The sequence below is a fragment of the Alkalimonas mucilaginosa genome, assembly GCF_036327005.1.
GTDB classification, from domain to species: Bacteria; Pseudomonadota; Gammaproteobacteria; order Enterobacterales; family Alteromonadaceae; genus Alkalimonas; species Alkalimonas mucilaginosa.
The window spans coordinates 1-57,671 of record NZ_JAUGZK010000013.1; the positions used below are offsets into that span (position 1 = coordinate 1).

A 57,671-nucleotide genomic window follows, 5' to 3' on the forward strand; every position below is an offset into this window, starting at 1 on the left:
GTCGAGTGGGCTTTTTGCGTTACGGGTTTCTGTTCAGATTACCATGCCTATCAAAGCTCCAGTGCTCAGCACCAAGTAACTCCAGATAGGATCTGGCTTTGGTAAGAGGGACGGCGCTGATAAAGTGTTGTTGATGGTCGAGGAAGATGAGCCATTGCTGGCTATCGTCGGCCAGCTCTGCTGCAGATAAGTAACGGTGCATCCCCAGAAAGAGTGGCGGATAGTGTTTCCAGCCTTTTTGGCTGCGAAAGATATAATCGCTTTGGTAATCCAGGTGCAGGTAATTGGCTTGTTCAATGGCGGAAAGCTCACTCTTATGCACAATGTTCGCAATAGTTATGCTGTTGCTGCTAGCAATCAATTGTTGATAACGCTGTTGTTGCAGAACCTGGTTTTGTTGTCTGAGTACCAGAGTATCTGCAAAGCTTTGATCCAGTGGTGGGCTGAGCTCTAAAGCAAAATACGCCTCGCGGTACTCTCTGAATAGTTGCTCCCTGCCATCCTCATCATCACAGGCTAACTCCCGGTTTTGCCAAAGGCGGACATTTCGGGAGGGTAGCAGCGCTAGAGTCTGGACAAAGTCCCGGTACGACTCCACAGGCAGTTCCAGTGTTTGTTCGATCACATTGAGAGCAGGCAAGCTTTCAAGCTCTTGGGTCAAGGCGTTCCATTGAATCGCTGACTCACCATGCTGACAGTTGCTATAAGCTTTTGTCAGCTGTTGACTAAGCGTTTCGGTATCGAGCGCAACCTGAAGCAACCGTACTTGTTGTGGTGTAAAGTCGTCAGCGGTAAGGCTTGCGAAGAGTGTAAAGGCAGCAATCGAGAGCATAGTAGGGTCATCAACTAAAACGTCAGATTAACATTAGTTTGGCTGATAGGCTACTCTGAGCCGGGCGTTGACAGTGCCGCTGGCACCATACGCCGTAATCGGTCGATGATCTGCTTTTTACCAGTCAAACCGTAGGTTTTGGCTACATCGTCAAAGCTTTTCTTTTGCCACAACAGCGCTATGCAGAGCTCGGCATCTGCGGCTGCAAGTTCCTGCAGATGCTGATTAAACCAATACAACAATTGGCTATACACCAGCTCGAAAGGGCGCTGCTGATCGGCAAACAGGATCAGTGCCTGGTAATCCAATTGACTGAGTGCTTGCTGTGGTGGTGTGACTAATTGTCGAAGTAGTTCAGGGCAAAGCTGCGGGTATAGGGCCGGGACCTGATCATAGAGCTGGCGGCGAAAACAGCTTTCAAGTTGCCTGATGGTACTTTGGTGCTTAGTGCTTTGCTGCAGCATCAGCAGTGAATGTTCACCGCTGGCCTGATCGGCTTTAACACCAAGCCGCACCGGCACAAAGTCAGCTTTTGACCAGAAGCTCAGCACTTGTGTTGATAAAGCGAAACTGGTACCGAGCAAATGTTGGGTGGGTTGATAGTGCGTACTGATACGTCTTAGCAGCTCAGTACCAAGGCCTTGCCCCTGCAACTTGGGGTGCACTACGATGCGCTGGATACGGGCCATTTGCTGTTGGGTTAGTTCGGGTTGTTGCAGGTGAAACGCCAGACTTTGGGCCAGCAGGTGCCCCTGTACCCGCCGCTTACCAAGCAAAATTTCTTTGCTGAGTAACTCCGGCAACTCGCCTTCCAGACTAACCAGAGCGCAGGCTAGCAGGCTATCATCATGCAGCAGGGCAAAAACTTCCAGTTGAGGGTTGTCCAGTAGTGCAGCCAGATCATCGACTCTGGTTTGGTAATGCGCCAAAGACAACAAATGAAACAAAGATTGCAGCAGCTCAGGCTGCTTAAGCAGCTGGCCGGAGTTGAGTTGTTGTAGCTGCAATGCCTCGATAGCGCCGTCCCATTCCGGATCCTGTTCCGATAGATTCAACAGCAGGCTGTGAAACAACAACTGCTCGAGTGGATCACGATCCGCATAGCGAATGGGCTCTTTCAGCTGCAGCTGTCTGAAACCGGCAAAATGCCGTTGCAAATAGGCCTGAAAGCGCAACTGAAAACCGCGGCCAGTACCTTCATAGCCATGCTCAGTGGTGGCAAAAGCAACACGGGGATAGGCCTGCACCAGCTGCTGCAACAAAGGGGTAGGGATGGCGGCTGCTTCATCCACCAGCACCAAGTCGGCGTGCGGCTGCTGTTTTAGCAGTACATCAATTGGCATGTAACGCAGCTGCGATTGCTGCTCTGTGCTGACATGAGCACGAAAGTGCTGCTGACAGATAGCGGCAGCTGACTCATTGGGCGCAGTCAGCAGGATTTGTTTATCGTGTTGCGCTAATTCAGCGCCGGCCAGGCCCAGTGCCGCTGATTTACCCCGTCCACGATGGGCTGTCAGCACCAAGGGCCGTTTGCGATGGCCCTGCGCCACTTTATGAATGGCGGCAACCGCAGCTTGCTGCTCGAGGCTGGCATAAGGTACCGGGGCTGGCCCAGGGGTGGTAATTTTCGGAAAGATGGGGGCTTGCAGCACTTCATCGGGTGTCAGCCAGGCCAGTTCGCATTGCTGCAGGCGTTGACAGAAAAACCGCAGAAAATCACCCTGATGTTTGCTTGCATCCAGTGGATAGGGCAGCAGATGGCGATGGTCAGGGTTCGGTTGTTGCATCCACTGCTCAGGCTCTGGTGTCAGCAGCAACCAAAGACCGCCCGCTTTCAGGCTGCCGCTGACGGCAGCAACCAAATCGGCTGGGAAGCCTTGCTCTGCATTAATGATCAGCCAGTCGCACTCGGTGCCCAACAGCTTGTGTTGCCGGCTTGGTACCAGCGCACCAGCCGGTGCATCCGGGCCAATCCAGCATAGTTTGTCCGGTTGGTAGTGTTGCAGCAGCTGTTGTACTTGGGGCAATAAGCGGCTGTTGCTGCCACTGAATACCACCGGCAGCCGGCAATGCGCCGCGCTGGCGGCTCTGAGCCAGTCAGGCAGCTGCTGCGCCAACATCAGGCGATGGCCTCCAGCCGGGCATAGGCCGTGACCAGCCACTTGCTGCCGACTTCATCAAAGTTGATTTGAATACGCGACTGAGGGCCACTGCCTTCGTAATTGAGCACAGTACCTTCGCCAAACTTACTGTGCAGCACCCGCTGGCCCAGTTTGTAGCCGGTGTTCTCAAAGGCAACATGGCTGGCTTGCTGACTAAAGCGACCGCTACTTACCGGCTGCACCACCCGGGTCGTCAGACGGATAGGCTCCAGGTATTGTTCGGGGATTTCGCGTAAAAAACGCGAAGGCAATTGATGATGTTCCTGGCCATAAACCCGCCGGCTTTCGGCATGGCAAAGGTACAGCTTTTGCATCGCCCGGGTCATGCCGACGTAACACAGCCTGCGCTCTTCTTCCAACCGGCCGGGCTCATCGGCGCTTTGCTGGCTGGGGAACATGCCCTCTTCCAGGCCGTTGATAAACACCAGTGGAAACTCCAATCCCTTGGCGCTGTGCAGCGTCATCAGCTGCACCGCATCGGCATGCTTGTCGGCCTGATAATCACCGGCATCCAGCGCAGCTTGGGCCAGAAAGGACTCCAGTGGGGTCATATGCTCGTCGGCTTGGTAGGGCGCAGTCTGACAAGCGGTGATCAGCTCGTTTAAGTTTTCCAGCCGGGTCTGGGCTTTTTCACCTTTTTCTGCCTGATACATGGCATAGAGGCCAGAGCGCTTGATGGCATGCTCAGCTTGTTCGTGCAGCGGCAGGTCGTCGCAGGCTTGGCTAAGCTGCTCAATTAATTCGATAAACTGGCCAATGGCATTGGCTGCCCGGCCAGAGAGCTGTTTGGTGGCCAGCAGCTGTTGCAGTGTTTGCCAGAGCGTCAGTTGCTGCTCACGAGCCTCGGCCCGGACCTTGGCCAGCGTAGTTTCGCCAATACCGCGGGCCGGGGTGTTGATCACCCGCTCAATAGCGGCATCGTCGTTGCGGTTGGCAATCAGTCGCAGATACGCCAAGGCATCTTTTATCTCCTGCCGCTCATAAAAGCGCAGCCCGCCGTAGATGCGGTAATTTAAACCCGCCTGGATCAGCGCTTCTTCCAGAATACGGGACTGGGCATTGTTGCGGTACAAAATCGCTGTATCCGTCAGGGTATTGCCCTGCTGCTGCCAGTCTTTGATACGGCCAACGATAAAGCGGGCTTCATCCAGTTCATTGAAAGCGGTATAGACGGAAATCGGTTCGCCTTCACGGCCATCGGTCCATAAGTCTTTGCCCAGCCGATCGCTGTTGTTGGCAATCACGGCATTGGCCGCTTTTAAGATGGTGGCGGTAGAGCGGTAGTTTTGCTCCAGCCGGATGGTGACAGGCTCATTGAAATCACGCAGAAAGCTCTGAATGTTCTCGACCCTGGCACCGCGCCAGCCATAAATCGACTGATCGTCATCGCCGACAATCATCACCTTGCTATCCGGTCCTGCCAGCAGTTTTAGCCAGCGATACTGAATGGCGTTGGTATCCTGAAACTCATCCACCAGCACATGCCGAAAGCGCTGCTGATAGTGTGCCCGTACTTCAGGGTGTTGCTGCAATAACTCGACCGATCGCAGCAAGATCTCGGCAAAATCGACCAGACCGGCCCGATCGCAGACATCCTGATAGGCGGTATAAATCTTCACCATGGTTTGCAGACTGAAATCACCACCGGCTTCAATCTGGCCGGGCCGCTCGCCTTCGTCTTTGCGGGCATTGATAAACCATTGGATTTGTTTGGCCGGCCAGTGTTTTTCATCCAGGTTCAGGCTTTTCAGGACCCGCCGGATCAGCCGGTACTGATCGTCAGAGTCTAGAATTTGAAAGCCCTGCGGCAAGCCCACTTGTTGATAGTGGGTGCGCAATAGCCGGTGCGACAACCCATGAAAGGTGCCCATCCAGAGGTTGTGCAAGCTGACGCCCACGGTGTGCTCAATACGGCCACGCATTTCCTGCGCTGCTTTGTTGGTAAAAGTCACCGCCAGCAAGCTGTATGGTGCCACCCGCTCGACCTGCATCAACCAGGCCAAGCGATGGATCAATACCCGGGTCTTGCCACTGCCAGCCCCTGCCAGCACCAGCATATGCTGTGGCGGCGCTGCCACAGCTTCGCGTTGGGGGTCGTTCAGATCATCCAGCAGGCTTGATACATCCATCGGGGCACTCATTGATTGCAGAAAAAGCCATTATAACAGGCCTAAGCAGCAGGCCAAGACTTGGGTGGATGAATATCCAGTGTTTAGCCCAGCAGTTTGGTTAATTGCGACAGCTCGGTGAGCCGGATATGCGGCAATACAGGGACTGAGCTTTGCTGGTGATCCAGCCAGGCGGCCTGGCAACCGGCGTTTAATGCGCCCATCACATCGGCGCGGTGGCTGTCGCCGATATGCAGGATCTGTTGTGGTGGAAGCTGCAGCTTTTTGGCGGCGGCCAGAAATAGATCCGGAAAGGGTTTCATCCGGCCATCCGGACCAGCCTGCAGACTAAACTGAAAGAGATCATCAAGCCCCATGCGCTGAATGCAGGCATTGCCATTGGTGATGGCGATCAGTTGATAGCGGCTGGCTAATTGCACCAGCAACTGGCGCACCTCTGGTGCTATGGTGATCTTGGTGCGGGCCTGCCAAAAGGCCTGATAAGCAGTTTCGGCTACCTCGCCGGCTTCGCACGCTGCCAGCCCAAGCTGAATTAACCCTGCTTCCAGTCCCAGCAAGCGCCAACGGCCAATATCGTGCCGAATGTCCGGTGTTTGCTGGCCCAGATGCCAGCGCTGCTGACTCCAGTAATCCAGCGGTTTGTGCAGCTCAGGCGCCAGTTGTTGCTGTAAGCTGTGCAGCATCGCTTGTTCGGCCGCCAGCAAGACCGGCCGGTTGTCGTACAGGGTATCGTCCAAATCGAATGATAAGATCTTAATCGTGTAAAGTTTTTTAAAGATATGCATGTCTTTTTGTACTCTGTGAGCTTCAATGCTTGGACTGAACCAGTGGTTAGTATTACGTGTATGGCATGGAAAAACACGTCAAATTATCCGTCTGAATGCTTTTTGTTTGCGCGATTGATGTAAACTAAGTGCTGTATTTCTTGTGTTTTTTTTGTTTTGCTCGATAGTATGCAACCTGTTTTTTTCTTGGAGTGCAATGAGTGATTGTACGAATTTTTTTCTTGAGCTTTGGTTTATTGCTGCTTTCTTTCAGGGGCGGGGCAACGGAGTGGCATCAGGTGATTGCTTGTGACAATTGCAGTGAGTCGGCTGCCCGGGCTTTAGTCAATCGCAAAGCAACATTATCCATTTCATGCGAGGCCCTGCCTGGCCATCACTTAGAGCGGGGCAGTCGAGCTTGCTATAGCCAGCCCGGGGAGCTGTATGTGCTGAACCTGCACTCAGGCCAAAGTTATGCCTTTTATCATTACCACAGTGGTCAGGGTGGGGAGGCTGGTGACTTGCAACTGCATATTCAGGCACGGCCGGTTGCGGCTGGTTTACGACAGTTACTTAAGGACTTTAGCGACAGCGTTGGCCGATACACCCTATTACTGCGTGAAATCAGCCATGAAGCACGACTGGATACTTTGCAAAGCTCACCCTTGCATCAGGTGACGACTGCTAGCGCAGGAGGATGCCCTGCTGGTAATCCAACCGAAAGAGCCATAGAGGCAGCACTATCTCACAGAGTTCGGGCTCAATTGCAGTACGGTGTTCAACAGCGTTTTAATCAGGCTTTGGCTTCAGGCCGCTATCGCAGTGTACAGGGTGCATTTGAGCGGTTAAGTATCACCAGTGTTGGTGCCCAGGCCAGCAAAGGTGGCCTAGGCTTGAGTGTAACCTGGGAAAGAAGGGTGCAGGGGGCGACACAACGCTATGTGTTTGAGCATGAGCATGTGGTACCACCTAGTAGCGATGGCCCTTGGAATGAAGTGGCTTTCTTTGTGAATCCTGATGAAAATGGCAATATAGTGGTAAACTTAGCTGCAGAGCAAACCTATATAGAAGGGTTCTTGTTTCAGGATATTATGGCTGGAGGAGGGCAGTTTTCTGGTGATGCGTCCGCTCTGTTGAGTGACTGTGCGAAAATGGCTTTTATTAATGCCTTGGCTAAAACGACAGGCAGTTTCAGTCAACGGCCGACCCGCGGTGGGAATCTTGTTCCCACTTCGCCAGATAGAATTGGCGTGGGACCTAACCTAGACAGCTGCACTGTTTATTTTTATGATTCAAGAGGCGAGTTACTTTACGTGTTTCCGAACATGAAGTGCAATTAACTTTTCTTCCTTGCTCTGGGGTGCGCGCCATCGTACACCTTGGCTAGATGCTGGAAATCCAGGTGGGTATAGACTTGGGTGGTGCTTAAGTTGGCGTGGCCAAGCAACTCTTGCACGGCGCGCAAGTCGCCACTGGATTCCAGCAAGTGGCTGGCAAAGGAATGGCGCAGCATATGCGGGTGCAGCGATTGTGGCAGCCCCTGCAGTTTGGCCCAGCGCTCGACCCGCTGCCGTACCTGGCGGGTGGAAATGCGCTGCTGTTGCAGGCTTAAAAACAGCGCCTGGCTGTCCTCTGCTGGAAGCTTAGGCCCTGCCAGTTCAGGTCGGTGCTGCAACCAGGCTTGTAAGGCTCTGATGGCGTAGCGGCCAATCGGCACCATACGTTCTTTGCTGCCCTTGCCGCGCACCCGTAACTGCTGCTCCGTCCAACTGATATCCGGCAGATTGATATTGACCAGCTCTTCTAAGCGTAAGCCAGACGAGTAAAACAGTTCCAGCATGGCGCGATCGCGATACCCCAAAGTATCATCCGGCTCTACATCCAGCAGGTGACGCATTTGATCAACATCAAGCTGTTTCGGCAGGGTTTTCGTGGCGTTGGGCACTTTCAGATGTTGTGCCGGGTTGATGGCCTGTGGATTTTCTGCCTGTAAAAACCGAAACAGGCTGCGCAGGCTGGCGGCGCGCAGTGCCAGTGAACGGGGCGCCAGACCTTGCTGAAAATCCTGCATCAGCAGGTGTTGCAGCATGGTTTGGGTGACGTCCTGCCAGCTGTGGACCGGCAACTTCAATGCTATGGTTTCCAGCTGTTGGCGGTAGCTGCTTAGCGTGGCCCGGCTGTAATTGCGCTCGTTGCGCAAGTTCGCCAGGAATTTTTCCAGCGGCTCTGCCAGGCTGGCTGGCAAAGCGGTTTGTCCGGTTTTAGGCGGCATGATGGGCCGGAGAGAGCACCCGCACTACCAGCTCAGCCAGATGGGCGAGGAATAAATTGTCCATGTCCGGTTGGAAATGGTCGTCCTGCTCACTGCCAAAAGCCAGCAAAGCCAGTGGCTTGTCTTGCACCTGAATCAATTGCAGTGCTACCGAATGAATACTGGCCGGGAAAATATGCTGCTGCTCTTCATGATTGAGCCGGCCCAAATAGAGCTTACGGCCATTGAGCCGGCGATTTAGCAGCAGTTCAAACTGGTTAAAATCGGGCTGGTTACTGCTATCGACAAAGGAAAACAGTTTGCAGGCGTGCACGCCGGGCATGGCGGCAGTAAAGCTCTGTAGATGTTGTTGCAGCTCTTCGGCATGTTGGCACTGCATCAAATCGACATGCAGCTGGTTCAGCGCTTTGAAAATCAGCTCATTGTGACGGGCAATGCTCATTAAGCGGGTAATTTCTTCTTCCAGCGCGTTAATTTTTTCGCGCTGCAACTCCAGCTTGCGCTCGACCAGCGAGATGCTGCCTTTTTGCTGGTGCGGCAGGCGCAGCTCTGTTAGCAGCCCCGGGTGCTGCAAAAAGAAGTCCGGATGCTGCTGCAGATGATCAATCACCAGGGCTGCCTGCATCAGTTGCTCATCGGCCTGCAGCTCGGCTGCGGTCAGGGGTTTGTTGTCCTTGCTCTTGCTCATAATACAATTTGTCCATCGTACACATGGGTGGCCGGGCCGGTCATCCGTACTGGTTGTCCCGGACCTTGCCAGCGAATGGTCAGGCTGCCACCGGGTAAATCCACCCGCACCTGTTGTTGAAGTTTCTTTTGCATCGCACCTATCACCACAGCCGCGCAGGCACCGGTGCCACAAGCCAGGGTTTCGCCAACGCCGCGCTCCCAGACTCGCAGTTTAATATGTTGTGGATTAAGAATTTGCATAAAGCCAATATTGGCCCGCTCAGGAAAGCGCTCGTGCAGTTCAAATAACGGCCCGAGAATATCGACCGGGGCTGCTTCCAGTTGCTCGACAATGGTGACAGCATGAGGGTTGCCCATTGAAACTACACCGGCCAACAGCGTTTGATCATCGGCCCGCAGAATATAGGTGGTTTCCTGCTTCTGGGCTTTAAAGGGAATGCGATCCGGCTCCAGTTGTGGCACCCCCATATTGACGGTGACCTGACCATCCTGCTCCACCAGCAGCTGAATGGTGCCCGACTTGGTGCTAACACCAATTTTGTGCTTGTTGGTCAGACCGCGGGCGCGGACAAAACGGGCAAAGCAGCGGGCGCCATTGCCGCATTGCTCGACTTCGGAGCCATCGGCATTAAAAATGCGGTAATGAAAGTCCAGATCCGGATCATAGGGTGGCTCTACCATCAGCAGTTGATCAAAGCCGATGCCAAAATTGCGATCGGCCAGCCGGCGGATTTGTTCCGGTGTGATGTACACATTGTTGCTGACATTGTCCACCACCATAAAGTCGTTGCCAAGGCCGTGCATTTTGGAAAACTGCAACAAGGTACCACGCTTATCGGGTCGCTGTGCATTCATGGGAGAGTGTGTTCGCCGCGCCATAGATCCTGCCATAATTCACGCTGCCGGATCAGGTGGCTCTGACTGCCATCCACCAGCACTTCGGCCGCTCTAGGCCGGCTATTGTAATTGGAGCTCATGGTAAAACCATAGGCGCCTGCGGAGCGCACTGCCAGTAAATCACCTTCAGCAATGGCTAAAAGCCGATCTTTACCAAGGAAATCACCGGTTTCGCAAACCGGGCCCACTACATCGTACAGCTGCGCTTTGTCATTATCTTGTTGCTGCACCGGTACGATGGCCTGCCAGGCACTGTAAAGCGCCGGCCGGATTAGATCGTTCATGGCGGCATCGACAATGGCGAAGTTTTTCTCCTGGCCAGGTTTTAAGTACTCCACTCTGGTCAGCAGCACACCGGCATTGGCCATAATGGCGCGGCCTGGCTCGAAAATCAGCGTCAGTTCCGGGTAAGGCTTTAACCGCTCTACCACAGCGGCCGCATACTCACTGGGGTGCGGCGGGGTTTCATCCTGATAACGCACCCCGAGGCCACCGCCGACATCGATGTGTTGCAACTGAATGCCGTGGCTTTTTAGCCGATCGATTAAGGCCAGCAACTTATCCAATGCATCCAAGAAAGGTTGGGTTTCGGTCAGTTGCGAGCCGATATGGCAATCGACACCGACCACCTGCACATGCGAGGCGGCCGCTGCTTGCTGATAAATGCGTTCTGCGTCGTTGATATCTATGCCGAATTTATTGGCTTTTAAGCCGGTAGAAATATAGGGATGAGTTTTGGCGTCTATGTCCGGATTGACCCGGATGGAGACAGGGGCAGATAGATCCAGCTCTTGAGCAACCTGCTGCAGCCGGTTTAATTCGGCTTCAGACTCGACATTAAAGCACTTAATGCCAAGTTGCAGCGCATAGCGCATTTCATCGGCGGTTTTGGCCACACCGGAAAAAACCACTTTTTTAGGGTCACCACCGGCGGCTATCACCCGGCGTAGTTCACCTTCGGAGACGATATCAAAGCCAGAACCAAGCCGGGCCAGCAGGTCCAGTACGGCAATATTGCTGTTGGCTTTCACCGCATAGCAAATCAGGTGCGGATGATGTTGGGCGGCGTCGGCAAAGGCATGGTAATGCCGCTCTATGGTGGCGCGGGAATAGACATAGCAAGGTGTGCCATAATGAGCAGCAATGTCACTAAGTGACACTTCTTCGGCAAAAAGTTGCTGCTCGCGGTAATTAAAATGGTCCATGTGGTTTACTCTGTGGTACGACGAGTTGGTATAACGATAGCGGGATTTTCTGGCCCGGTAACCGGCTCTTCTGCGACAGCTTCCGGCGGTTGTGGTAAGGTAAGGGGGCCTTTCTGACCACAGGCTGACAGGGCCAGCAGGGTAACTGACACAAGCAGGATGCGAGTACGCAACGAACAAAAGCGATAGCTTGGATGCATGGTGATGTATTTCATAAATTGCCAGAGGCTCTATAATCGCATCCTTAGCAGCAAAAGCAAACAGGTGACGCAGCGAATGATCGTGAATATGACGAATTAGCCGATGCCACCCTGCATCCGTTGTGGGTAGCTACCAAGTGTAACGCCGTTACTGCAAGTGGCGGCAGAGTATGAAATAGAGAACCGTACCGGCCTGAAATTTTTGGCCTTGATTAACGATGCCGCCAGTAAGTAAGCTGGTGTTGTCATTCAATTAGAGCAATAGCATGACAGTACTTCCTTTTGTTGATACGCCAGCCCAGGGGCCTTGCAAGGCCGTAGTCGTCTGGTTGCATGGCCTCGGCGACTCCGGCCATGGTTTTGCCCCCATAGTGCCTGAACTTCGGTTACCCGCCGGTGCCGGCATTCGCTTTATTTTCCCTCATGCGCCGGTGCAGCCGGTCACCATCAATGGTGGCATGGAAATGCGCTCCTGGTACGATATTAAAAGCATGGACTTATTAAGCCGGGCCGATGAAGCCGGAGTGCGTGACTCTGCGGCTAAAGTGCAGCAGTTGCTGGATCAACTGATCGCGCAAGGCATGCCCTCCGAGCGGATTGTGCTGGCCGGCTTTAGCCAGGGTGGTGTGATAGCGCTGCATTTGCTGGCGCGCTTGCCTTATAAGCTGGCTGGTGTGATGGCCTTATCTACCTATATGTGTGCACCAGAAAAACTGTCAGATGAAGCCCTGCCTCACAACAAAGCAACCCCGGTCTTTTTTGGCCATGGCGTGCAGGATCCGGTGGTACCCATCGCAGGTGGCCAGCAGGCGTTTCATGCGCTTAAAAAGCAGGGCTTTGCGGTCAGTTGGCACGACTACCGGATGGAGCACAGTGTCTGCGCGCAGGAAGTCGCTGATATCAGCAGTTTTTTGCAGCGGCTGTTGCTGACAGACAAGGATAATTGACATGAGCCAGATGGTACGAATTGCCACCCGCAAAAGCGCGCTGGCGTTGTGGCAGGCCGAGTATGTCAAGGCCGAGTTGGAAAAGCACCATCCTGGAATAATGGTCCAACTGGTGCCGATGTCGACCCAGGGCGATAAAATCCTGGATACGCCGCTGGCTAAAATCGGCGGTAAAGGCCTCTTTGTCAAAGAGCTGGAAACGGCTTTGCTGGATGGCCGGGCTGATATTGCCGTGCACAGCATGAAAGACGTGCCGGTGGCTTTCCCTGAAGGCCTGGCGCTGCAAACCATTTGCCCGCGTGAAGATCCGCGCGATGCCTTTGTTTCCAATCGTTACGCCAGTCTGGCGGAGTTACCGGCTGGGGCTGTGGTTGGCACCTCCAGCCTGCGCCGGCAGTGTCAGTTAAAAGCCCGGCGACCGGATTTGGTGATCAAAGATTTACGTGGCAACGTCAATACCCGTTTGGCCAAACTTGATCAGGGCGACTTTGATGCCATTATCCTGGCTGCGGCCGGTTTGATTCGGTTGGGTTTTCAACAGCGCATTGCCGGCTGGCTGGCACCGGAGCAAAGCTTACCTGCCAACGGCCAGGGTGCTGTCGGCATTGAATGCCGGGCCGACGACCCGCGTATTCAGCAATTGCTGGCGGCACTGCATGATGCCGATACGGCGGATCGGGTGCTGGCCGAGCGGGCAATGAATCGGCGTTTACAAGGCGGTTGTCAGGTACCGATTGGCGCTTATGCCGAACTTGACGGCGATACCCTTTGGTTACGTGGTCTGGTCGGCTCGCTGGATGGTGGGCAGATTTTACAGGCCGAAGCCAAAGCGCCACGTCAGCAAGCGGAAGCTTTGGGTGTACAGGTGGCGGAAGCGCTGCTGGCACAGGGGGCGGCTGCACTGTTGGCTGCTGCCTACCAGGAGCGGTGATGAGTGCTCAGACACTGTTAATCACCCGGCCAGCAGGCAAAGCGGATGCCTTATTGGCCGGCCTGGATGAACTTGGTCTGGTTTATCTGTACCAGCCGCTGATTGCCACCCAACTGGTACCCGTTAAGCCAAAGGAGCTGCAGTGGTTGCAGCAGGCCGATCAGCTGGTGTTTGTCAGCGTCAGCGCGGTGACATCGTTGCAGCAACAACTGGACGCCAGTGAGCTCAAAGCTCCACTGCGTGCGGTTGGCCAGACCACCGCATCGGTTTTGCAGCAATGGACCGGGCGGGAGGTAGTGTACCCGGACGATCAGCGCAGTGAAGGAGTGTTGTCGATGCCCTGCATGCAGCAGGTCGATGGTCAGAACATTGTGATCGTGCGTGGTCAGAGTGGCCGCGAGCTGATGAAACAAGGATTGCAGCAACGCGGTGCCCGGGTGCGTTATGTGCAAAGCTATCATCGGGTGCCGATTGAGCTGGATGGTGAGGCGCTGTTTGCTCTCTGGCAGCAGCAGGTCAGTTGCATTCTGGTCACCAGTGAAGAAATTCTGCGCCGGTTATTCTCATTGCTGCCGGTTGCCGGCCATGACTGGTTGCGCAGTCGGCACTGGATTTTGGTCAGTCCGCGCATGCACGATTCGGCGCTGGCACTTGGCATCCCGGTCAGCAAGATTATACTGGCAGATAATGCCAACGATACTGCGCTTATGGCAGCGATATGTCATTACAAGAGGGATTATTTATGAGCAGTGAGCCAAGCAAAGCCAGCGAAGCAGATAAGGTAACTGAGCAGCCACCGGCAAATGCCGCTAAGGCGACGCAGTCCGGCGATGAGATGCGTTATTTGTCTGAAGCGGACTTGCACGATCCTGTGGTGAAAACCGGGCGAGGTATAGCCTGGCTGGCTTTACTGGTTAGCCTGCTACTGACGGGCGCTTTGGTTGCTGCAGGCTACTGGCTTTACCCACAGTGGCTGCAATTGACGGAGAGCCAGCAGCGCCAGCAACTGGTCCTGGAGCGTCAGTTGGATGATGAGCGTACTGAACTGCAGCGCAGCCAGCAACGGCTTAGAGATGAGCAACAGGATCAGCTGTCACAATGGCAGCAGCAACAACGCCAGCAGCAGGATGAGCTAAGGCGCCAACTGCAACAGCAGCAAACGCAATTTCAGCAGCAGTTGCGTTTTATTGAACAGCGCTTAGAGCAACAACAAGGGGCTGCGCCCAGTATCTGGTTGCTGGCAGAGGTGGATTACCTGCTGCGGATGGCCAGCCAGAAAATCTGGTTGGAGTTGGATGTAGCAACCAGTCTGCAACTGTTAAAAAGTGCTGATAGCCGTTTGGCCCGTCTGGGTGAGCCTGCTTTATTGACCGTGCGTGAAGCCATTCGTCAGGACGAGCAAGCCTTGTCCAGATTGCGTATTCCAGACCCGATCGAAATCCAGCTCAGTATCCGATCACTGCGGGAGCTGGCGCGGCAACTGCCATTTAAAGATCAGCAGCAGGCACTGTCAACGCCTGCAGAAGGCACTGATTCCAGCTGGGGTGAGCGCTGGCAGCGGTTGTGGCAACAGGGCTTGAAACAACTGGTGCAGGTGCGTCGCAGTGTGGCAGAAGATGATTTTAGCCTGAGCCGCGAGCAGCAATTCCTGTTACGGCAGCGTTTGCAGCAACAACTGGTGCAAGCCGAACTGGCAGCCATGCAGCAGCAAAGTGCTTTGCTTCAGGCCAGTTTACGCGAAGCTGCTGATTTAGTGCAGCGCTATTTTGAGGCCTCCGATGCAGGCACTCAGCAGCTGTCAGCCCGCCTGGTTGAGCTGGCCCGGCTGGAATTGCACCCGGGCTACATTGCTCCGCTGCAAAGTCTGGAAGCCTTGCAACGCTATCAGCGCACCATACAGCTCTTGGGTGAGGATGCGGGAGACGCGCTATGATGATACGTTTGCTGCTGATCATACTGCTGCTGGCAGCAGCGATGTGGCTGGGCCCTCTGGTGCTGGCCGAGCCGGGTTATGTGCGCATTGTGTTGGCGGGCTATACGCTGGAAATGACAGTGGTGGGTCTGGTGGTGCTTGTGCTCGTCAGTGGCCTGTTGTTATGGCTGACAGCCAAGCTGCTGCGGGCCCTCTGGCGACTGCCAAGTCGCTCCTGGCGTTTCTGGCAATGGCGCCGGCGGCAAAAAGCAGAACAGGCTTTTCAGGAGGGATTGCGGGCGTTTGCCCGGCAGCAGTGGCAGGATGCGGCGAACTTGCTGCAGCAATCGCTGGCGCACTCGCAGTATCAGGATGAAAAACGCATGCTGGCAGGTTATGCCGCCTTTTATGCCGGTCAAACGCCTCAGGCCGAGCAACTGATACAGCAACTGGCAGCAGAGGACCCAAATACCTGGTTCGTGCAGGCCGATCTATTGATCCAGCAAGGGCAGGCTGCACAGGCCGCGCATTTGCTGCAGGCCAAAGTGGACCAGCAGCCCAAAGCCTGTGGTCTGGGGCAGTTGTATTTGTTCAGCCTGCAGCAGGCCGGGCAGTGGCAGCAATTGCTGGAGCAGGTGCCTGCTGCACTGAAACATCGCTGGTTTAGTAAGTCGCAATGGGCGGTACAACGCTATCAAATTTACCCGAAAGCCATCAGCAGTCTGGTGCAAAGCGGGCAGTTTTCCGAGCAGGCAGAATACTGGCAAGCCTTACCAGGGCGCGAGCGCAAATCGGTCGCTGCGGTCATTGGCCGAGCCTGGGCCAAAGCCAATCAGGGTCAGACTGAGCAGGCAGAGCGTTTGCTGGTCAACACCCTGGCACTGGCCGATATTGAGCTGGCCTGGCCGTATTTACGCCAAATCCCACTGGGAAAATCCGTACTGCAACTGCGTAAGCAAGTACAGCATTGGTTGCGTGATCACGCCGGCAACGGTTATCTGTATGCACTGCTTAGCTGGCTGGCGGAGCAAGAAGGGGAGCTGGAACAAGCGCGCCTGGCCTGGAAGAAAGCACTGCAGTACCAGCCTGAGCTGGCTGCCAGTAAGCGCTAAGTCCAATGAGTCAACTCACCGGCCTGGCGCCGGTCAGCCGCCCGGATGCGCGTGTGCTGCTGCTTGGCAGCATGCCGGGTGCTGTGTCCCTGGCTCAGCAGCAGTATTATGGCCACCCCCGCAATCACTTTTGGCCCATCATGGCCGAACTGTTTGGCTTTGAGGTGGCTTTATCTTATCCAGAGCGCTTGCAGGCGTTGCTTAACAACCAGGTTGCGCTTTGGGATGTGCTGCAGCATTGTGAGCGGCAAGGCAGTTTAGACAGTGCCATTCGCCATGAAAGTCCGAATGATTTTGCCGGCTTTTTCCAACAGCACCGGCAACTACAATTGATTGCCTTTAATGGCAAAAAAGCTGAAGCCAGTTTCCGCAAGCTGGTGCTGCCGACGACAGCATTGCCAAAAGCCTGCAGTCTGCTAGCTTTGCCCTCCAGCAGCCCGGCCAATGCCGGTATGTCCAGGTCCGTTCGATTGCAGGCATGGCGGCAACTTACAACAAGCAGTGAGCAAGTTGAACCACTTGACAACATTAGCCGCATTAGTGAATAGTAGATGGCATGGTACTTTCTGGTAACCGAGTGAATGACGCTCACCCAGCAACCAATATGTTTCGCCTGAGCTATGCCTCTAGCAGGTTGCATGCCTGCGCCTCGGATTATCATCTCTCTGAATGGTTTGACGAATAGCCTATCCTTTTGACCAAGTTGTGTGCTGCAAGCCATCGCGGCTTGAAGTCTTGTCTGTCAATGTGGAGTCAAGCTATGACTATCAAAGGTGTTTTATTTTCCATTTCTATGCTGTGCGCTCTTTGGGGTTGCAGCAGCCAGTATAACCAGTCCGAATTACTACATAGTATAGAGGCTCTTGCCAATGCCGCAGCCTGTGGTTATGGCCCCAGACCTGATAAGCCAGGCAGCCTTACCCGCTATGCGGTTGGTTACACAGGGGATGTCTGTGTGGAACTGCATAAAGAGCGGGCCGGGGTGATTCTGATGGGCGGCAGTACCGATGTGGACGATATCTTTGTACAGAAAGTGCGCCCGCATATTCAGAGTGGCAATGTGCTGGTGCTGCGCACCCGCGGTGGGGCTGGCTACAACGACTATTTGCAACAGCTGACCCAGGCCGCCTCGGTGGAAACTTTGATTGTTGACAGCCGGGATAAAGCCAACAGTGACTATGTCGCCTGGGCGGTGCAAACTGCCGAGTTTATCTGGTTTGCCGGTGGCGATCAGTCCGAATACATTCGTTACTGGCAGGATACCCGGTTGCAGCAAAAGCTGCATTATGCTTACCAGAAGGGAGCTATTATTGGCGGCACCTCGGCGGGCAATGCCATTCTCGGCGAAGTGGTCTACAACCCGGATGGTGTGGGCAGTGCGGTATCCAGCGAAGTAGCGCAGGATTTTTGCGACGCCAATATCAAATTCAGCGGTGATTTCCTGCAGGCGCCAATGCTAAACGGCACCATCACAGACACCCACTTTAAACAACGTGATCGTATGGGCCGCTTGATGGTATTTTTGGCACACCATGCCCATCGCAATCTGACAGGGATTGCCGTTTCAGAACAAACCGCGCTCTGGGTGGCGCGTGATGGCCAGACCGAGGTGTATGGAGCGCATGAGGTGTATCTACTGCGGGCGGATGCACAAACGCGCTTTCAGCAAGCCGAGTGTGGACAGCCGGTGATTATCTCCGATTTACTGCGCTATCAGTTAACGCGGGGAGATCGTTATCAGCTTGCTCATCATCAGACCGAGGTAATACCGCTGAGGATCAGTTTAGACGGCGGACAGAGTCCTATCTATCAGCCGAATAACCCGTACTAGTGCGTGTAGCGAGTATGTATTTAGCTGGTTAGGGAATTTTTAGCAAAAAGCCAGGTCTACTCTGCATCTTAATGGATGTATCAACGAGCTGCGCGTGGAGAGACAAGAGCCGGTCTGGCAGGTTACAAGCGATGGCTTAGTAGAGGATGCGCACAGCGTTGAAGTCACATCGTTGTTATGCTGGCGTGGGCCTTTACTGCTGGCCATAGCAGGGCATGGGCTATTGCTTTTGCTTCTCAACCTGCAAACTTGGCAACGCCCGGTTGAGCCTGAGGTGATGTCTGCTGCTATCGAGGCATACTTTTATCAGGCCCCAACCAAGGTTGAACTAGAGCCTGTGGCACCTAATCAAGAGCCGCTTTTAGCAAAGGAGCTTGTTGCTGATGCAATAGAGCTTATGGCTGAACCAGAAGCTGTCAACAAGGAGGCTGTGTTGCCGGCAACGAGTACCGAACCGGCTCTGATTGCGGACGTTGATATGGTGGTGATAGCCGATAAAAGAGAGGGCGCAGAGCGCCCCGTTGTGGAGTCAACAGCACTGCCATCTGGTACGAACCAACGTGGAAGTTTAATGGACCGCGCCCTACGACATGTACAACCAACAGATGAGCTGGCATCGGCACATCGGGCGCAGCAAATACAACGGCATGCGCAACCCAGCATTACCGTAGAGAAGCGCTATCAGGAAATCCAGGATGGCAGTCAGCCGATACGTAACGCTCGTGGCTGCCTCACCAGTGATCCGAGCAAAGACGGCTTTGATGCCTTAATGGCAGCAAAGTATGTGCCCTGTGGCGATGAGATAAGTGCAGCTCAGCAATTGCAGGAAATCCTGCAACGCCGCTCCAGGCATTCGGGCCGATCAAATTAAACTTTGCGTGTCCGGATTAGCCTTGTAACTGCTGCTCCAGCCGCTCTTTTAAAGCTCCTTCGATGGGCACCGCTTTGCCGGTTTTCTGATCCAGGCAAACAAACGTAATGTCGGCATCGGCGGCAATACGATCGCTGCCTTTTATCCGTACTTCCTGACGTACCATCGCACTTTTACTACCAATTTTACTAAATTGAGTGCTGATTTGCAGGGTATGCCCCATAGTAGCGGCTTCGCGGTAATTGATGTTGATGTTGACAATGACCCAGGCCAGGCCAAGTTCACGAAAAAATTCAATATCACCATTATCTTCCAGATAGCCCCAGCGCGCTTCTTCCAGAAACTCCAGATAACGGGCATTGTTTACATGCTGGTAGATATCGAGGTGATATCCCCGAACTTTAATTTCAGTCAGGTGGGTCATAGTGAGCTCACAGTCAACAAAGAGAACCACATTGTGCCATAGCCAAACTGGCTAGACCAGTGTGGCTGTCGGGCTGTAATACTAGATATAAGCAAAGGCATCGGCGAACATCTGTTCTCGATGCGCGCCTTGTTTTAAAAACGCATCACGCACCACCCCAACCATAGGGAAGGGGCCTGCGATGTATATGTCATAAGCATCCAGTGAAATAAAGTCATTCAGCACCGCTTCGTGCACCAGGCCAGTGCGGCCTTGCCACTGGTTATCGGCTTGTTGCACCACCGGAATAAATCGGAAGCTGTTGTGACTGTTGGCCCATTGCTGCAATTCTTCGAGCAGGTACAAGCTGCTTTGTTGTTGCACGCCCCAGTACAAAAAAACCGGCCGTTTCTGTGGCTGCAGCTGCAGTGCTTTCGCTATGCTGTACACATAGGAAAATCCTGTGCCACCAGCCAGCAGCAGTACCGGGTTGTCGCTGGGTCGCAGATGCGCCTGGCCCAGACCTGCTTCAACCATCACTGGTTGGTTGGTATGGAGCTGTTGCTGCAGATAATTCAGTGCCTGGCTGCTGTACTCATCCGCTTTGGAGGCGCCAATGTGCAGCTCTAATTGCTTGCCATTGGGTAAACAGGCTAGTGAGAAAGGCCGTTTATCGTGCTCCGTTAAGCACAATTGCAGGTACTGGCCCGGCAAAAAATCGACTGCTTGCAGTGGGCTTAGCAGTACCTGTTGCACAAAGGGAGTGAGCGGGGTGATGGCATCTACGGTGCACTGGGTTTGGATCATGCTGGTCTCTTTAGGCTTGTATAAATGGATGTTGCAGTACCAGATCCGTTAACGGATAGGCTAAACAACCATAGGTAAATTTTTGCGCTTTGTCGATGTCGGTCAAGGGTGAAGGCGAGTCGTAACGCACTTCACCACTTTGCAGCCGGCAGACACAACTGGTACAAACACCCTGGCGGCATCGGTTTGGAAAGTCGATGCCATGCCGCAACGCGGCTTGCAGGATGGTTTCGCCAGCTTCGGCCTCAAAGGTCAGGCCTGACGGCTGAATGCGGATACGACAGGTCGTCATGGCTGGTCGGGTAACTCGATGCCAAGGCTTGGCCAGAGTGCATCGATCCGCTCCTTCACTGCCGGGTCCATCACAATAGGCTCGCCCCACTCACGGTCGGTTTCACCCGGCCACTTGTTGGTAGCATCCATGCCCATCTTGGAGCCCAGGCCGGAGACTGGCGACGCAAAGTCCAGGTAGTCGATCGGGGTATTCTCGACCAGTGTGGTATCACGAGCCGGATCCATCCGGGTGGTGATGGCCCAGATCACATCTTGCCAGTCACGGGCATTGATGTCGTCGTCGCAGACAATGACAAACTTGGTGTACATAAATTGCCGCAAGAAGGACCATACCCCCATCATCACCCGCTTGGCGTGGCCAGGGTACTGCTTTTTCATCGTCACTACGGCCAGGCGGTAAGAGCAGCCCTCCGGTGGCAGATAGAAATCGACAATCTCCGGGAACTGCTTTTGCAAAATGGGTACAAAGACTTCGTTCAGTGCTACACCTAAAATGGCAGGTTCATCCGGTGGCCGGCCGGTGTAGGTGCTGTGGTAAATAGGGTCTTCGCGATGGGTGATATGGGTCACGGTAAACACCGGAAACTCATCCACTTCGTTGTAGTAACCGGTATGATCACCGTAAGGACCTTCCGGTGCCATTTCACCCGCTTCAATGTAGCCCTCCAACACAAACTCGGCACTGGCGGGTACCTGCAACTCGTTACTGATGCATTGCACCACTTCGGTGTTGTCGCCGCGCAGCAGGCCGGCAAAACCGTATTCGGACAAAGTATCCGGCACCGGTGTGACGGCGCCTAAAATGGTGGCGGGATCAGCACCCAGTGCCACTGCAACCGGGAAGCGTTCGCCGGGGTGGGCTTTTTGCCATTCAAAAAAGTCCAATGCACCACCGCGATGCGATAACCAGCGCATAATGACTTTATTCTTTCCAAGCAATTGCTGGCGGTAAATGCCAAGGTTTTGCCGTTCTTTGTGCGGTCCTTTGGTTACGGTCAGGCCCCAGGTAATCAAAGGAGCAGCATCACCGGGCCAGCAGGTCATAATAGGCAGCTTGGTGAGGTCCACCTCATCACCTTGCAGTACCACCTGCTGACAAGCGGCTTTGCGTACTTTTTTCGGTGACATATTCAGCACCTGCTTAAAGATCGGCAGTTTGCTAAAGGCATCTTTTAACCCTTTTGGCGGCTCTGGCTCTTTTAAGAATGCCAGCAGCTTGCCCACTTCGCGCAGCGCACTAACTTCTTCTTGCCCCATGCCAAGCGCGACCCGTTCCGGGGTGCCGAATAAGTTGGCCAGCACCGGGATGGTAGAGCCTTTGGGGTTTTCAAACAACAAGGCGGGGCCACCTGCCCGCAGGGTGCGGTCGGCGATTTCAGTCATTTCCAGCACAGGGTCAACTTCCACCGCAATGCGTTTTAATTGACCGCGCTGCTCCAGTTGCGCGATAAAATCTCGCAGATCTTTGTATTTCATGGGTTCTGCTCACTGCAAAGCGTCAACATACGGGGCTCTTCCTTGGCAGGATCAGCCAGCGTTAAAGGGTGCCAGTATACATGGAGTCTGTACTGCTGTCAGTGTAGACGGCTGCGAAGCCGCTGGCTTTTGTCGCAGAACCAGGCGCAGACAGCCTGAGCAAAGTTATGGCTGCTAAAATCCGGTTATGATTCGTCAAACGGTGCTTAGATTCGGATAAAGCTTTGGAGCGTGCGCTGTAATCTGCTGAAAACTGTGACTATACTGTTTGTAATAGCCGTAAAAGAGAGCCGTGAGCATGGATTTTCCTGCCAGGATTAAACAGCAGACCTGTAGCGATTGTTTAAGTGGCCAGGAGTTGGGATTTGCCATAAAAATGGCATTTCAACCTATTATTGATTGGCAGCAGCAGTCGATATTTGCGTATGAAGCTTTGGTGCGGGGGCCAGAGGGGCAGGGGGCTGCCTGGGTGTTTGCCCAGGTTAACAAAGACAACCGCTACTACTTTGATCAAGCATGCCGGGTAAAAGCCATTGAAACCGCTGCTCGTCTTGGTTGCAGCAGCTATTTAAGCATCAATTTTATGCCCAATGCAGTTTATAACCCGGAAACCTGCATTCAAGCCACGCTGGAAGCCAGTGAGCTTTATGGTTTCTGCAAAGAAAAAATTATTTTTGAGGTGATCGAAACGGAGGAAATTCCGGACAAAGGTCACCTGACACGGATTTTTCAAAGCTATGCCCGGCATGGCTTTTTAACGGCCATCGATGACTACGGGGCCGGCTTTGCCAATCTGGAGTGGTTGCAGGTACTAAAACCCAATATATTGAAGTTGGATATGGCACTGATCCGGGATATAGAGCAAAGCCCGGCTAAGCAAGCGATAGTGCGCAGCACCATCGCTCAGTGTGAGCTACAGGGCACCACAGTGCTGGCAGAAGGCATTGAAACTGCCGCTGAGCTTAACTGGCTGGTTGCGGCCGGGGTGCGTTACCTGCAAGGTTATTATTTTGCCCGGCCGGCACTGGAAAGCCTGACGCCCTGGTCGGATATTGATACTTTGCAGCAATAAGCGGATCTCCTTCCACGCGAAGATAAAAGGCGCCGGGTGGCGCCTTGGTGCTGTTAGTGAACCGATGGCTTAAAAATCGTAGCTGATACGGGCATACAGCATTCGGCCGGAACGACCAAAGGGTGAATAGTTGGAGAACGACGTCGCTCCGGTGGTATTCAGGTTGATAGGGAATGCATCCGGGTAGGTATCGAACAGGTTATCGGCACCAAAGGCAATCCGCATGCTGTCGGTCATTTGATAGCGGCCCTCCACATCCACCAGAACTTTCGAGCTTAGGGTGAAATCGTTGGCTGCGCTGGTACCTGGTGCCAGTACTTCACCGTAACGGGTGGCTTTGAAGGTGGCGCCGAAACGATCCTGAGTCCAGTTGACAATGGCACCCAGCTTATCCTTCGGATTGCCTTTTTCAAAGGTAAGCACATTCACCCGGCCAAACAGAGTGGGTGCCGGATCCAGCGCGGCCAGCTCGGCGGTTTCCGGTACCCGGGTCACCTTGGTTTTGTTGTAGTTGCCCACCAGGGTAAAGTCAAAGTTGCCCATGGTATCGGTGATGGTAGACCAATTCACCACCACATCGACTCCCTGTGTTTCAGTATCCACGCCATTAATAAAGAAACGGCCACCACCCACATCGGTAAAACCAAGCTCATCAAAGAACTGGCGAAGTGCCACCCCTTGAGCTGTGGTGTTCGCCAGCAGGTTTTCCGACAGCACAATGCGATCATCAATATCAATGCGGTAAGCATCGACGGTGATGGTGACACTATCAAAGCGCATCACAGCACCCAGTGAGAAATTGATCGACTTTTCTGCATCCAGCTCTTTCGCCCCCATGGCGATGGCGACCGGATCATTGAATGGAAACGTAGTGATGTCAAAGGGGATGCCATTGACAAAGTTGGTGGAGGTGGCGGTAAAGTTCTGTTGTTGTAAGGAGGGAGCCCTAAAGCCATTTTGCACCGAGCCGCGTATTGCAAAAGTATCGGTAAAGTCATAGCGGCTAGCAAACTTACCGGATACATTGCTGCCAAAATCCGAATAACGCTCGGCCCGGATGGCGGCCGACGCCAGCCATTCATCCGTGATATTGGCCTCTAGATCAATATAGGCCCCAAAGGCTGTCCGGCTTTCGTTGACTTCATTCGAGGGGCGAAAGCCGGCAAACACCTGAGAGCCGGAGGCGGTGGCACAACCATTGTCTTCAACTTGTTTTTCTGTAGGCGAGGTGCAGCCTGGCTGACCAATTGGAATAAGTACGCCACCATTGCGGTAGGAATCCGGTTCACCGGCAAAGATGGAGTAGCCTTCACGGCGGGCTTCCACACCAAGCGCAATGTTCAGCGCCGAGGCCAGGCCATCGACATCAATGGCTTTAACACCCGACAGGTTATACACCCATTGATTGTATTTGTAGCCACCGGCATCAAACACGGTTTTGCTGGCCGGGCCTAAGGAGCGGTTTAAGGTGTTTTCAATGGTGAAGGCCATTTTATTGTAGCCGTACACCAAAGAGCTATCCAGTTGCCATTCGCCCCAGTCCCACTCGTAGCCAAAGGCGGCGCTAAAATCATCCACATCCGGCGAAATCAGCGGCAAAAAACCATCCGGGTAGATTTCAGGCACGTTTCTGGAGTCATTGGCCGGGCGGTAAAAACCAGCCGAGGTGGCCTGGCGGTTTTGGTAGCTGGCCCAGCCATACCACTTGCCGTGATCGGTGGTGATGCCGGCGTTGGCAAATAAGGTCCACTGCTCCAGCTCGGGTTCGCCATACCAGGCATTAAAACGGTCAAAGGTCAGTTCGCGTGGGTCCAGGCTGCCATCTGACAGGCGTGGATATTGGCGTCGATGGTCCCAGCCGCCGCGCTCGGTGCGGTCTTGGTCTTTGTATTCGGCCGAAAGGGTTAAAAAGCCATTATCACCCAGTTCAAAGCCTTTCCAGCCTGAGAGGGTGTATGTTTTTCCATCCGTTCTTGAACGTTTAATGGTGTTGCCTGGAATTCCCCAGGTGGCATCCGGTTCGGTCTGGTTAGCGAGAAATGGATTAGTCGGGTCGGTCGTAGGGATCTTGTAACTTGTATCACGGAAACTGTAACCCAGCGTCACTGAGCCACCATCACTGGCTTCGCGCAGCCGAACGTTCATTACGCCGGCAATGGCATCGGAACCATATTGGGCTGAGGCACCATCACGCAATACTTCAATGGCACTGATAGCCCCCATCGGAATGGTGTTTAAATCCACCGCTGAGGCGCCGCGGCCGACGGTGGCATTCACGTTCACCAGAGCAGCCGCATGGCGGCGCTTGGAGTTCACCAGGACCAGGGATTGATCCGGTGACAAACCACGTAAGGTGGCGGGCCGGATGGTATCGGTACCATCGGCCAGGCCGGGTCTTGGAAAGTTAAAGGATGGTAGCGCAACCGACAGGGCCTGGTTGAGCTCTGTGGTGCCAGAACGCTCCAATACATCGGAGCGTACCAGGTCGACCGGTACTGCGGTATCGGAAATGGTACGGCCGGCGACCCGGGTGCCAGTGACTACAATGGTTTCAACCTTGTCTGCACCGTCATCGTTATCGGCAAGCAGCAAGGAGGGCGCTAACAACGACGACATGGCCAGTGCCAAAGGGGTAAATCGAAAGTGACGCATACAGTTTCTCCTAATGGATGTCGAGTTTCTTGTTATCCGTTTTATCCTTGGTGGTTCTTGTTATTGTGAGGTTGCTGGCCTTTGCGGCTTCTTCGTTCGCACCACCATACTGCACTCAGTTACTTCTGGCAGGTTGCACGGCTAAGCATAGACCATAAGTACATGATCTTCCTTTCAACTATGGTCTGACAGATGATTTACGTGTGTAAAAGCAGTACCATGGCAACACTATCGCTTCCATGGAGTTGTGGCATGAAACAAAATACCAAATTGATCCAGGCCGGACGCGGCAAAAAATGGACCGGCCAGGCGGTAAACCCGCCCGTGGTGCGGGCATCGACCATTACCTTCGATACCATGGCCGAACTGGCGCATGCCAGCCAACACAAAGGCGAGCGGGTGCCTTATTATGGCCGGCGTGGTACGGCCACCCACTTTGCTTTTCAGGAAGCCATCTGCGAGCTGGAAGGTGGCGCTGGCTGTGCGCTCTATCCATGCGGAGCGGCTGCAGTTAGTGGGGCTTTGCTGTCGTTTCTGCAGCAAGGCGATCACCTGCTGATGGTCGACTCGGTGTACGAGCCAACCCGGGCTCTGTGCGACAAAGTCCTCGGCCCTATGGGGGTGGAAACTGAGTATTACGATCCGATGATTGGTGCTGGCATTGAAACCCTGATCCGGCCGAACACCAAAGCCATCTTTCTGGAGTCGCCTGGCTCGCTCACCATGGAAGTGCAGGATGTACCTGCTATCTGCAAAGTAGCGGGAGAAAAGGGTGTGATTACCCTGCTGGATAATACCTGGGCATCGCCGATTTTATGCCGGCCGTTCGAGTTGGGGGTCGATATTTCCATTCAGGCGGCCACCAAATACATTGTTGGTCACTCCGATGTGATGCTGGGTACAGCCAGTGCCAACGAAAAGTACTGGCCGCAGCTGCGTGAGCACAGTTATATCCTGGGGTACTGCGCGTCGGCCGATGATGTGTATCAGGCGAGTCGTGGCTTACGAACTTTGGGGGTGCGGCTGGCTCAGCATCAGCACAATACTCTGAAAGTTGCCCACTGGGTAGCACAGCGAGCTGAAGTGGAAACCGTGCGCCATCCGGCTTTTGCCAGCAATCCGGGGCATCAGTACTTTGCACGTGATTTCAGTGGCAGCAATGGTTTGTTCTCTTTTGTGCTGAAGCAAGGCGGCGCCAAAGCCGTGGCTGCTTTTGTCGAAGGCATGCAGTATTTCAAAATGGGCTTTTCCTGGGGCGGCTATGAAAGCCTGATCTCCCCCACACTGAACGTGCAAAAATTACGTACGGCCAGCCCATGGCCCTATAGCGGGCCTTTGATCCGGTTGCATATCGGCCTGGAAGATCCGGATGATTTAATCGCTGATTTGGAGCTTGCTTTTAGCCGCTATCAGGCAGCACTCTAAGCTATCCCATAACGAGGTGATGGCGGTGGAAGCGCCATCACTTTGTATAATTATACGACTAAATCTGCATAATAATTCATCAAACGCATCCTGTTTCGCCATTAGTGCTGGATTTTACGCCACCTTTCCCTACAATGCGCCCCAATTTTGGGTAAATCATCCTTGCTCTTTCATTGAGCAAGGTCTTTGAACTATAGAAAGACCCTAAGGTCGCACTTTTCCAGGGAGCACATATGTCTCAGATGTATTCTACCAGCCGGTTATGCCGTGCTATTCAGCTTGGCCTGCTTGGCAGCAGCGCGATGATTATGACGGCTCATGCCGGGTCCGATGCAGTGACTCTGGCCGATACGGTGACCCCAGAGCGCATTCAGGTGACGGGCTCGCGTATTTTGCGTGAAGGTGCTGTGGCACCATCACCAGTTACGGTGATCAGTGGTCAGGAGCTGGTAGAAACCGGCGCCATGAACATTGGTGAGGTACTGAATGTACTGCCTTCGCTGGCGGCTACATACTCGCTGGCAAACTCAGGTCGCTTTATTGGCACGGCCGGTTTGAGCCTGCTGGATCTTCGTGGCATGGGGTCATCCCGTACACTGGTATTGGTAGATGGTAAACGTCATGTTTCCAGCAGTGCCGGCTCTGCCGCTGTGGATACCAATGCAATTCCAACCGCCTGGATTGAGTCGGTAGAAATCATCACTGGTGGTGCCTCTGCCGTGTATGGTGCCGATGCGGTGACTGGTGTGGTCAACTTTAAGTTAAAGCGCAACATCGAAGGCTTTGATGTGAATGCTATGCTGGGGACAGCGGAAGACAGCCCTTACCGGAACCACAAATTAACAGGCTCTTTTGGTACGAACTTTGCGCAGGATCGTGGTAACTTCGCTATCTCGGCTGAAGTTTCCGGCCAGCGTGGTATGAATGCGACTCAGCGCCGCCAGACGCGGACTTCCTATATGGAAGTGCGCAACCCGAATGATGGTGATTATCGCGATGCCGATGGCAACTGGGTGCACGATGGTATTCCGGATACCATCACCGTTGCTAATGCCGGCTGGTACGATAGTTCGACAGCAGGTAATTTTTACCTGGATGCGGCTGACGGCGGCGACGACTGGTTTATTTTCAACCCGGATGGCAGTGTCCGCCCTCAGGATTTGGGCACCACCTACGGTCAGTGGGGCCGTTGTTCTGATTGCGAGTTCCTGGACCTGCGTCGTTACACTGATTTGCAACCAGCTTTTAATCGCTTTAATGTGAATGGCAAGGTCAACTTTGAACTGACACCTGATACTCTGATTTACGCGGAAGCCAAGTTTGTCCGCAGCAAAGGTGACAGCGAAGGCCAGCCATCTTTCTTCGAGTATGACACTGCCCTGATGGTAGGTCGCGATAATGCTTATCTGGATCCAAGTCTGGTTCAACTGATGGATACCTACGGCGTTGATACGATTGCAGTACACCGTTTTCAGGAAGATGCCGGTCGTCGCCTGGAAAACAATACCCGTACCACATCCCGTTTTGTTGCCGGTATCGAGGGCAGCCTTGGGCTGGACTGGAACTATGAGCTCTATGGTGTTTTTGGCGAAACCAAGCTGGAGCAGATCAATCGCAACAACCTGATCCGCACCAACTTTGCGCAATCCATTGATGCCATCGTGGTAAATGATGAGATTGTCTGTCGGGATGAACTGGCGCGGGCCAATGGTTGTGTGCCAACCAGTATCTTTGGTGACAATGCCATCAATGCTGAGGCCCGTAACTGGTTTAATACCAACTCGTACAGCAACAGCACAGTTCGTCAGACCGTGCTGAGCGGTCATTTGAACAACAGTGGCTTGTTTGAATTGCCTGCTGGTTTTGTGGGTGTATCCTTTGGTGCTGAATACCGCAAAGAAGAAAGTGAAAGTGTGCCTGACAGCTTTGCTGCTACCGGAGCAACCTTCCTGAATTCATTGCAGTACGAAAAAGGCAGCTTTGAGGTAAACGAAGTATTTGCTGAAATTTCTATTCCTTTATTGGCCGATTTACCGCTGATCCAGGATTTGGTGTTTGATACCGCTGTCCGTTACGCTGATTACAGCACCATCGGCAGTGCCGTTAGCTGGAAAGTTGGCTTAGACTGGCATTTGAACTCGCAATTACGGGCCCGTGCTACCTATTCAGAAGCACTGCGCGCACCTAATATTGGCGAGTTGTACGGTCCGCAAAACCAAACCTTCTTCCGGGTTACCGACCCTTGTGGCTTGGATCAAGTGCAAAGTGAAACCCGCCGTGTCAATTGTCAGGCGCTAGGCATTCCGGTCGACTTTGATCCACAGGCGACTGCATCCACCATTGAAGGTTTAAGTGGTGGCAATCCGGATTTAACAGAAGAGAAATCTACCAGTTATACGCTTGGTCTGGTGTATCAACCTGATTGGCTGCCAGGTTTTAGCGCCACTGTGGATTACTGGTCGATTGAAATCGACGACGCTATTTCCCCGGTATCGGCGCAAAACATTCTGAATAAGTGCGTAGACTCAGAAGCAGGCATTAACAATCAGTTCTGTGCTCTGATTGAGCGAAACAACCAGAGCGAGCTGGTGCTGATCACATCGATCACACAAAACGTGGCAGCTTTGACCGCTGAAGGGGTGGATTTTGAACTGGGCTATGCCTTTGATGCACTGGGTGGTCGTTTTAACACCAAGCTGATCGGGACTTACCTGGATTCCAGAAAAACCTACTCATTCCAGGATAGCCCTGAGGAGTTTGATCAATACGCTGGTACCGTGGGTGATGCCCGCTGGCAGACCAACCTTAGTATCAATTACCGCTATCAGGCATGGAGTGCCAGTTGGAAAACCCGCTTTATTGACAGCGTATCTTTGTATCGTCAGCAGGAGCTGGCCATTAACCCGGATCCAAGAGATCTTATGAGCTATGGCAGTTATTTTGTGACTGACTTGCGACTGGGTTACGAGTTTGCCAGTGGTGTGCAGTTGGCATTCGGGGTAGATAATGTGTTTGATCGTGGCTTGCCAGGGGTGACTACGGGCACTACCGAAACGACGGCGGCTTACAACAACATCGGTCGCTTCTACTACACCTCGGTGTCGTACAGCTTCTAATCCGATCGTGATTTGCAAAGCCCGCACGGTTCGCTGCGGGCTTTTTTTATGATTTACAATAGTTTCAGCTGATTTCGGCCGGCTGCTTTGGCCTGATACAAGGCTTTATCGGCTAAACGGTATAATTGTTCGAAGCTCATGCCCTGCTCGCTGATCGTCAGGCCCATGCTGGCGGTAATATGAAAGGCATAGTCATCGCTGATTTTGGTATCGGCCAATGCATTCAGCAGTACTTTACATAATTGCTCGGCCACCTCTTCGCTGGTATCGGGCATAATCAGCATAAACTCTTCGCCGCCAATTCTGGCCAGCACATCGCTATCTCTGCGGGCGTAGGTGCGAAGTATCTGGGCCAGCATTTTCAAGGCCGCATCCCCGGCCGGGTGGCCATACACATCATTGATTTGTTTGAAGTGATCCACATCCAGCAGCGCTAAAGCAAGCGGCTGCTGATTACGTTGTGCCATGGAGCAAAGCAACTTGCCTTGCAAAAAAGCACTGCGACGATTTAACAAATGGGTCAACCCATCTTCGGTGGCCAGCCTTACCAGTTGTTTATTTTTCCTGCTTAGTAAAAGAAACACTGCCAACAAGATAAAGCCAATACTAAAGACCGCCATGCTCAACCAGGCCACAGCACTGCTGTAACGGTGCAATTGCCGGGTTTGCTCAGCGACAATTTCCTGCATGGTGCGGTGCACATCGCTGGCAAAAATTTCCATATCTTCCTGAATAATTTCTACCAGCTCGTGCAGTGCTCCTTGATCAAGGTGCTTGGGATCATGCTCAATCATCTGGCGCAACTGCGCTATCTGCAGCTCCAATACTTTGAAATTACTCTCTAAATCAACAAATTGCTGCAAAAGCCCTTCAATGGTATGTTGGCGCGCAACTACGCGGATCCACAGTGGTCGTGCTTTCTCGATATTGTTGGTGCTTGATAACTCCTGTACATAGGCTGCAACCTCCCGGTTCAGCATTTCAATCTGGCGTGCAACATCGACTACCCGCATGGGCGGCCGTGCCTGCATGCTTTGTTTGGTCTGCCAAATCCAAATGCAGGATAACACTGCAAGGATGGCATAACTAAGCAACAGCAAGATTGCCAGCTGACGTGACTTCGGCGTTGCCGCAGGCATCAGCGCAGCACCCTTATCTCAGCCAGGCTCCAAATCCACAGTGCTAACGGCGAGGTACCATCCAACGCCTGTTGCGCTTGTTCGGGCCAGATTAAAATCACCGGACCATTGCGCTCCAAAGGGATAGGCTCCCCATTAAAGCGGGTCGCCAGCACAGGCTGCCCCTTTGCTATATCGTTTTGTGTAATGCGAATGCGGTAATCATTCAGGGCGTTTAACCGGATATCCTGATGGCCGTCCAGCTGGAAATGGGCTAATAAATCATGCAAATAAACGCCCTGCCACAGCCCATCCGGGCCCCAGGCGGCTTGAAAGCGGGCTTGCTGTTGCGGCAGGTTATCAAGATCATGCAGCCACAGTTTTTGCTCCAGCTCCGCAGAACGTATCAGCAGAACAGGGCTTTGGGTTACTTCGTCTGCCACCAGTGTTGTGGTAATGAACAGCAGTAAGCAACAGAGCCACCGAAACTCAGTAAGATGCACCACAAAATCTCCCTTTTCAGCTAATAAGGTAAGTCCTGTCCACCGACCCCTAATGCTGATCATAGCGCGGCTTGGTGGTTTTTCAATGCTCAGTTGGTCGTATAGACCCCATGCCGGGGCCTATGCTTTTAACGGCAGTGGGATCAGATGAACATTATGACTGGCATCGCTCAGCCAGATCTGTGCTTCGGTAATGGTGCACTGCAACGTCATGTGCCTTTGTACCAGGGGCAGGCACTGTTGCAAAGCATCTTCCGGCAATTGCCAAACCGACAAGTTCTGGTAACGCTGCAGCACCGTTTGCTGTTGCTGCCACCAAACATCGGTGCTGCGGCCACCATAACAATACAGGTGCACCTGTTTTGCCCGGCCACAGGCTTTACGCAGCCACTTCTCATCCGGTTGGCCAAACTCCACCCATACATTTACGTCACCAGACAGCGAGCGATCCCATAGTTCCGGTTCATCGTCTTCCGAGCTAAGCCCTTTGGTGAAGGTCAGGCTGTCACTTGCGTTCAATGCAAAGGCCAGAATGCGCACCATCAGTCGTAAGTCGGTTTCCGAAGGATGCTGCGCCAGCGTTAGCTGATGATCGCCATAATAGCCCCGATCCATATCGGCAATATTCAATGTCACTTTGTAGATGGTCGATTTCAGTGCCATGCCAGTCTCTGTCAATCAAAAGGGCAGTGTAGCTGTTGCAGCTTACTGGCTCAATAAAAGTTGCAGTAAAGCAGCAAAAGCAGCTATAACAGCGATACCAGCAAGTCATAAAGGTTAAGGAGATATCAGATGAAAGTAATAGGTTTGGCTGCAGGCTGTCTTTTAAGCCTTGTTATCGGAGCTGCTCAGGCCAGCAGTGCGATGACAGAGCAGAATTTGCAGCGGTTTGTTGCCATGATGCCAGAGATGGAAGCGCTGGATGATCGCTTTCCGGAGCAGAGCAATGCCTTTGAGCAAGAACTTGAACTGCAACAACACTGCAATTGGCAACGGCATTACGACAGTACTGTGGTAAGACTGGCTCCGGCAGGTTACCGGCAGGAACTGGAAAGCATCTTAAAAAGGCACAACTTTAGCCCGGCAGAATTTACTGAGCTTAGCTTTAAATTTAGCTGGGGTAGCTTTCAGTTGATGGCGCCGATGTACGAAATGATGCAACAAATGCTGCAGCACTTGCCGGAAGAGGAGCGGGCAGAGCAAGAAGCAGAAATGCGTAGCCTGGAGCAAATGAAAGCCCTGCTGGACCGCTGCATGAGCGATGCAGAAAAAGCAACAGTTACGGCTTTAGTGGCAGACATGATGCAACAGATGATGCAGATGGATCATGAGACGATGCAACAAATGGAACAGATGATGCAGCAGATGCAGTAAAAAATTTGCCGCAGCTTGCTTGAAAATTTTCCGCAAAACCATACATACAGTAATGACGGGGCAGGTCTCTATGAGAGTGCCCTTAATCACAACTCGTATTGCTTTTCGGAGAATATGTTATGAACACCATCGATTTTAGCCCATTGTACCGTAGCAGCATCGGTTTCGACCGTTTTGCCTCTTTGCTGGATCACGCGCTGCGTTCGGATCAAAGCAACAACAGCTACCCTCCTTACAACATTGAAGTGCTGGATGAAAACCGCTATGCCATCACCCTGGCTGTGGCTGGTTTTACCCAGGACGACCTTAGCATTGAAGTCGAGCAAGGCGTGCTGACCATCAAAGGCAGCAAAGACAGCGACAGCAAGGAAAAACGTCAATTCCTACATCGCGGCATCGCCACCCGTTCCTTCGAGCGCAAATTTAACCTGGCCGAGTTTGTCGAAGTGGTCGACGCCTCGATGGATCACGGCTTATTAACCGTGAGTCTGGTAAAAGAAATTCCAGAGAAAATGAAGCCAAAGCAAATTGCGATAAACACGACTACCGGCAGCACTGCCATTGAGCACAAAGCGGAGAAAGTCGCTTAATCGCGCCGTAGGTTGAACAGTAGGGGCTGCTTCGGCAGCCCCTACTGTTAGTATCAGAAACGAACGCTGATACCCAGACCCCAAATAGAGTCGTCACTGTCAAAAACATAGTCACTGTACAGATCAATCTGATGATTTAAGCGGTAACGGCCACTTAACTCACCCAGATTGGAGCGATCCTGGCCGGATAAATCCACATGGCGTAAAGCAATACCCAGCTCAAGCGCTGGCGTTGCCTGATACCGGAAACCAGCAGCAAGCTGGTACCCATTGCTGGAATCGTTGATCCTGAACGCCACATCATCCACGAAGACGACGCCAGTTGATGTCTTGGCGCTGGCATAACCGGCCTCAAAAAAAGCATCCACACCTGGCAGCGAAGGGCGACGTAAACCCAGACTAAGCCAGCTTTGCTCAGCTTTGATGCTTACGTCTTGCCAAATGTCGGTGACCCGGTCATGACGTGCCCGCACATACAAATACTCATTAAGCAAAAAGCTGCCTTGCAACTGCCAGCCATCAGGCTTTAGCCGATCCGCATCGGTTTTGATACTGGCTTTCGCATAACCCGCCGACACATAGTTCCAGCTAATATCCGCAGTGTTAGCCGCTGCCACTCCAGATGCCATCAAAAATAAAGTAGCACACAAAGCTTGTTTACATCGCATGTTGTTATGTCCTCGGTTATGAACTACAAATAAAAATCATGGTATCACAAAACATTTACAAGGAAAAAGTTTTGCATACTACTCAGGGAGTTGCTATTGCTGGTAACTGCCGTAAAGTGGTTTCAGGGGCGCAATACCGCAATTGGCATGCACACACCCGGGTGGTAAAGGGACATGGAAGTAACAACTCTGGCGGCACCTCATGACGTGAAACCCTAATGGTTTAGCTGATTTATCCGGTTTTTATCACAGAACCGTTAAGTGATTTTACGTGGGTTTCTGTACAGTGGTTGTGTTGGATGTGGACGGATCGAGTGGATAGTAGGCAAACAGAGGATTGATGATGGATAACTTTTCGCCATCCGATTTAAAGAGCATTCTGCACTCCAAGCGGGCGAATATGTATTACCTGCAGCATTGCCGGTTGCTCGTGAAAGGTGGTCGGGTTGAGTATGTTACGGATGAAGGAAAGCAGTCGCTATACTGGAACATCCCCATCGCTAATACGACTTGTTTATTGCTGGGTACTGGCACTTCTGTGACTCAAGCGGCAATGCGGGAATTAGCGCGAGCAGGTGTTTTAGTCGGCTTTTGCGGCGGTGGTGGTACGCCATTATTTAGTGTCAATGATGTTGAAGTAGAGATTGCTTGGTTTAATCCTCAAAGCGAGTATCGGCCCTGTGAGTATTTACAGCAATGGTTAAAGTTTTGGCCTGATGATAGCAAACGGTTACAGGCAGCTAAGGCGATTCAGCAGTTTAGGATTGATTTCACACTAAAGCATTGGTTAAAAAACAAATCATTTATTGATAACGGTTTTGTGGTTAGTGAAAGCGAGTTAACATCTGCTTTGTCACGATTTCGACAAGATGCAGATACTGCCGTCGGCACGCAGCAACTCATGTTGGCTGAAGCACGTTTGACCAAGCTACTGTATAAAATCGCCTGCAATAGTCTGGCACATGATGAAAGCTTTACCCGGGCCAAAGGCGGTACTGGTATTGATCCTGCTAATCGTTTTTTAGACCACGGCAATTACTTGGCCTATGGGTTAGGCGCTACGGCCACTTGGGTGTTAGGTTTGCCTCATGGCTTTTCCGTGTTGCATGGCAAAACCCGCCGTGGTGGTTTAGTGTTTGATGCCGCTGATTTAATCAAAGATGCGCTAGTGTTACCACAAGCCTTTATCAGTGCGATGAACGGTGATGACGACCAAGAGTTTCGGCAAAACTGTATTACCAATTTTCAGCAAGCCGAGGCTCTGGACTACATAATTGATTGTTTGAAAGACATCGCTGGAACACATGGTGGCGAATCATGAACATCATGTTGGTATCGCAGTGCTCAAAGAATGCGCTGAATGAAACTCGGCGGATCATCGATCAGTTTGCTGAACGGCGTGGCGACAGAACATGGCAAACACCGATAACGCTTCAAGGTCTTGATGTACTGCGTAAGCTGCTAAAAAAGACAGCTCGGCGAAATACGGCTGTTGCCTGTCATTGGATCCGCAGTAAAAACCATACCGAACTGTTATGGGTTGTTGGTAATCAGCGAAAATTTAATATTGATGGTGCTACACCAACCAATATGACGTTGCGCAATATTCTGCGTAGTGAGGATGAAAACAGCTGGCATAACGCCGAGGTTATTGCCTTATTGGCTGCTATTGCTGGGTTGTTTCATGATTTTGGTAAAGCCAATCTATTGTTTCAGCAAAAAATAGACCCAAAAGTAAAAACGACGGGTTATGAGCCTTATCGCCATGAATGGGTATCGCTTCGGCTATTTCAGGCATTTACTGCTGATAAGACGGATAAGCAATGGCTTACTGAATTAGCTGATATTACGACTGAGTTTGAGCAACATGTGCTAGTCAAATTACATAAAGACATGCCGGAGCAGCATCTGCTAGAGCCATTTGCCGGTTTAGCGTCAGTTTCCCGATTAGTGGCATGGTTAATCGTATCACATCATCGGTTACCGGTATTTTCGTCGAAAAACTCAAATATTTCGCCGTCTTTAAGCACTATTACAGGTTGGCTGTCAGATGATTTTAATGTGTTATGGAATTCCATAAACAGTGCTGAGAGTTGTGAGCAACAGCGACGTGAGCAAAACTGGTTTTTTGAATATGGCACGCCTTTGCTCAGCGCAACCTGGCGAAAAAAAGCTGGTGAAATAGCAGTGCGCGCACTTCGTTGCCATAAATTGTTTGAGAGTGATTGGTTTGAGCAACGTTTCACCAGCCATCTTGCCAGGTTATCGTTAATGTTGGCGGACCACTACTATTCTGCCCAAGTACCTACAGAGAAATGGCAAGATGCGAATTATACGGCCTTTGCCAATTCCGATCGGCAAACCCGAGCGCTGAAGCAGAAGCTGGATGAGCACAATGTAGGTGTAAGCCATAATGCATATTTACTGGCTAGAAGTTTACCCACATTAAAAAATACTTTGCCAGCGATTACCCGGCATAAAGGTTTTAAACAACGGGCTAAGCAGGACAAGTTTCGCTGGCAGGATAAAGCGTACGACCTGGCCTGCTCTGTGCGTGACAGCAGCGTTTCCCAGGGTTTTTTCGGTATCAATATGGCCAGCACAGGTAAGGGTAAAACCTTTGCCAATGCCCGTATTATGTATGGCCTTGCTGATGAAAAGCTGGGTTGCCGTTTTAGCGTGGCGCTGGGACTAAGAACTTTAACGTTACAAACTGGTGATGCACTAAAAGAGCGTTTGCGACTAACCGATGACGATCTTGCTGTACTGATAGGCTCAGCTGCAGTTCAGCAATTGCATGACATCAATAAGCAAGCACAACTAGCAGAACAGGCTATAAGCAACAATAGCAGTGGCAGTGAATCACTGGCTGATCCCATAGCAGAGCATCTTTACGTCAGTTATGAGGGTAGTGTGTATGATGGCCGTTTAAAAGATTGGTTAAACAGCAGCCCAAAGTTAAACCAGCTAGTAAGTGCGCCTGTACTGGTCAGCACTATTGATCATCTGATGCCAGCAACGGAAGGCGTGCGTGGTGGTAAGCAAATCGCGCCTATGCTGCGGTTGCTAACGGCAGATTTAGTGCTGGATGAACCTGATGATTTTGATACTGCTGATTTGCCGGCGCTGTGCAGGTTGGTCAACTGGGCCGGAATGCTAGGTGCAAGAGTCCTGCTTTCATCGGCTACCTTACCGCCAGTACTGGTATGTGCCTTGTTTGAGGCTTATCGCACCGGTAGAGAGCACTTTAATGCAGTAAATGCTGACGGACGGATCCAGTTGCCAATTATCTGTGGTTGGTTTGATGAGTTCGCTGCCGTAAAAGCACAGTGTGTGGACAAAAAGCAACTTATGCAGCAGCATTTGGCATTTGTTGAAAAGCGGGTTAAGGCATTGGCAAGTCAACCTGTGTTGCGTAAAGCCAATTTACTTGAGGTTACCGCCAGCAGCAAAAATCCAGCTCAGATTATCAGCCAGTTGGCTAGCCTGATTCAGCAGAGCATTTGTCAGTTGCATCATGAGCATCATCAAGTGGCGCCGGCGGGGCAAACTGTCTCTATCGGCCTGGTACGTATGGCCAATATTAATCCTATGGTGGCTGTTGCAAAGCAGTTGCTGCAGATGGCAGTGCCGTCTGATTGCCGTATCCATTATTGTGTGTACCACAGCCAGTACCCCTTGGTCGTTCGCTCTGCTATTGAGCAAAAATTGGATGCGGCACTGACCCGTTACAATACCTCGGCACTTTGGCAACAAGCCGAAATTAAACAAGCTTTAGCTGAATACCCGGAAGGTAATCACCTGTTTGTTGTGTTGGCGACGTCTGTCGCCGAAGTTGGCAGGGATCACGATTATGACTGGGCCATTGCCGAACCAAGCTCAATGCGCTCATTAATTCAGCTGGCTGGTCGTATTCAGCGGCACAGGCAGTTTCCGGCTAACAGCGATAACTTACTTATCCTCTCGAAAAATTTTAAAGCATTGAAGGCTGTAACTAATAAAGACGGAAAGAGCAAACCAGCATATTGTCAGCCTGGGTTTGAACGGGATGATTTGTTACTAGAAAATCATGATCTTAAAAATATTTTACCCGAAGAATACTTCCATCATATTAGTGCTGTACCTCGTATTACTCAGCCAAAACTAGTTGAGTCGAAATTGTACTCTGACCTTGTTGTATTTGAGCATTTGGCGCTATTGCAAAGTGTTTTTCCTCAACCAGATAACTGTTTAAGCGTTGGCCGGGATTGGACAAAAGATTACGCTGCAAGGTGGTGGCAGCATGATGCAACCTGGAGTGCTGAATTACAAAGGCGCAAGCCGTTTCGTAAATCATCGCCTGATGAACCTTACTGTTTGATGTTATCAGAAGAGGATGAAGAACCAGTGTTCACCCGGATTAATGATGCTGTCTGGCCATTGGAATATATCGAAGCAGAAAACTTTGTCACCGAGCATTGGTTGCCAGCACAAGGCAATCACGCCTGGTTTACGCTGGATGCATTATCGGTGTATCAGCAGCGTGCAGAACAAATGGGGCTCACACTTGAAGAAGTAAGCAAGCAATTCGGTGAGATCCGCTTAAGAATAAAACAGAATGCCGAAAAGTGGCATTACCACCCAGCTTTAGGCATTTTCCAAAATTTATAGCCGCATGGAGGTGTTATGCAATATGAAGGGTTAGCAGCAGGAATAGCTGATTATATAAATCAGCGAAGGTTACAGAAGCTGGAGCCAATAGAGAAAGCCTTAGAAAAGGCGTTGAAAGATGTTGAGGATGTTGTTCAACAAGCACAAATTAACACAGATTTTTTGCCTCAAATCCAGCAGATAAACCAACAGTTTGATGTGAGATATTGGTTAGATGATGCGGCAAAACGTGCAAAACAAATCAGCCTTGTTACCCACGCGCTTAAGTTTACCCACGGGGATGCCAAAGGCAGCAGTGTATTGTCACTGGAATATACGGCTGATGCGGACTATCTCGTTACTGCCAGTTTAACCAACTTAGCGATTGATGCAGTAGGAAACGCAGCCGCTTTAGATGTTGCCAAGCTTTTGCAATTAGAGTCGGAAGGGCAGAGTCTGGCACAAGCATTAACAGATGGCGATTTCAGTGCTCTTGCCGTATTCAGCGAGAATCAGGAACAACTGACAGAATGGGTTGAAGGCTTCAAGTTGGCTTTAGCAGATAAAGCTTTGTCATCACATACCTTAGCCAAACAACTGTATTTTCCCGCAGCTGATGGCCAGTATCATCTACTTAGCCCAGTATTTGCGACGTCTCTTGCGCATCAATTTAACGGCAAAATAACTGCTGTGAGGTATGGAGATGAGCCTAAAGCTACCCGTGAAGCACGAAAGGCTGGTAAATATTATGATAAGTCAGATGTGCGCTTTTTAGATACCGCAATACAGAGCTTTGGCGGCTCTAAACCGCAAAATATTTCTCAATTAAATAGCCAGCGGGGAGGGAAGACTCACTTGCTTAACTGTTCACCGCCATCCTGGCAATCGACCTTAAAGCCCCCACTAAATGAGCCGTCAATTTTTAGCGGTCGTGAGTTTAACCGCCGAGTGTGGCGTGACTTACAAGAGTTGCAACGTTACCTGCTTAGCGTAAAAGGGCGCGATAGTACTTTAGAGATTCGCCGCAATATTGCCGCTTTCGTCAATGATCTTATTGATGGGTTGCTAAATTATGCGGCTGAAGTGCAAGGGTTAACTGAGCATGCGGGCTGGAGCCAGCAAGATTGCACTTTAAACCCAGCAGAGCAGCTGTGGCTGGATGTCTGGTGCGAAGACCTGCAATTTCAGCAAAAAAGGGCTAACAACAACTGGCAGCAAGATATTTGCCTGGCGTTTGCCGGCTGGTTAAATAACAAGCTGAACTATACCCTGAAAAAAGATGGGCTGGTGTTTGGTACTGTGCAATATCAGCATTGGGCGAAGTTGCTGTCGCCCCGACTACGTGACTATGAGATTGGCACAAGCGTATTTTCTGTTGGTAAGTCACAAGCGGAGGTAGCGGTATGAGTAATTATTTTTTGCTGGAACACCTTAAAGTTCAAAACGCCAACTGCATTGCCGGTTTGACGTATGGCTTTCCGGCCATTACCCATTTCCTTGGTTATACCCACGCGTTGTCGCGTAAGTTACAGCAACAGTTTGGCATTGAGCTAACCGGTTGTGCAGTGGTCTGTCACCAGCATCAGGTACAGGCATATCAGCCAAGTGGCTGGGGCGATTACGTTTTTGCCTTAACCCGCAATCCATTAACCAAAGAGGGCAATACTGCACCCATTGTCGAGGAGGGGCGTATGCATCTTACCGTCTCGTTGATTTTGGAAGCGGACAAAGCATTCAGTAACAGCCAGCAACAACGATTAGTTGAAATGCTTGGCCTGTTAGCCCAGCGACAAAAGCTGGCTGGCGGCCAGGTTATTAGCCTGAAAGGCGTTAGCCTCTACAGTGATGATGACGAGCAAGCGTTAAGTCGAAAATTACTACGAAAAATGCTGCCTGGTTTTGTATTAACTGATCGCTCAGAGCTGTTAAAGCAGCATTATCAGCAGTTAGTAGCGACTCAGCCAAATGCCACCATGCTGGATGCCTGGCTGGATTTTTCTGCTTTAACGTATCGTGCTGTTATTGCAGACGATGTTGACTCATCGACCGATCAGCATGCAGCGGAATGGGTTAGGGTACCTAAACCAGCGAATGGCTACCTGGTGCCGATCACCACAGGCTATAAAGCGATTTCTCCACTTTATCCTGCTGGCGCAGTTGCCAATAGCCGTGATCCGCAATACCCGTTTTGTTTTGTCGAATCTGCGTATGGTGTCGGGCTGTGGTTAAGCCCGCACCGTGTCCCTGATGTGCGGGACGTTATCTGGCGTTACCGACAGCAGGGGCCCTGGTATCTATGTGCGACAAACACCTCACAAAATGCATTAAAGCTGCATCCGGAGCAGGAAGCTGCTTTAGCTGAACTTCCAGAAACTGAACTTACTTACTACTAAAAAGGAACTTATTATGGCTACTACTTTAAAAACTGCATCGGTACTGGCTTTTGAAGCCAAGCTGGCAAATTCTGACGCCATTATGGCCAGCGGTAACTGGGATGAGCGCGGCAATGCGAAAAGCTTTTTGCCAATCTCAGTTAAAGAAAAAGCGGTTCGCGGCACTATTTCAAACCGATTAAAGTCAGCACTGGCCAGCGATCCGGCAAAGGTTGATGCCGAGGTACAAAAAGCGAACTTACAAACCGTTGATAACGCAGCATTACCGTTTGAACATGACACACTTAAAGTGAGCTTTACTATAAGAGTCATTGGTGATTTAGCGACACCTTCTACCTGCAATGATCCTGCTTATCAGCAAGCCTTAGCCAGCATTATTAATGGCTACGCTGAACAAAACCAATTTACCGAGTTAGCCAATCGCTATGCTGCCAATATTGCCAACGGTCGTTTTTTGTGGCGCAACCGCGTAGGTGCTGAGGCAGTGGAGGTGCAGGTGACTCACGGTAACGAGCGTTGGGTATTCGATAGTCAGCAGTTTGATTTACGTAGTTTTGCAGAGCCTTCAGGCGATTTAGCAAAGCTGGCACAAGTGATTAAACAGGGCTTAGCTGGTGAGAGCTTCGCTCTGCTCAAGATCAGCGCTTTTGTTAAACTTGGTGCAGGTCAGGCTGTTTATCCATCGCAGGAGTTGGTCATGGGCGGAGGCAAAGGTGATAAGAGCAAGTTTTTGTATCAGTTGGATGGTGTTGCAGCCATGCACTCGCAAAAAATTGGCAATGCTTTGCGCACTATTGATACCTGGCACCCTGAAACAGCAGAAGTAGGTGCCATAGCAGTTGAACCTTATGGCTCAGTAACCAACCGTGGAAAAGCGTATCGTCAGCCGAAAGACGGCATGGATTTTTATAAGTTGCTGGATGGCTGGATTTTGAAAGGTAAAACCCCACCGTTGGAGCAGCAGCATTACATTATGGCCATGTTTATTCGTGGCGGTGTATTTGGTGAAGCCGGCTAAGGGAACAACTATGGATAGCTATATCGAAATTACGGTACTGCCAGACTTAGAAGCTGATGCCAACTTTCTAATGAATAATCTGTGCTCAAAATTGCATGCAGTGTTGGGGCAGGTGACTGAAGGTAAAGTAGGGATTAGTTTCCCAAATTATGGCGTAGCGGGTAAAAATCTCGGCACCAAGCTACGTATCCACGGCAGCGCGACTATGTTGGAAAAACTCATGGCGCAGAGTTGGTTAAAGGGGCTGCGGGATTATTGTCAGTGTAGTGATGTTTTGTCAGTGCCGAAGGATGCTAAGCAGCGTTATTTTGCCAGGCGCCAACTTAAGAGTGCGCACAACAAGCGCCAACGTTCAGTTGGTAAAGGTTGGTTAACGCATGAGGAGGCGATGGGCAAGATTCCTGATGAGTCACAAAAGCTACTTAAGCTACCGTTTCTGCAACTAACCAGCCGGGGCAATAAACAGCAAATGAAAGTGTTTATTGAGCAGGGGCCGGTAATGGAACAGGCAAAAGAAGGTAGCTTTAATTCATACGGATTAAGTCGATTATCTGAAAAAGTAACAGTTCCTTGGTTTTAACCCTTTTTTTGAGCTAGCTCTGCAGCCCTCACCTGATAAGGGCTGCTTTTCTGCCCTAATAAAAAGGGTAAATCACGCATAGCGCTGAATGTTCTTTAATAATCAGGTTGTTAATGCTTAAATGCACTACTTCACTGCCGAACAGGCAGCTTAGAAAATCATCAAGAATGCGAAAGCAGAAGTTACCTACTTCACTGCCGAACAGGCAGCTTAGAAAATGCTGCGAAAAGACCGGTTAAGAGAATCAGTCTTCACTGCCGAACAGGCAGCTTAGAAAAGTTTATCGTTGAGTACATTTCTGCAGGGAAACTTCACTGCCGAACAGGCAGCTTAGAAAATCATCAGGGCAGGGGTTTAAGGGGTCGCCACCTTCACTGCCGAACAGGCAGCTTAGAAAGAACCCGATGATGGTTACTTTCCTGATGAATGCTTCACTGCCGAACAGGCAGCTTAGAAAAGAGCTACTACGTTAAGGACAACTTATGAAAACTTCACTGCCGAACAGGCAGCTTAGAAAAAAAGCTATCAAGCGGTTGGTGATGCCGCGCACTTCACTGCCGAACAGGCAGCTTAGAAAGGCATGCAGCGCACCGTGGCAACTGTCACCGCCTTCACTGCCGAACAGGCAGCTTAGAAATGGGCCAGTGCAGGAAGCAGCAGGAGTATGAACTTCACTGCCGAACAGGCAGCTTAGAAAATCGTAGCGCCAGATGGCTGCCAGCTGCTGCTCTTCACTGCCGAACAGGCAGCTTAGAAAAGGGCGCCGTGAATAGGCAGCACTGCGATGCCCTTCACTGCCGAACAGGCAGCTTAGAAAGTCACCGTTTCAGTGGTGTCGATCATGTGCTCCTTCACTGCCGAACAGGCAGCTTAGAAAAACCGGCTGTTTGAAGCCGAGCAGCGTTTAAACTTCACTGCCGAACAGGCAGCTTAGAAAGTCACGGTTTCGGTGGTGTCGATCATGTGCTCCTTCACTGCCGAACAGGCAGCTTAGAAAAGACAGGCACACCAGCATTGATCAACTGCAGGCTTCACTGCCGAACAGGCAGCTTAGAAAAACGAACTCACCGGTACCGACTGGCAACTTAACTTCACTGCCGAACAGGCAGCTTAGAAATCGGCAGCGTTCTTTCCAGTGACCTTTTCAAGCTTCACTGCCGAACAGGCAGCTTAGAAACTAGCTGCTCACCAACGCAGCGGAATGATGTTCTTCACTGCCGAACAGGCAGCTTAGAAAAAAAAGAAGGGCAAAGCAAAGTGGTTGTCCGGCTTCACTGCCGAACAGGCAGCTTAGAAAAAAAAGCTCAGACCATCACGGAACCCGATACACTTCACTGCCGAACAGGCAGCTTAGAAATGGTCGCTCATATCGCAAGGGTGACAAGCTAACTTCACTGCCGAACAGGCAGCTTAGAAAAGCAAAACGAGCGCCCAGCGCTGCCAGGTGATCTTCACTGCCGAACAGGCAGCTTAGAAATGAATGCTGTGCAGATACCAGTCATCATCAGCCTTCACTGCCGAACAGGCAGCTTAGAAACACAGTACACCCTGGTCATCTTCGTCAATTAGCTTCACTGCCGAACAGGCAGCTTAGAAAATGTGCTGGTTGCAGTAACATACCGCCGTTCCCTTCACTGCCGAACAGGCAGCTTAGAAAAATATGACAGTTTCACAGTTTTGACTATGGAGCTTCACTGCCGAACAGGCAGCTTAGAAAATGGATTGCATGGACAAAATACATAACGGCAACTTCACTGCCGAACAGGCAGCTTAGAAATCTGGGTCAACATCATTAATGCCTATCTCACCCTTCACTGCCGAACAGGCAGCTTAGAAATCTGTTCTGATTTTTAATTTTGTGCGCTGTCCCTTCACTGCCGAACAGGCAGCTTAGAAAATTGCAGCAATGTCAAATGTTGTTGACGGTGTCTTCACTGCCGAACAGGCAGCTTAGAAAAGAGCCGGACAAGGACAACGAGCCAGAGAAAGCTTCACTGCCGAACAGGCAGCTTAGAAAATTGCCAGCTTGCCATTAGTGGCCCCGCCGAACTTCACTGCCGAACAGGCAGCTTAGAAAAGCACCGGATTCCGCATGCACAATCACATCAACTTCACTGCCGAACAGGCAGCTTAGAAATAAAGGGAATGGATATGTCCAGGCCTAGGGACCTTCACTGCCGAACAGGCAGCTTAGAAAAGTTGCCGAAATCGCGTAACCATTGGGGCATGCTTCACTGCCGAACAGGCAGCTTAGAAAACAGGGACATTGATTACCGTTTGCGTCAGATACTTCACTGCCGAACAGGCAGCTTAGAAATTAACCAGCACCGGCAAACTGTCCGCGAAAGCCTTCACTGCCGAACAGGCAGCTTAGAAATTAGTGCCGCCAGCGGGAGCTTTGTCGGTGTGCTTCACTGCCGAACAGGCAGCTTAGAAAAGCCCAGGCGCGAACCCTTTTTGCTGCCTCTTCTTCTTCACTGCCGAACAGGCAGCTTAGAAACACTTGCTGGACCTGATGGCGGACTGATCGCACTTCACTGCCGAACAGGCAGCTTAGAAATCACCGCCATGGTCACATACCATTAAATGCACCTTCACTGCCGAACAGGCAGCTTAGAAAGACAACGGTGCTGGCGTCAAACACGACGGACGCTTCACTGCCGAACAGGCAGCTTAGAAATGGCGGAACCGTCATGGGTGCTTTCGATTGCGCTTCACTGCCGAACAGGCAGCTTAGAAAAGCTCTTCAGGTTCAAGCATGCACACAATGACCTTCACTGCCGAACAGGCAGCTTAGAAAAAGCAATTCGGGCGGAACCACTGCGAGCACGTCTTCACTGCCGAACAGGCAGCTTAGAAAGACTGTTGACGCTAATGGTACCGCGTTATCAACTTCACTGCCGAACAGGCAGCTTAGAAAATTTAACGGCACATCATCAGGTTCTGTACCAACTTCACTGCCGAACAGGCAGCTTAGAAAAACTATAACAATGGTAATCTCCCCGCCATCCTCTTCACTGCCGAACAGGCAGCTTAGAAATGTGGTAGACATCCTGAACAAAATTAAAGGCACTTCACTGCCGAACAGGCAGCTTAGAAATAGTCGATGGAAGGTAAGGGGGATCGCAGTAACTTCACTGCCGAACAGGCAGCTTAGAAAGGTATTGAAATGGCTATCGGCCGCAGCGTTGATCTTCACTGCCGAACAGGCAGCTTAGAAAATAGACTGATAGGGTATTCGAGTAGTTTGAAACTTCACTGCCGAACAGGCAGCTTAGAAAAGCATGGCCAGCAGGTTGTAAGGGTCCACTTTCTTCACTGCCGAACAGGCAGCTTAGAAATGACGGTAACGGCGATAGTACAATCACACTCCCTTCACTGCCGAACAGGCAGCTTAGAAAGCAAAAATAACAGTGATCCCATGCTTAAATCCCTTCACTGCCGAACAGGCAGCTTAGAAATTGCCCGCCGTGCTGCAGTGCCGAGCGCAAGCCTTCACTGCCGAACAGACAGCTTAGAAACACGTTACCAACAGCTTGATCGATGGTGTATTGCTTCACTGCCGAACAGGCAGCTTAGAAATGACGAATTCGAAACCATCAAAACCAAATTAACTTCACTGCCGAACAGGCAGCTTAGAAAGATACCCGTGGATCATCGCGGCATCAGTTAACCTTCACTGCCGAACAGGCAGCTTAGAAATGATGACTGAAGCAATGGACTGGGACTTAGCTCTTCACTGCCGAACAGGCAGCTTAGAAAAGGCGATTAAGGGCACCCATTGCGGTGTCGTTCTTCACTGCCGAACAGGCAGCTTAGAAAAGCAGCCTGCCATTGCTCTGACGCTTTCTGCTCTTCACTGCCGAACAGGCAGCTTAGAAAAGTCAGCCCCTTACTGGCAGTGGCAGCTAAAACTTCACTGCCGAACAGGCAGCTTAGAAATAGCAGACTGCTATTCGTGGATATGCCAGTACCTTCATTACCGAACAGGCAATGTACATTGTCAGGTTTTTCTCCCTCGTCTGTAATGGTGTTTTATTATTATTGGCTTTGTTGATAGTAGTTCGTATGCCCCAGTTGCCAACTGCTGGCTATATGCTGCACCCTTGCCCATTGCCTATGCGATGCCCCCTGTTGATACCTGATGATTTAAAAAGTGTCCATGGATTTTAAACTCATCGAATTCGAGGACTTTAGATTAGCTTCGGGTATAAGCAACCCCATCGAATTCGATGGGGTTAGGGCACTTGCGTTTTCGACTGTGAGCAAGTCAAACCCGCCGAATTCTACGGGTTTGGCGGGCGGCAATTACCCCGGCACTTCCAAAATCCGCAATGCCATTTGCAGGTGCTCGGCGCAGTGCACACCCAGATCGGTGAGGTATCCGCCGTCTGGTTGGGTTAATAAGCCTTTTTGGTGCAACCGGGCGATGGCGGCTTTGGTGGCTTCGTCGGCTTCTTTGTGCGCTTTTAAGCCTTCGCGCACGCTGTCGAGGTTGTACAAGTTCAGAATACGGATTTCGGCATTGAGTTCTGGTGTTATAGGCATAGCGCTTCCTTCGTTCTTATTCTTAATCCAACCTTAGCTGTTTTTGGCGGTTTTACCATGCAGTGATGAAAAAAATCAGGGCTGTGCTGTCAGCGCCTGACCCAGCGCGGCAAAGTACTGCAACCAATGAGCACTCAGTTGCTGCAGCAGGGCTGCATCCGGGTAGGCACCAGCTTTTGCCAGGTTGCTTTGACGGGTACCGCTGACCAGAAAATGATTTTTAAGCGGTTGAGCCTGGAGCATGGCCTCGAAGGCTCGGGCGCACAGTTCTTCCGGTTGCGATAGATACAGTTGCTGCCGTTGACGGTCCAGCATTGCACAGTGCAAAAACCAGGCACTCGCTTGGCTGCCATCGGGGGATAGCAGCAGGGTTTTAAACCCTTCCAGCAGCAATTGGTTTAATGGATGCGGATTGATGCGCTGTAGGTGCAAAAAGCAGCGGCTGGCAAAGTGCTGATTGCCGGCACCTGGGAACACCTTACTGGCAATGTAATGATCAAAGGCATGAAACCATTCATGCGCCAGGCTGCCGGCACCGGCGTTTTTGGCCAGCGCTAAAATGCGGCCACGCGGTTGGTAGTGGGCACAGACACCGGGCCTGCCGCCAATGCCAAAGGTCAGTGTGAGGGTTTGATTCAGCGACAGCACCTGCTCGGGTACCTGCAGCAGCTGCTGCAAATCGCACAGCGCATCAAAAAACAGATTGGCGGCACGCTGCTGTTCTTCAGCCGTGACCCAGCGGCCGATGCGAATACCACGAAAGCCAAACAACTTGACGATATCAGTGAAGCCGACGTCGGCCCCGGCCCGGTGATTGGGGCCATTGCGGTAAAAAGACTGGTCCAGTCGCTGCATCGGTTATGGTTGCCAGCTGTGCGCTTGCAGCAATGCCAGAGGGATCTTGCTCAGTGCTTCCTGATGGCAACTGGCCAGCACTAAGGGCGGCGCCACACCGGCATCCTTCGCTTCCAGCCACCGGCTGACACACAGGCACCAACGATCACCGGCTTTTAAACCGGGGAACTGAAACAAGACTCTGGGGGTGATGAGATCATTGCCCTGCTGCAAGCTGAAATCCAAAAAAGCCTGGGTTACCACGGCACACAATAAATGCTGCCCTCTGTCCTGCGCAGCATGGTGGCAAAAACCATCACGGAAAAAGCCGGTGGCAGGTTCGGAGCAGCAGGCTTCAAGGGGTTGGCCGAATACGTTAAGAGCATTAGAGGTCATGCTGGTTACTCTGATTGACTTTCGATGCTGTGGAGTATGCATACGTGCATCGAAGCGATCACTTTGCGTATCGATTGGCTATACTGAAAAACACGGCCGCGATGTGAGAACGACTTATGCTTCATGATGCAGCGCTGAAGGTGCTTGGGCAAACGACCAGTTTAGTCGAAAAGTTGCAGCACATACATGACTATTTAAAGCGCCATCATGCCTTTATTTCCCGGATTGCCATTGCCTTGTACGATCCCAGTACCGACATGGTGCGCACCTTTATTTACAGTGGCGAAAAAACGCCTCTGAATCATTACCATGCAAGGTTGTCTGGCTGCTACTCACTGCAGCAGCTGGCCGTGCAGCGAAAAGCCAGGCTGGAGCAAGACTTATCGGTTTTTAACGGCAGCCAGCATCTGCATGCGCAGCGAATTTATGCGGCTGGCTTTCGGGGCAGTTACACCATTCCAATGATTTGGGGCAATGAGTTGCTGGGTTTTTTATTTTTTAACAGCCAGCAAATCAACGCCTTTGATGATTTCGCTATTGAAAACATGGATGTGGCAGGCCATTTGGTCACGCTGATGCTCTACAACGAGCGGGCGCAGATAAAAACCTTATCCGCTACTCTAAAATCTGCCCTGGATTTAACCCACAGCCGTGATCCGGAGACTGGGGCTCATCTGGAGCGAATGTCGCGTTACGCCCGTCTGATTGCAAGGCATTGTGCGGATGCATTTCATTTGGACGATCACTTTATTGAGCATGTTTTTTTGTTTGCACCTTTGCATGATCTGGGAAAAATGGCGATTCCGGATAAGGTTTTGCTTAAGCCTGGCCCTTTGACCGAAGAGGAGTTCAACGTCATGAAAACGCACTCTGAGGCCGGCCTGGCGATGGTGGATAAACTGATGGAGAACTACGGCCTGTCCGGGCTAAGCCATTTGAGTGTGCTGCGTAATATTGTGATGCATCATCATGAAGCCATGGATGGCAGCGGCTATCCCAGTGGCTTACAAGGTGATGCTATTCCGATAGAAGCTCGTATTGTAACCGTAGCGGATGTGTTTGATGCGCTCACCAGCAGGCGGCCCTACAAAGAGGCCTGGACGAACCAGCAGGCATTTGCGCAGCTGCAGCGTTTGTCCGGCACCAAGTTCGACGGACGCTGTGTGCAGGCCATTTTGGACAACGCTGCGGAAGTTGCGCAGATCCAGGCGAGTTTCAACGACAATGTTTTTGGGTAAGGCAGCTTAGCAGCACTGCTACCAAAACCAACGATGACTGCGAATCAGGCCAGCAATCAGGCCGGCATAGCCAGCGCTGGCGCCAAGGGCCAACCCGGCCCAGCTCCAGAGTTTTTGGCGTTGATAGCGCTTTTGCCCTGCCATGTTTTGTTCGGCTTTGGCTGCCAGCTCAGGCTGCAGCGTCCGCCAAACACGCCATTGCAGCCAACCAAGGCCAGCAATAAAGAAGCTAAAGCTGCTAACCGGGCCGCTGGCGCCCTGAGTAAAGCTGTAAGCGGCGGTAAGCAGCAGGCCATTCAGCAGCACCCAGCCGATGGCCAGGTTCCTTAAGCGCAGCAATTGTTTACGGCTGTCGGGCTGCTCGGTGCTGTTGATGGCACTGCGCATCCCCAGCACAACCCCGATGACACCGGCCAGAGCGCCCAGCATAGCGCCACTCAGTAGCCAGCTGAGCTTCGCCAGGCCGCTGCTTTGGCTGGCGAGGGTACTGGCGGCGGCTGCGCTGGCAGGTGGGCTGGTTGCCAGTAGTGCGGACGTGATCAGGCTGGACAAGCCAAGGCCCGGCGCGCTGGTTAGCACCAAGTGGCCATAGCGCTGCAACCATTTCTTTTGCAAAGCTTGCCGAACCCGTTGCAACTGTTTGCGAACGCTGGCTTCGGTGATACCGAGCAATTGCGCAACCTGGCGGCTGTTTTGCTCTTCACGGTAGTACAGCAGAGTAATTTCGCGGCTTTCCTCAGGCAGCTGGCTGATAAAATGGGCCAGAATAGCGCTTTGCTCGGCTCTTAGCAGCTCGCTATCCGGCTCCTCATGGCTGATAAAACTTGCCAAGGCCTGCTCGGTGTCTTCAGCGCTGAGGCGCTGTGATAGCTTGTGATCACGCAGGTAGTTCAAGGCGCGGTAGCGGGTGATTTGCCGAACCCAGGGCAAAAAGCTGGCCGGGTTTTGCAAGGTATTCAGCTGTTGCCACAAGTGAATAAACACCTGTTGGCAGATATCTTCACTGGCATCGAGATCCCGGACAATGGCCAAAGCAATGCTGCTAACACTGCGCTGACACTGATGGATCAGACGCTCAAATGCCTGGATATCGCCCGCTTGCGCGGCTGTTACATCCGGTAAAAGCAGCAGTTCTGTCTGGTTGAGGCTCATTGGCTGGCTTCCTTGAGGGCAGTCAAAATGTGGTGTGCAACCCACTCCGGCTGATCCAGCGTCATAAAGTGCCGTGATTGCGGATGAAATGCAAGCCGGGCCTGGGGGAGCTCAGCCAGCTGTTGCCGATACAGCTGTTCAATTTGCTGGCGCTCCTTATCGCCGGTGATGGCACCGCTGGCCCCTAATAGCAACACCGGAGACTGGATGGCACTGATTTGCTGGCGTAGATCGGTGGTCAGTAACTCGTAGAGTGCCTGGCCAACACTGGCAGGGTCTGAGGTAGCGGCCATCTCCAGCACCAACTGTTGATGTGGCTGACTGCTGGCCTGAATACCAAGCCCATGCTGTGCCATAGCAGCCAGTTGCTGTGCAGACATCTGTTGGTATTGGCTGCGAATGGCCGAGGCTTGTGCTTGCATATCACGCACCTGCGTTTGATTGCTCCGGGTAAACACCGGCGCAAGATAGGGGAGGCCATCAATGGCAATGACCGGGCCAATCAGTTGCGGCTGATGACTTGCCAGATCAAAGGCAACAAAGGCTCCCAGGCTGTGGCCAATAATAGCCGGTTGTTGCAGGTTTTCGGAGAGAATGTAGGCTTGTAATTGCTCACGTACTTTGGGTAGCAAAGGGCCGTTCACAGGGGCATTGCCGGCGAAACCGGCCAGGGTAATCAGGTGCAACTGATAGGACGCTGCCAGCTCAGCTTGCAATGGCTGCCAGGTACGGCTATCGGACATCAGGCCAGGGATCATCAGTACCGGCTGGCCCTGACCTACCACCTGCACCTGGAAGTGGGTTGGTTCGGCTTTGAGGTTGGCGCTTAAAACCCCGATCACAATACTTAGCGCGATAACAAGGTAAGTCCAGAATCCAGGTTGTTGGGTTGTTTTCTTCATGCTGAGGTTCCTTAGTAAGTTCAAGTGTCCTAACTAAGTACCCTCAGCCATCCAGAGTGTGACAATTTTTTTTGTGGCTTAGCTCATTCGCACTGATACTACTGAGTTTTCCACGCCAAGTGGGGTGGGCCGGTAGCCATCGGCTTGCCAGTCGTTGTCGTACTGCTCGTTGCCGGCATCATCCAGCAGGCAGTAACGAAACTCAAAATCGTCCTGCTGATCGGTGGGTAGCTCCAGCACGGCTTTAAAACCACCATTTTTTAGCCGTTTTAATGGCTCTTTTTGCCAACCCTGAGCTTCGCACAACAGGTAGGCACTGGTGGCTTCTTTGGCAGCTTCGGCCGGAATTTCAAAGGTCACTTTAACAACAGGGCGGCTTTTCAGGAATTGTTTTTTCAGTGGCATCGGGATCTCCTTGTTTCAACAGTTCATCTGGGCCCAGCTGCTTTAGTTTGGTGCGAAATGCGCACAAAACAGGCAGTGACAGCGGCGCAAGGTTGCTTTTTACGGCTATGCAAATCAATACAGAAATTGTGCCAGTTTGGTCGCAACAAGCTGGCAGCTATCCTGCCAGCTCGACATGACAGGGACATGACAAGGCAAAGGCTTTACCGCGGTCTGTAATAAAGATAGCAGAGAATAAATGAGGCGGCTTGATCTGGATCGCCTGGATAGGGATTGATTGCGACCATGGTCTCACTAAAAAAACAGCGGTATTAACAAAAAATCGGCTATGCTTAACTGCATGAGGTAAAAACAATTATTTGGCCTCGTTGCGATTTGGATAAGGAGATGGGGATGAACTTTTTTTCTACTGTGGCGGGCCGGTTATTGACGATACCACTGTTGGCATTGCTTGGCTTTTCACTGCTGGCTGTGGTGGCGTTAAATGCACTGAATACCAGCCTGGTTCAGGGACGTGAAGCCCGGGTGATGGCGGTTATTGAAGCGGGCTTGCATCTGGTGCAGCATTACCAGCAGTTGGAAGCCAGTGGTGAGCTCAGCACAGAGCAGGCGCAGCAGCAGGCACTGCAGGCTATTAAAGCCATCCGCTATGATGGAACCGAGTACATCTGGATCAATGATATGGGCCGGCCCATTCCGCGAATGATTATGCATCCAACCGTGCCCAGCCTGGATGGTACTGTTTTGGACCGACCAAATTTTATGCATGCTACTCATATGCGCAGCAAAGATGGCAGTCGCTCACAGCGACTGGACAATGCCAATCTTTTTGTCAGCTTTGTGGATGCGATCAATCGTTATGGCTCGGGTTTTGTCGAGTACGAGTGGCCTAAACCTTTGGCTGGAGGTGGTGTGACCGATGAGCGTTACACCAAACTGTCCTTTGTCGATCGGGACCCACACTGGGGCTGGGTGCTGGGTTCGGGTATTTACATTGATGATGTCAAAGCCGCTTTTTGGTCGGTGGCGCGGCGCATTGCGCTGGTGGTGGTACTGGTGATTGCGATTACGGTAGGTTTGTCGCTGTATATCCGCCGTTGGCTGCTAGCGCAACTGGGGGGGGAGGTGGCCAGCGCCCGGGCCCTGGTCCGCCAGGTTGCTGGCGGTGATTTTCGGGCCGAGTTTGCACTGAAGCCCGGCGATAACAGCAGCTTGTTGGCGGCATTAAGTGGTCTGGTGCAGCGATTGCGGGAAATCATCAGCCAGCAAACCGAGATGGCGGAGCAATTGGCTGAACAATCCGAAATGCTGGATGATACCAGCCAGCAAAGCCAGCAGATCCTGCAAAGTGTGATGGACCAGACGGCGCAGGTGGCAACCGCAGTCAGTGAAATGACCGCTACCTGCGAAGATATGGCACGCAATGCCGCCACTGCGGCGCATTCGGCCCGGGAGGCCGATCAGCAAACCCGCTCCGGCACCAGAGCGGTGGAAGACACCATTTTGGCGATTGAGGCCTTAAAACAGAAAATTGAGCAGGTCGGTGAAGTGATCCAGCAGCTGTCCAAGCGCAGTGAAGAAGTGGGGGCGGTCACCGATGTGATTGGCAACATTGCCGAGCAAACCAATTTACTGGCATTAAATGCCGCCATTGAAGCAGCCCGGGCCGGCGAGATGGGCCGCGGCTTTGCGGTAGTAGCTGATGAAGTGCGTACCCTGGCCAGCCGCTCACAAGAATCAACACAAGGCATCAATCAGCGCATTCAGGATATCCAGCACGACTCCGAGCAAGCAGTGCAGTCGATGGCTTCCAGTCAGCAGGAAACCGAGCAAACCATAGAGCGTTCGCAGCAGGCTGGAAAGACGTTGGCACAAATCAATAAAGCCGTGTCCAGTATTACCGATGTCAATGATCAACTGGCCAGCGCTACGGAAGAGTTGGCCACAGTATCTGCCACCATCAACGAAAATATGGAGCATATTGCCAATGCGGTGCAGGATACCACCGCCAAATCGACTGAGCTGTCTGGTGCCAGCCAACAATTGCGCAGCATGGCAGCACGGATGAAAGACTCATTGCAGGGCTTTAAGTTGTAAGGCTTCAGCAAGCACAGGCCAGGCGAAGCCTGGCCTGTGGCATCATTACCAATACTGTTGCATAAATTTCAGATAAGCTTCCTGGGCGGAAATACCGTTTTCCCGGCGCAGGAAACCATGGCCTCCGTCCGGGAGCACTAAGTACTCGACCAGAACTCCCTGAGCGCGGATGGCTTCGACCATTTCATCGCTTTCAACTGGCAGCACCCGTGGAACATTGGGGCCTTGCACTACCAGTACCCGCTCTTGCACCTGATCGGCATGAAACAGTCTTGTGATCTGGATCAAGCGTCTCTTGATTAATTTAGAGCAATTACTCCAATTATGTATTAGAGTAATTGCACTAATTTTCTGTTGGAGATGCGGGATGGATATACCTGTTTGGCAGTATGTGTTTACGATGAGCTTTTACATTCTGTTGTTGCTTGGTCTGGTAGAGATCATGCGTAAAAAGCCCGTGTTTGCCATGGTGTTCTGGTTGCTGTCTTTGCTTACTTTTCCGCTTTGGTTTGAGTATGTTGATGGCTGGTTTCGTTGGGTAAAAGTATTAAGTGTGCTTTTGCCTACCGCTTTGGTGGTTGGGTTTGCCCGTGTAGCCTGGCTGTATAAAGACAACAACCATGCATTTTGGCAATTCTTTAGAGGAGATTGGGTTCTTACCTTTCTTTATGCCTTTTTGTTCCTGAATATAGCGGAGGCAACATTCAAAGATTTTGAAACCGCAAACTACTTTAACGCAATTTGTGGTGTCATTCTTTGTATTACCATTCCATTTCCGCGCTACAAAAATGGCAAGCGAGTATATTGGGTGATCGGGAAAGATAAGCCAAACGATGTTCTTTTTTACTCAACCGCGGCCTGGAATCTACTATACACAACCTGGAATATGGCTTTCGTATACGGAGAGGCGGGAGCGTTCTTTGCGGCTTCAATGTGTATTCTGATCGCTGCGGAGCTGTATCCTATCCTGAAAAAGCGTCCTGAGCTTTATATCATTGCCCGTGTTTACACCCTTGCATTTCATCTTTTAGTGCGTGCTTGCAGTGATGTCTTTGAAAGAACAATGGATTCCAGTAACTGGATGAATGAGCAAGTGTTGTGGTGGTGGGGGCTGATTAATCTGGCACTGCATCTTCCTTTTGCTGTCTGGTACTTTTACCGTAAACGCAAAAGTGAGACGAAGGAGCCTCCATATGGCAACCGTCCTCCACCGAAAGCAGAAGACTACCCGGTCACCAAAGCGTTTGGTTAGAGGTGCCAAGCGAGCAGCTGTTTGCCTGGCGGCCTCCCCGCCAGGTACAGGGTAAAGTGTAAGCAGACGTTGCTGAGTAGTGCAAAATCATCCGGCTGATTAGTGCTTACAGCTGCCAGGCGCGGAAATTACGGCCTTTCATTTTGTCGTGATTTAAAATCTGCAGTGCTTTTTTCGCCGCACTGCGCTTTACTGCCACATAGGCCCATAAATCATGCAGCTGAATTTTACCAACGTCCTCAAAGGCGATTTGCTGATCGCGGGTTAAAGCACCGACAATATCGCCGGGGCGCAGTTTTTGCTTTTTACCACCCTGGATCTGGATGGTCACCATCTCGGCTTTGGCCGGCGCTTGATCCAGTAGGCTGAGAGGCGGCAGAGGTTGCAGCTGGATAGCATCGCTCAGCGTATCCTGCAGCAGGCTTAATTTGTAGTCATCTTTGTTATCGGCCAGGGTAACGGCCAGGCCTTTAGCCCCGGCGCGGCCGGTGCGGCCAATACGGTGGGTGTGGGTGTCTGTATCGTGCGCCAGCTCGGCATTGATCACCAGGTCCAGCTCACTGATATCCAGGCCACGGGCGGCCACATCGGTCGCCACCAGAATACGGGCGCTTTTGTTGGCAAATTGCAACAGGGTTTGATCGCGGTCTTTTTGCTCCAAATCGCCATGCAAGGCTTTGGCGCTAAAGCCATGTTGCTGTAGGGCATCGGCCAGTTGCTGGGTCACCCGTTTGGTGTTGCAGAACACCACGCAGCTGGCAGGTTGCAGCTGCTGCAATACCAGCATCACCGCTTGCTCTCGGGGGCTGTTATCAAGGGCGTAAAATTGCTGGGTGATGCTGCTTTCCTGCTGGCTGCAGCTGACCGACACCCTTACCGGTTGCTGCATCAGACTGGCCGCCAGTTGCTCGATTTTGTCCGGATAAGTCGCGCTGAATAACAGAGTTTGCCGTTGGGCAGGCATGGCCGCTGCGATACGGGCTACCTCGTCCAGAAAGCCCATATCCAGCATGCGATCGGCTTCATCCAGCACCAGCATCCGTAGCTCGGATAAATCCAGCCGCTGCTGCTGCAGATGATCCAGTACCCGGCCGGGCGTGCCGACAATAAAATGAGCACCATGCTCCAGCGATAGGATCTGGTGTTTGCTTGGCACCCCGCCGCACAAGGTCAGCACCTTGATGTTGTGAATGCTGCGGCCCAGGGTTCGCAGTTCTTTCGCGACCTGCTCGGCCAGCTCACGGGTAGGGCAGAGTACCAGCCCCTGAATACGGAAGCGTTTTACCTGCAGGGCACTGAGCATACCCAGCGCAAAAGCGGCGGTTTTACCCGAGCCGGTTTGCGCCTGGGCAATCACATCCTTGCCGGCCAAAATAGCCGGCAGGCTTTGCTGCTGAATGGGGGTCATCTGCTGGTAGTTCAGCTCCTGCAAAGTAGAAAGCAGGGCTGGGGCTAAGGCAAGAGTGGCAAAATCGGTAACAGGCATAAGTTGTGGCTCCGTGACGATGGCAAAGAGCCAGCGGTTATTTTTTCGGCCGCCAGTATAGCAGATAGCGTGGCATCACAGCATGGCTTTTAAATGCGCCACCACACTGCGCCCGAGCGAGCTTAAATCGTAGCCGCCCTCCAGCATCGAGACGATACGGCCATGGCAATGACGGTTTGCCAATTGCTTTAACTCCCCGCTTAGCCAGGCGTAGTCGTCTTCTTTCAGTAAAAACTGCGACATCTCGTCTTCAGCATGGCCATCAAAGCCGGCGGAAATAAATATCAGCTCGGGGGCAAAAGCATCCAGCGCGGCAAACCAGCGCTGCTGCACCGCCGCGCGCCATTGCTCACCCTTGCAGCCGGCTGGCAGTGGCAGGTTGAGGATGTGATCGGTGCTGCTGTCATCGCCGCTGTTCGGGTACAGCGCCTGCTGATAGGACGAGCAAAACAACACCCGATCGTCATGACGGAAAATCGCCTCGGTGC

Annotated in this window: 50 protein-coding genes and 1 CRISPR repeat array (1 of these 51 running past the window's edge); of the genes, 23 read left to right on the forward strand and 27 right to left on the reverse strand. The window is 51.9% G+C overall.

Annotation, left to right across the window (positions count from 1 at the left end):
- Positions 1 to 19: 19 nt before the first annotated feature.
- From QWF21_RS14535 to QWF21_RS14550, 4 genes are all read right to left on the reverse strand, one after another.
- Entirely contained in the window at positions 20 to 832 is an 813-nt protein-coding gene (locus tag QWF21_RS14535) for a hypothetical protein (protein ID WP_330088767.1), read from the reverse strand.
- Positions 833 to 882: 50 nt separating this feature from the next.
- Entirely contained in the window at positions 883 to 2,952 is a 2,070-nt protein-coding gene (locus tag QWF21_RS14540) for a GNAT family N-acetyltransferase (RefSeq protein WP_330088768.1), read from the reverse strand.
- The gene (gene uvrD, locus QWF21_RS14545; protein ID WP_330088769.1) at positions 2,952 to 5,123 is read right to left on the reverse strand and encodes a DNA helicase II; all 2,172 of its coding nucleotides are present in this window, start codon (positions 5,121 to 5,123) and stop codon (positions 2,952 to 2,954) included. The genes QWF21_RS14540 and uvrD overlap by 1 nt, the downstream gene beginning before the upstream one ends.
- A gap of 83 nt (positions 5,124 to 5,206) precedes the next feature.
- A complete protein-coding gene (locus QWF21_RS14550; RefSeq protein ID WP_330088770.1) occupies positions 5,207 to 5,908 on the reverse strand; it encodes an HAD-IA family hydrolase in 702 nt (233 codons plus the stop codon).
- Between the two features lie 200 nt (positions 5,909 to 6,108).
- Here QWF21_RS14550 and QWF21_RS14555 point away from each other — a divergent pair, with 200 nt between their 5' ends.
- Positions 6,109 to 7,227, forward strand: coding sequence for a hypothetical protein (locus QWF21_RS14555; RefSeq protein ID WP_330088771.1), 1,119 nt, complete (start codon positions 6,109 to 6,111; stop codon positions 7,225 to 7,227).
- On the opposite strand, the gene QWF21_RS14560 is transcribed toward QWF21_RS14555, so the two are convergent.
- The 5 genes from QWF21_RS14560 to lptM are packed head-to-tail and all read right to left on the reverse strand — an operon-like array spanning position 7,224 to position 11,166.
- Positions 7,224 to 8,159 (reverse strand): tyrosine recombinase XerC, encoded by a 936-nt coding sequence (locus QWF21_RS14560; RefSeq protein WP_330088772.1) that lies wholly within the window; start codon positions 8,157 to 8,159, stop codon positions 7,224 to 7,226. The two genes, QWF21_RS14555 and QWF21_RS14560, sit on opposite strands and share 4 nt — an antisense overlap.
- Entirely contained in the window at positions 8,149 to 8,847 is a 699-nt protein-coding gene (locus QWF21_RS14565; protein WP_330088773.1) for a DUF484 family protein, read from the reverse strand. The genes QWF21_RS14560 and QWF21_RS14565 overlap by 11 nt, the downstream gene beginning before the upstream one ends.
- Complete coding sequence (gene dapF / locus QWF21_RS14570) at positions 8,844 to 9,704, reverse strand: diaminopimelate epimerase (protein WP_330088861.1); 861 nt, start codon at positions 9,702 to 9,704, stop codon at positions 8,844 to 8,846. Before dapF ends, QWF21_RS14565 begins: the two co-directional genes overlap by 4 nt.
- Positions 9,701 to 10,951 (reverse strand): diaminopimelate decarboxylase, encoded by a 1,251-nt coding sequence (gene lysA, locus QWF21_RS14575; protein ID WP_330088774.1) that lies wholly within the window; start codon positions 10,949 to 10,951, stop codon positions 9,701 to 9,703. Before lysA ends, dapF begins: the two co-directional genes overlap by 4 nt.
- A gap of 5 nt (positions 10,952 to 10,956) precedes the next feature.
- The gene (gene lptM / locus QWF21_RS18180) at positions 10,957 to 11,166 is read right to left on the reverse strand and encodes an LPS translocon maturation chaperone LptM (protein WP_407935300.1); all 210 of its coding nucleotides are present in this window, start codon (positions 11,164 to 11,166) and stop codon (positions 10,957 to 10,959) included.
- A 251-nt stretch (positions 11,167 to 11,417) separates the two neighbouring features.
- Between lptM and QWF21_RS14580 the strand changes: the two genes are divergently transcribed.
- From QWF21_RS14580 to QWF21_RS14615, 8 genes are all read left to right on the forward strand, one after another.
- Positions 11,418 to 12,098, forward strand: a complete 681-nt coding sequence (locus tag QWF21_RS14580; protein WP_330088775.1) for an alpha/beta hydrolase — start codon at positions 11,418 to 11,420, stop codon at positions 12,096 to 12,098.
- A gap of 1 nt (position 12,099) precedes the next feature.
- Positions 12,100 to 13,029 (forward strand): hydroxymethylbilane synthase, encoded by a 930-nt coding sequence (gene hemC / locus QWF21_RS14585; RefSeq protein ID WP_330088776.1) that lies wholly within the window; start codon positions 12,100 to 12,102, stop codon positions 13,027 to 13,029.
- Entirely contained in the window at positions 13,029 to 13,775 is a 747-nt protein-coding gene (locus QWF21_RS14590) for a uroporphyrinogen-III synthase (protein WP_330088777.1), read from the forward strand. The genes hemC and QWF21_RS14590 overlap by 1 nt, the downstream gene beginning before the upstream one ends.
- Positions 13,772 to 14,962, forward strand: a complete 1,191-nt coding sequence (locus QWF21_RS14595) for a uroporphyrinogen-III C-methyltransferase (RefSeq protein ID WP_330088778.1) — start codon at positions 13,772 to 13,774, stop codon at positions 14,960 to 14,962. Before QWF21_RS14590 ends, QWF21_RS14595 begins: the two co-directional genes overlap by 4 nt.
- A complete protein-coding gene (locus tag QWF21_RS14600; protein ID WP_330088779.1) occupies positions 14,959 to 16,053 on the forward strand; it encodes a heme biosynthesis protein HemY in 1,095 nt (364 codons plus the stop codon). The genes QWF21_RS14595 and QWF21_RS14600 overlap by 4 nt, the downstream gene beginning before the upstream one ends.
- Positions 16,054 to 16,058: 5 nt before the next feature.
- Complete coding sequence (locus QWF21_RS14605; RefSeq protein ID WP_330088780.1) at positions 16,059 to 16,601, forward strand: DNA-deoxyinosine glycosylase; 543 nt, start codon at positions 16,059 to 16,061, stop codon at positions 16,599 to 16,601.
- A 212-nt stretch (positions 16,602 to 16,813) separates the two neighbouring features.
- Complete coding sequence (locus QWF21_RS14610; protein WP_330088781.1) at positions 16,814 to 17,884, forward strand: cyanophycinase; 1,071 nt, start codon at positions 16,814 to 16,816, stop codon at positions 17,882 to 17,884.
- Positions 17,885 to 17,978: 94 nt separating this feature from the next.
- Positions 17,979 to 18,755 (forward strand): hypothetical protein, encoded by a 777-nt coding sequence (locus QWF21_RS14615; protein WP_330088782.1) that lies wholly within the window; start codon positions 17,979 to 17,981, stop codon positions 18,753 to 18,755.
- Between the two features lie 16 nt (positions 18,756 to 18,771).
- Here QWF21_RS14615 and QWF21_RS14620 read toward each other — a convergent pair whose 3' ends face one another.
- From QWF21_RS14620 to ubiD, 4 genes are all read right to left on the reverse strand, one after another.
- Positions 18,772 to 19,179, reverse strand: a complete 408-nt coding sequence (locus QWF21_RS14620; RefSeq protein WP_330088783.1) for an acyl-CoA thioesterase — start codon at positions 19,177 to 19,179, stop codon at positions 18,772 to 18,774.
- 81 nt (positions 19,180 to 19,260) lie between these two features.
- Positions 19,261 to 19,965, reverse strand: coding sequence for an NAD(P)H-flavin reductase (gene fre, locus QWF21_RS14625; RefSeq protein WP_330088784.1), 705 nt, complete (start codon positions 19,963 to 19,965; stop codon positions 19,261 to 19,263).
- Positions 19,966 to 19,975: 10 nt separating this feature from the next.
- Entirely contained in the window at positions 19,976 to 20,257 is a 282-nt protein-coding gene (locus tag QWF21_RS14630; RefSeq protein ID WP_330088785.1) for a 2Fe-2S iron-sulfur cluster-binding protein, read from the reverse strand.
- Positions 20,254 to 21,735 (reverse strand): 4-hydroxy-3-polyprenylbenzoate decarboxylase, encoded by a 1,482-nt coding sequence (ubiD, locus tag QWF21_RS14635; protein WP_330088786.1) that lies wholly within the window; start codon positions 21,733 to 21,735, stop codon positions 20,254 to 20,256. Before ubiD ends, QWF21_RS14630 begins: the two co-directional genes overlap by 4 nt.
- 298 nt (positions 21,736 to 22,033) lie before the next feature.
- Between ubiD and QWF21_RS14640 the strand changes: the two genes are divergently transcribed.
- The gene (locus tag QWF21_RS14640; protein ID WP_330088862.1) at positions 22,034 to 22,807 is read left to right on the forward strand and encodes an EAL domain-containing protein; all 774 of its coding nucleotides are present in this window, start codon (positions 22,034 to 22,036) and stop codon (positions 22,805 to 22,807) included.
- 69 nt (positions 22,808 to 22,876) lie between these two features.
- On the opposite strand, the gene QWF21_RS14645 is transcribed toward QWF21_RS14640, so the two are convergent.
- Positions 22,877 to 25,459, reverse strand: a complete 2,583-nt coding sequence (locus tag QWF21_RS14645; protein ID WP_330088787.1) for a TonB-dependent receptor plug domain-containing protein — start codon at positions 25,457 to 25,459, stop codon at positions 22,877 to 22,879.
- A 252-nt stretch (positions 25,460 to 25,711) separates the two neighbouring features.
- Here QWF21_RS14645 and QWF21_RS14650 point away from each other — a divergent pair, with 252 nt between their 5' ends.
- Complete coding sequence (locus QWF21_RS14650; RefSeq protein ID WP_330088788.1) at positions 25,712 to 26,884, forward strand: cystathionine beta-lyase; 1,173 nt, start codon at positions 25,712 to 25,714, stop codon at positions 26,882 to 26,884.
- Between the two features lie 242 nt (positions 26,885 to 27,126).
- Complete coding sequence (locus QWF21_RS14655; RefSeq protein ID WP_330088863.1) at positions 27,127 to 30,000, forward strand: TonB-dependent receptor; 2,874 nt, start codon at positions 27,127 to 27,129, stop codon at positions 29,998 to 30,000.
- 53 nt (positions 30,001 to 30,053) lie between these two features.
- Here the strand turns inward: QWF21_RS14655 and QWF21_RS14660 are convergent, their stop codons facing one another.
- From QWF21_RS14660 to QWF21_RS14670, 3 genes are all read right to left on the reverse strand, one after another.
- Positions 30,054 to 31,139 (reverse strand): GGDEF domain-containing protein, encoded by a 1,086-nt coding sequence (locus tag QWF21_RS14660; protein ID WP_330088789.1) that lies wholly within the window; start codon positions 31,137 to 31,139, stop codon positions 30,054 to 30,056.
- Entirely contained in the window at positions 31,139 to 31,624 is a 486-nt protein-coding gene (locus QWF21_RS14665) for a molybdopterin-dependent oxidoreductase (protein WP_330088790.1), read from the reverse strand. Before QWF21_RS14665 ends, QWF21_RS14660 begins: the two co-directional genes overlap by 1 nt.
- A 117-nt stretch (positions 31,625 to 31,741) precedes the next feature.
- Positions 31,742 to 32,284: a YaeQ family protein gene (locus QWF21_RS14670; RefSeq protein WP_330088791.1), complete on the reverse strand. Its 543-nt coding sequence runs from the start codon at positions 32,282 to 32,284 to the stop codon at positions 31,742 to 31,744.
- Positions 32,285 to 32,413: 129 nt separating this feature from the next.
- Between QWF21_RS14670 and QWF21_RS14675 the strand changes: the two genes are divergently transcribed.
- Entirely contained in the window at positions 32,414 to 32,995 is a 582-nt protein-coding gene (locus QWF21_RS14675; RefSeq protein ID WP_330088792.1) for a hypothetical protein, read from the forward strand.
- Positions 32,996 to 33,114: 119 nt separating this feature from the next.
- Positions 33,115 to 33,585: an Hsp20 family protein gene (locus QWF21_RS14680; protein WP_330088793.1), complete on the forward strand. Its 471-nt coding sequence runs from the start codon at positions 33,115 to 33,117 to the stop codon at positions 33,583 to 33,585.
- A gap of 53 nt (positions 33,586 to 33,638) precedes the next feature.
- Here the strand turns inward: QWF21_RS14680 and QWF21_RS14685 are convergent, their stop codons facing one another.
- A complete protein-coding gene (locus QWF21_RS14685; protein ID WP_330088794.1) occupies positions 33,639 to 34,253 on the reverse strand; it encodes an outer membrane beta-barrel protein in 615 nt (204 codons plus the stop codon).
- A gap of 343 nt (positions 34,254 to 34,596) precedes the next feature.
- On the opposite strand from QWF21_RS14685, the gene cas1f reads away from it, so the two are divergent.
- From cas1f to cas6f, 6 genes are read left to right on the forward strand one after another with little or no spacing between them, the layout of a single operon-like run.
- On the forward strand, positions 34,597 to 35,574 hold the full coding sequence (cas1f, locus tag QWF21_RS14690; protein ID WP_330088864.1) for a type I-F CRISPR-associated endonuclease Cas1f: 978 nt from the start codon (positions 34,597 to 34,599) through the stop codon (positions 35,572 to 35,574).
- Positions 35,571 to 38,903 carry a type I-F CRISPR-associated helicase Cas3f gene (gene cas3f / locus QWF21_RS14695; protein WP_330088795.1) on the forward strand — a complete coding sequence of 1,111 codons (3,333 nt, stop codon included), beginning with the start codon at positions 35,571 to 35,573 and terminating at the stop codon, positions 38,901 to 38,903. Before cas1f ends, cas3f begins: the two co-directional genes overlap by 4 nt.
- A gap of 15 nt (positions 38,904 to 38,918) precedes the next feature.
- Entirely contained in the window at positions 38,919 to 40,289 is a 1,371-nt protein-coding gene (gene csy1, locus QWF21_RS14700) for a type I-F CRISPR-associated protein Csy1 (protein WP_330088796.1), read from the forward strand.
- Positions 40,286 to 41,275, forward strand: a complete 990-nt coding sequence (gene csy2 / locus QWF21_RS14705) for a type I-F CRISPR-associated protein Csy2 (RefSeq protein ID WP_330088797.1) — start codon at positions 40,286 to 40,288, stop codon at positions 41,273 to 41,275. Before csy1 ends, csy2 begins: the two co-directional genes overlap by 4 nt.
- A gap of 10 nt (positions 41,276 to 41,285) precedes the next feature.
- The gene (csy3, locus tag QWF21_RS14710) at positions 41,286 to 42,293 is read left to right on the forward strand and encodes a type I-F CRISPR-associated protein Csy3 (protein ID WP_330088865.1); all 1,008 of its coding nucleotides are present in this window, start codon (positions 41,286 to 41,288) and stop codon (positions 42,291 to 42,293) included.
- Positions 42,294 to 42,303: 10 nt separating this feature from the next.
- Positions 42,304 to 42,873 (forward strand): type I-F CRISPR-associated endoribonuclease Cas6/Csy4, encoded by a 570-nt coding sequence (gene cas6f, locus QWF21_RS14715; protein WP_330088798.1) that lies wholly within the window; start codon positions 42,304 to 42,306, stop codon positions 42,871 to 42,873.
- Positions 42,874 to 43,002: 129 nt separating this feature from the next.
- Positions 43,003 to 46,815: direct repeats of the CRISPR family, unit length 28 nt; unit sequence CTTCACTGCCGAACAGGCAGCTTAGAAA.
- A gap of 366 nt (positions 46,816 to 47,181) precedes the next feature.
- Here the strand turns inward: cas6f and QWF21_RS14720 are convergent.
- From QWF21_RS14720 to QWF21_RS14730, 3 genes are all read right to left on the reverse strand, one after another.
- A complete protein-coding gene (locus QWF21_RS14720) occupies positions 47,182 to 47,421 on the reverse strand; it encodes a TIGR02647 family protein (protein ID WP_330088799.1) in 240 nt (79 codons plus the stop codon).
- Between the two features lie 75 nt (positions 47,422 to 47,496).
- The gene (locus tag QWF21_RS14725; protein ID WP_330088800.1) at positions 47,497 to 48,276 is read right to left on the reverse strand and encodes a CLCA_X family protein; all 780 of its coding nucleotides are present in this window, start codon (positions 48,274 to 48,276) and stop codon (positions 47,497 to 47,499) included.
- A 3-nt stretch (positions 48,277 to 48,279) separates the two neighbouring features.
- Positions 48,280 to 48,651 carry a DUF2237 family protein gene (locus QWF21_RS14730; protein WP_330088801.1) on the reverse strand — a complete coding sequence of 124 codons (372 nt, stop codon included), beginning with the start codon at positions 48,649 to 48,651 and terminating at the stop codon, positions 48,280 to 48,282.
- A gap of 116 nt (positions 48,652 to 48,767) precedes the next feature.
- Between QWF21_RS14730 and QWF21_RS14735 the strand changes: the two genes are divergently transcribed.
- The gene (locus tag QWF21_RS14735; protein ID WP_330088802.1) at positions 48,768 to 49,889 is read left to right on the forward strand and encodes an HD domain-containing phosphohydrolase; all 1,122 of its coding nucleotides are present in this window, start codon (positions 48,768 to 48,770) and stop codon (positions 49,887 to 49,889) included.
- Positions 49,890 to 49,907: 18 nt separating this feature from the next.
- On the opposite strand, the gene QWF21_RS14740 is transcribed toward QWF21_RS14735, so the two are convergent.
- The 3 genes from QWF21_RS14740 to QWF21_RS14750 all read right to left on the reverse strand — a co-directional run bounded on the left by QWF21_RS14740 (position 49,908) and on the right by QWF21_RS14750 (position 52,348).
- Positions 49,908 to 51,041, reverse strand: a complete 1,134-nt coding sequence (locus QWF21_RS14740) for an RNA polymerase sigma factor (protein ID WP_330088803.1) — start codon at positions 51,039 to 51,041, stop codon at positions 49,908 to 49,910.
- The gene (locus QWF21_RS14745) at positions 51,038 to 51,943 is read right to left on the reverse strand and encodes an alpha/beta fold hydrolase (RefSeq protein ID WP_330088804.1); all 906 of its coding nucleotides are present in this window, start codon (positions 51,941 to 51,943) and stop codon (positions 51,038 to 51,040) included. Before QWF21_RS14745 ends, QWF21_RS14740 begins: the two co-directional genes overlap by 4 nt.
- A 78-nt stretch (positions 51,944 to 52,021) precedes the next feature.
- Positions 52,022 to 52,348: an isoamylase early set domain-containing protein gene (locus QWF21_RS14750; protein WP_330088805.1), complete on the reverse strand. Its 327-nt coding sequence runs from the start codon at positions 52,346 to 52,348 to the stop codon at positions 52,022 to 52,024.
- A gap of 393 nt (positions 52,349 to 52,741) precedes the next feature.
- Here QWF21_RS14750 and QWF21_RS14755 point away from each other — a divergent pair, with 393 nt between their 5' ends.
- On the forward strand, positions 52,742 to 54,445 hold the full coding sequence (locus tag QWF21_RS14755) for a methyl-accepting chemotaxis protein (RefSeq protein ID WP_330088806.1): 1,704 nt from the start codon (positions 52,742 to 52,744) through the stop codon (positions 54,443 to 54,445).
- A 45-nt stretch (positions 54,446 to 54,490) separates the two neighbouring features.
- Here QWF21_RS14755 and QWF21_RS14760 read toward each other — a convergent pair whose 3' ends face one another.
- The gene (locus QWF21_RS14760; RefSeq protein WP_330088807.1) at positions 54,491 to 54,733 is read right to left on the reverse strand and encodes an alpha/beta hydrolase family protein; all 243 of its coding nucleotides are present in this window, start codon (positions 54,731 to 54,733) and stop codon (positions 54,491 to 54,493) included.
- Positions 54,734 to 54,812: 79 nt separating this feature from the next.
- Between QWF21_RS14760 and QWF21_RS14765 the strand changes: the two genes are divergently transcribed.
- Positions 54,813 to 55,697, forward strand: a complete 885-nt coding sequence (locus QWF21_RS14765; RefSeq protein ID WP_330088808.1) for a hypothetical protein — start codon at positions 54,813 to 54,815, stop codon at positions 55,695 to 55,697.
- A gap of 106 nt (positions 55,698 to 55,803) precedes the next feature.
- Here QWF21_RS14765 and dbpA read toward each other — a convergent pair whose 3' ends face one another.
- Both dbpA and QWF21_RS14775 read right to left on the reverse strand, forming a co-directional pair.
- On the reverse strand, positions 55,804 to 57,183 hold the full coding sequence (gene dbpA / locus QWF21_RS14770) for an ATP-dependent RNA helicase DbpA (protein ID WP_330088809.1): 1,380 nt from the start codon (positions 57,181 to 57,183) through the stop codon (positions 55,804 to 55,806).
- A gap of 75 nt (positions 57,184 to 57,258) precedes the next feature.
- A protein-coding gene (locus tag QWF21_RS14775; protein ID WP_330088810.1) for a histone deacetylase family protein crosses the window boundary here: on the reverse strand, positions 57,259 to 57,671 show its 3' end. Its footprint extends 505 nt past the window's final position; only the last 413 of its 918 coding nucleotides appear in the window; its start codon lies off the right edge, out of view; the stop codon is at positions 57,259 to 57,261.

Excerpts from the sequence above, each read along its gene's own strand:
- QWF21_RS14745 (WP_330088804.1), bottom strand. The coding sequence starts at position 51,943 with ATGAAGAAAACAACCCAACAACCTGGATTCTGGACTTACCTTGTTATC.
- QWF21_RS14750 (WP_330088805.1), bottom strand. The coding sequence starts at position 52,348 with ATGCCACTGAAAAAACAATTCCTGAAAAGCCGCCCTGTTGTTAAAGTG.
- dapF (WP_330088861.1), bottom strand. The coding sequence starts at position 9,704 with ATGAATGCACAGCGACCCGATAAGCGTGGTACCTTGTTGCAGTTTTCC.
- QWF21_RS14610 (WP_330088781.1), top strand. The coding sequence starts at position 16,814 with ATGACTATCAAAGGTGTTTTATTTTCCATTTCTATGCTGTGCGCTCTT.
- QWF21_RS14685 (WP_330088794.1), bottom strand. The coding sequence starts at position 34,253 with ATGCGATGTAAACAAGCTTTGTGTGCTACTTTATTTTTGATGGCATCT.
- QWF21_RS14580 (WP_330088775.1), top strand. The coding sequence starts at position 11,418 with ATGACAGTACTTCCTTTTGTTGATACGCCAGCCCAGGGGCCTTGCAAG.
- QWF21_RS14645 (WP_330088787.1), bottom strand. The coding sequence starts at position 25,459 with ATGCGTCACTTTCGATTTACCCCTTTGGCACTGGCCATGTCGTCGTTG.
- QWF21_RS14675 (WP_330088792.1), top strand. The coding sequence starts at position 32,414 with ATGAAAGTAATAGGTTTGGCTGCAGGCTGTCTTTTAAGCCTTGTTATC.
- QWF21_RS14735 (WP_330088802.1), top strand. The coding sequence starts at position 48,768 with ATGCTTCATGATGCAGCGCTGAAGGTGCTTGGGCAAACGACCAGTTTA.
- QWF21_RS14670 (WP_330088791.1), bottom strand. The coding sequence starts at position 32,284 with ATGGCACTGAAATCGACCATCTACAAAGTGACATTGAATATTGCCGAT.
- ubiD (WP_330088786.1), bottom strand. The coding sequence starts at position 21,735 with ATGAAATACAAAGATCTGCGAGATTTTATCGCGCAACTGGAGCAGCGC.
- QWF21_RS14595 (WP_330088778.1), top strand. The coding sequence starts at position 13,772 with ATGAGCAGTGAGCCAAGCAAAGCCAGCGAAGCAGATAAGGTAACTGAG.
- QWF21_RS14600 (WP_330088779.1), top strand. The coding sequence starts at position 14,959 with ATGATGATACGTTTGCTGCTGATCATACTGCTGCTGGCAGCAGCGATG.
- QWF21_RS14535 (WP_330088767.1), bottom strand. The coding sequence starts at position 832 with ATGCTCTCGATTGCTGCCTTTACACTCTTCGCAAGCCTTACCGCTGAC.
- QWF21_RS14740 (WP_330088803.1), bottom strand. The coding sequence starts at position 51,041 with ATGAGCCTCAACCAGACAGAACTGCTGCTTTTACCGGATGTAACAGCC.
- lysA (WP_330088774.1), bottom strand. The coding sequence starts at position 10,951 with ATGGACCATTTTAATTACCGCGAGCAGCAACTTTTTGCCGAAGAAGTG.
- QWF21_RS14565 (WP_330088773.1), bottom strand. The coding sequence starts at position 8,847 with ATGAGCAAGAGCAAGGACAACAAACCCCTGACCGCAGCCGAGCTGCAG.
- QWF21_RS14765 (WP_330088808.1), top strand. The coding sequence starts at position 54,813 with ATGGATATACCTGTTTGGCAGTATGTGTTTACGATGAGCTTTTACATT.
- dbpA (WP_330088809.1), bottom strand. The coding sequence starts at position 57,183 with ATGCCTGTTACCGATTTTGCCACTCTTGCCTTAGCCCCAGCCCTGCTT.
- QWF21_RS14720 (WP_330088799.1), bottom strand. The coding sequence starts at position 47,421 with ATGCCTATAACACCAGAACTCAATGCCGAAATCCGTATTCTGAACTTG.
- hemC (WP_330088776.1), top strand. The coding sequence starts at position 12,100 with ATGAGCCAGATGGTACGAATTGCCACCCGCAAAAGCGCGCTGGCGTTG.
- QWF21_RS14540 (WP_330088768.1), bottom strand. The coding sequence starts at position 2,952 with ATGTTGGCGCAGCAGCTGCCTGACTGGCTCAGAGCCGCCAGCGCGGCG.
- uvrD (WP_330088769.1), bottom strand. The coding sequence starts at position 5,123 with ATGGATGTATCAAGCCTGCTGGATGATCTGAACGACCCCCAACGCGAA.
- fre (WP_330088784.1), bottom strand. The coding sequence starts at position 19,965 with ATGATCCAAACCCAGTGCACCGTAGATGCCATCACCCCGCTCACTCCC.
- QWF21_RS14590 (WP_330088777.1), top strand. The coding sequence starts at position 13,029 with ATGAGTGCTCAGACACTGTTAATCACCCGGCCAGCAGGCAAAGCGGAT.
- cas6f (WP_330088798.1), top strand. The coding sequence starts at position 42,304 with ATGGATAGCTATATCGAAATTACGGTACTGCCAGACTTAGAAGCTGAT.
- QWF21_RS14550 (WP_330088770.1), bottom strand. The coding sequence starts at position 5,908 with ATGCATATCTTTAAAAAACTTTACACGATTAAGATCTTATCATTCGAT.
- QWF21_RS14755 (WP_330088806.1), top strand. The coding sequence starts at position 52,742 with ATGAACTTTTTTTCTACTGTGGCGGGCCGGTTATTGACGATACCACTG.
- QWF21_RS14655 (WP_330088863.1), top strand. The coding sequence starts at position 27,127 with ATGTATTCTACCAGCCGGTTATGCCGTGCTATTCAGCTTGGCCTGCTT.
- QWF21_RS14650 (WP_330088788.1), top strand. The coding sequence starts at position 25,712 with ATGAAACAAAATACCAAATTGATCCAGGCCGGACGCGGCAAAAAATGG.
- cas3f (WP_330088795.1), top strand. The coding sequence starts at position 35,571 with ATGAACATCATGTTGGTATCGCAGTGCTCAAAGAATGCGCTGAATGAA.
- QWF21_RS14560 (WP_330088772.1), bottom strand. The coding sequence starts at position 8,159 with ATGCCGCCTAAAACCGGACAAACCGCTTTGCCAGCCAGCCTGGCAGAG.
- QWF21_RS14660 (WP_330088789.1), bottom strand. The coding sequence starts at position 31,139 with ATGCCTGCGGCAACGCCGAAGTCACGTCAGCTGGCAATCTTGCTGTTG.
- QWF21_RS14680 (WP_330088793.1), top strand. The coding sequence starts at position 33,115 with ATGAACACCATCGATTTTAGCCCATTGTACCGTAGCAGCATCGGTTTC.
- csy1 (WP_330088796.1), top strand. The coding sequence starts at position 38,919 with ATGCAATATGAAGGGTTAGCAGCAGGAATAGCTGATTATATAAATCAG.
- csy2 (WP_330088797.1), top strand. The coding sequence starts at position 40,286 with ATGAGTAATTATTTTTTGCTGGAACACCTTAAAGTTCAAAACGCCAAC.
- lptM (WP_407935300.1), bottom strand. The coding sequence starts at position 11,166 with ATGAAATACATCACCATGCATCCAAGCTATCGCTTTTGTTCGTTGCGT.
- QWF21_RS14730 (WP_330088801.1), bottom strand. The coding sequence starts at position 48,651 with ATGACCTCTAATGCTCTTAACGTATTCGGCCAACCCCTTGAAGCCTGC.
- QWF21_RS14620 (WP_330088783.1), bottom strand. The coding sequence starts at position 19,179 with ATGACCCACCTGACTGAAATTAAAGTTCGGGGATATCACCTCGATATC.
- QWF21_RS14630 (WP_330088785.1), bottom strand. The coding sequence starts at position 20,257 with ATGACGACCTGTCGTATCCGCATTCAGCCGTCAGGCCTGACCTTTGAG.
- QWF21_RS14640 (WP_330088862.1), top strand. The coding sequence starts at position 22,034 with ATGGATTTTCCTGCCAGGATTAAACAGCAGACCTGTAGCGATTGTTTA.
- QWF21_RS14605 (WP_330088780.1), top strand. The coding sequence starts at position 16,059 with ATGAGTCAACTCACCGGCCTGGCGCCGGTCAGCCGCCCGGATGCGCGT.
- QWF21_RS14725 (WP_330088800.1), bottom strand. The coding sequence starts at position 48,276 with ATGCAGCGACTGGACCAGTCTTTTTACCGCAATGGCCCCAATCACCGG.
- cas1f (WP_330088864.1), top strand. The coding sequence starts at position 34,597 with ATGGATAACTTTTCGCCATCCGATTTAAAGAGCATTCTGCACTCCAAG.